Raw genomic sequence first — 56,466 nt, 5'->3', positions numbered from 1 at the left:
CCGGGGTCACGGATCTTCTCCAGGTGCGGCCATTCGCCCTTGATGTGGCTGAACAGCGATTCGATCCAGGCCTGATCACTCGGGGTGCCTGGGCGGCCGAAGCGTCGGGCGATCGCGCAGGCGGCGAGGAACTCGCGGGTGGTGTGCGAGCGCATCTGTGGGCCGTTGTCGCTCATGGCCAGCAGCACCGGGACGGCGTCGTCATCGAGAGCGTCGACCTCGGCGCTGCCGTCGCGCAGGGCGGCGAGTAGGCGGTGATCGATCAGGTCCGCGAGCCCGGCCTCGGTCAGCGCCTGGGTGAAGGCGACCTCGACCTGGGTCGAGGTCTCCTCGGTCGAGACCAGGGTGGTCATCCAGCGGCGGGAGACCACGTCGATGATCGCGACCGCGACCCGGCGGGCCAGGGTGAAGTGGGTGAAGTCGTAGCACCACACGACGTTTGGCTTCCACGCGACCCAGTCCGGCCACGGTGCCCGCACGACCGGTTCGNGGGCTGGTTTCCCTGGCAGGACAAGACCTTCGGCGCTCAGCGTGCGCAGCATCGTGGACTCCGAGACGTGCACGACGCCGAGGCGGGAGCCGCGGTGCGCGAGCTTGCGGTGCGAACGGTCGACCTCGCCCCACGCGTCGGCCAGGGCCACGATGGCTTCGCGTTCGGCGGGCAGCAGGCCGTGCACGCACCCGCCCGGGCGGGCATCGGTCAGTGCCCCGGCCTTGTCCCGCTCGCGCCAACGGTGCACCCGCTGGGCGTCGAGTCCGAGCAGCCGGCACGACTTCGCCGCCGGCCAGCCCTCGGTGCCGGCGTGCTCGATCAGGGCGAGCAGGCCGGCCTTGACAGGTGCCTCTACGCGGGCCGGGACCGGGCCGGCGTTCAGTCCCAACGCGCTTTTCCCTCGTGCAGGTGCAGGGCCACCGCCTGCTCGGTGATCGTGGCCCGCAGCCGCTCGTTCTCCGCCTTGAGCGCGGCCAGCTCGACCGACTCCCGGGACTGACCTGGCCGGCCCGGCACTGCAGCGGCCAGGGCATCGAGCGCGCCTTGTTTCGCGGTCCGGGCGATCGTGACGATCGTCGAGCGATCGACCCCGGCCTTGTCCGCGGCCTCGCGTTGGGTGAACTGCCCCGAAAGGAGCCCGACATAGATCTCGTACTTCTCGCTCGGCGCCAACCGGCGCCGTCGCTTGTTGCCCATCTTCGGATCGGACACCATCGCCGGCCTCCTGCCGGGTCAGGCGCACCGGTTCCTGGTTGGGTTTTTCTCCGGCCAGAACCCTCACGAACTCAGACGCAGACCACGAGGCCGCCCGCTGAACCTGGTGCTGACCCCCGGCAACATCAACGACACCACCATGCTCCCGGCGGTCCTGGACGGGGTACGCGTACGCCGGCTGGGACCGGGCCGGCCACGGACCCGCCCGGCCATGGTCATCGCCGATAAGGGCTACCCCTCCAAGGCCAACCGCTCCTACCTGGCCCGACGTCAGATCAAGGCGAACATCCCCGACCGCGACGATCAACTCGCCAACCGCCGACGAAAAGGGCCTGCCGGGGGACGCCCACCCAAGCTCGACGCCGGACTCTACCGGCGACGCAACGTCGTCGAGCGCTCGTTCAACCGCCTGAAGAACTGGCGCGGGATCGCCACCCGCACCGACAAGACCGCCCGCAACTACCGCGCCGGAATCCTGCTCGCCTCAACCCTGATCTGGATCAGAACAGACTTGATCAACACGCCCTAGCGCGCACGTGGTCAAATCATCTATCTTAGTAAGATGATGCCCATCCGTGGCCTCGAGCCAGGCACTCCTGCCGCCCTTGTCATCTCTGAATGCCAAGTCGGCTTCATCGGCGACGATGATGAAGACATCGTGATCGCTGGATTGGCTGAGCAGGCCAGGAATCGTGGCATTGTTGCGCGCATCGCAATTTTGGCCGCCGCGTTCCGCCGGGTCGGCCTCCCGGTGGCGCACTCCACCTTCGTCCCGTTTTCCAACTTCAACGGGACGGGCACGAACTCCCGGTTGATGGCCAGCGTGGTGAAGTCGGGCAAGCTCCGTGAGGGTGTTCCGGCGGCGGAGATCCACCCCTCGCTGACTCCCGAGGATTCGGACCTTGTCACGCGGCGTATTCACTCATTGTCCGCCTTCCACGGAACAGAGTTGGACGCCTTCCTGCGCATGCGCGGTGTCCGCACCGTCGTGTTGGTGGGGATCTCGACCAACATCGCGATTCCCGCGTCGTCTGTGGAGGCAGTCAACCGGGGGTACCACGTGGTGGTCGCGGAGGATTGCACCGCCGGTGGGACTGAGCAGACGCATGCCTTCTCGGTTGCGCACACGCTGCCGCTCCTGGCGACGGTAACTGACTCCGAGGCTGTGATGCGGGCTATCGCGGGGCAGTGACCCTGGGGGTCACGACTTCCTGGAGGATGGGTCGGCCAAGGAGCGTGTATGAGATTTACCGTTGAACATCCAGTTTCCGCACCTGGCTACGACCCCAAGATTCTGCGCCCGGACGGTATGTCCGCTATCGTTCGGGCAGCGGACGATCTGGGCTACGACGCCATCGCATTCACGGATCATCCCGCCCCCTCTCAGAAGTGGTTGGCCGCCGGGGGCCACGAGTCTCTCGACGTCTTTGCCGCGTTGGCGTACTGCGCGGGCCAGACCTCGCGGCTGAAACTCATGGCCTACTTACTGGTCGTGCCCTATCGCAACCCGTTCCTGTCCGCCAAGGCCCTGACGACGATCGATATCCTGTCCGGCGGGCGAGCTGTTGCGGTGGTCGGTACCGGATACTTGCGATCGGAGTTCCGCGCACTGGGCGTGGAGTTCGAACAGCGGAACTCCCTTTTCGAGGAGTCGCTCGAGGTGATGCGTGGGTTGTGGCGCGAGACCTCGTTCAGTTACGAAGGCGAGCACTTCGAGGCCGTCGAGGTTGCTGCGGTCCCGGCTCCGTGCCACCCGGGCGGCCCGCCCTTGATCATCGGGGGGAACAGCCGCACCGCCCGCGTTCGTGCGATGTCTGCCGACGGATGGAGTCCTCTGATGGCCAGCGCAGAGATGGCGCGCACGACGCGCACCCCACAGATCACGACGATCGAAGAACTCCGATCGCAGATCTCCGAGGTCCGCGAAGGAATTCTGGAGCGCCAGCCCAACCGATCACGCCCACTGTTCTTCCAGGTCCACACCCCGCACACGTATTACGACCCGCGAACGATCTCGGTCGAGGAACACCGCGAGCACCTAGGGTCTATTCAGGAGGCGGGGGTGAACAGCTTCGTGTTCCGGCCTGCCGGCACCTCCGTCGAGGCGACTGTCGACGCTCTGCACGCCTACGCGGAGTCGTTCTTTTCGACCTGAGTCTCCTCCGAATGAGACACGGGCGAGAAGAAGGAGCCGTGCTACGGGTTCGGGTGACTCCCTTCCATCCAGCCCGGTCAGAACCCAGGAACGGATCTCCGGCCGCCCGTTCCTCAGAGGCACCGCAGGACATTCAAGACGCGCACCGACGACGAGGATTGCCATGCAGATCGACGTAATGGTCCGTCCAACCCAATGGGACATGATCAGCGACTTGGCCCGGCGTCTCGACGGCAGCGGGTTCACCGGGATGACCTTTACGGACGTCGGCGCAACTCCGTGGATCAGCATCGCCGCGGCCGCTATGGCGGCCCCGACCTTGACCTTTACCACCGGCATCGCGGTGGCGTTCCCGATGAGTCCCATGATCGCGGCGATGACGGCCTGGGAGCTGGCGGGCAACACCGGTGGGCGCTTTCGACTTGGGCTGGGCAGTCAGGTGAAAGCCCACGTCGAGCGCCGCTACGGTGTCCCCTTCGATCCCCCGGGGCCCCGTCTGCGCGACTACCTGCTTGCCGTGCAGGATATCCTCGCTACGTTCCGGGGCGAGCGGGAACTCGACCACCACAGCAGGTATTACGATCTGAACTTCCTGCCGCCCACGTTCCGCCCCGAGCCCCATGAGCACGGTCAGATCAAGGTTGACGTGTCCGCGGTCGGACCCTGGATGGCAAGGATGGCCGGCGAATACGCCGACGGGCTTCACGTGCATCCGCTGCACTCCTTGCCCTATCTCCACAACCGCCTGGTACCAGCGGTGCGCATCGGCGAGGAGGCGGCGGAGCGGGCACCGGGAACGGTCGACCTCCTCGTCCCGGTGTTCATCGTGCCCGGAGACACTACGGAGGAGCGCGAGGCTCTCACTGCCCGAACTCGGCGCCAGATTGCCTTCTACGGCTCCACCCTCAATTACGCGTTCCAGTTCGACGACCTTGGATTCGAAGGAACCTCCGAGAATCTCCACCACTTGCTACGCGCTGGGGACACCGCCAGCATGACGGCCCTGATCACCGACGAAATGCTTGAGCACTTCGCCCTCATCGGACCGTGGGATTCGATCGCGGACACGCTCGTCGCTCGCTACGGAGGGGTTGCGGAGCGCGTGATCTCGTATCTGACAGTCGAGGACCTGGCGCGCAACCCCGAAAACCTGGGCCGGTGGACCGAAATCGCCCGTGCAGTGCGCTCCACGCCCCGTCAGCCCTCGCAGAGTGAGCCTCCTACCGGGCTTGCTTGCGCGCCTTGAAGTCCTCGCCGGCGAACAGCGCCACTTGTGAGAGCAATTCAACGCGCATCGCGGTCCGTAGCGTCCCTTCCCAGATGCCGTCGACGGCCGCTTTGATCATCGATAGGGCTTCCTGCGGCTTGTCGGCAAGCTCAGCCGCCAGATCGCCTGCGACCTGGTCGAGCCGCTCGGGTTCGACTACCTCGTCCACCAGGCCCCAGGCAAGGGCGCGGTCTGCGTCGACGGGCCGCCCGGTCATCACCATCCACTTGGCCCGGGACGGTCCCGCCAGCATCGTGGTCAACGGGCAACCACCGGTGTCGGTCATGAGCCCGTAGCCGATCTCGGGAAAAGCCATCTTCAGATCACTGGCCCCAATACGAATGTCGGCAGCCAAGGCCATCTCGAGCCCAGCCCCCAAGACGGCCCCTCGTAGCGCCGCTACGATCGGCTTGGGTGAGGACAGCTGAGTCTCGCGCAGCAACTGGAATCTCCGAATGAACGAGTGGTCGCTCTCCCCATCCGTCCGCTCACCGAGTTGGGTCACGTCCCGGCCGGAACAAAACGAGCGACCCTCCCCACGGAACAGCACGACCCGGACTTCGGGGTCGTCCAGCGTCGCCTCCCAGACCTCGACTAATCGCGCATGCGTGGCGTCGTCAATCGCGTTGTGGCGGTGAGGTCGATTCAAGGAGACGGTGGCGACGCCGGCCGCAACTTCGATGCTCACCGGGTCCTGATCGAGCGTCATATACTATTCTCCCCAAACTTACGCGCGGCGTGAAGCTGTCCTGCGGAGTGCGCAGGCGCTGTCCGGTCAGCGCTAATCCGCGCGCGGCGGGAACTGCTCTCTGACTGGAACGAAGTCCGGCATGCGTAGACCTCGGCGCAGCCAGTTGGCGCCGTCGAGCACGAGCGTGTGCCCGCTGAGATAGGCAGCATAAGGCGAGCAAAGGTACGTGGCGGCCCATCCCAATTCGTGCGGTTGACCAACCCTTCCCGCCGGGATAGTGCGGGCGAGCGAGGCCAACCCCTCTGGCGTGTCGGCGCGCATCTGGACCGGCACATCCTCGTGGGGGAACAGGCCAGGAGCCAAGCCGTTGACCCGAATCCCCGTCGGTGCCCACTCCACGGCCAGGGACTGGGTCAGATTCACGACGCCCGCTTTGGCGGCCGCAGAATGCGACGTTCCTGGACCCCCGGTCCAGGCATACGTCGCCGCGATGTTCAGGATCACCCCGGGCTGACCGGCGGCCTGGCAACGTCGGGCGAACTCGGTACTACAAAAGAACGTCCCGTCCAGGACGATGTCCGTCACTGCTCGCCAACCGCGCGGGCTGATGTCTTCGGCAGGTTGCGGGAAGTTGCCGGCTGCGTTATTCACCAGCACCCGGACTGGGCCAAGTTGCCCCTCGATTGCGTCGAACGCATCGGCGATCGCGTCCGGATCGCGGATATCAACGCCGAAGGCACGGGCGGTGGCCCCGACCGCCTCAACCGCCGCCACGCCGGCCTGGTGATGCTCTGGCTTGCGTGACAACACCGCCACGGTTGCGCCCAGCCGCCCGAACTCGACGGCAATCGCCTTCCCCAACCCAGTCCCGCCGCCGGTAACGGCAACGACCTGACCGGCGAACGTGTCCCGCGGCAGCATCCCTACTCCCGCAGCTGGCGGAACGGGTAGTCCAATCAACGAGCACTCCAACGGGAGGCGCCCGATCCCGTGATCGTTGCGCTCGCGCAGGAAACGCCATCAGCGCCTTGCCGCAACACACTCATGACTCCACGGAGCAACACGTCAAAAAGAGTACACTTATTGTGACGAAAGCGCAACAGTGGCTGTCAGGATGCCGCCGGGCGTCCACTGGGCCCGCCCGGCGGTATCCGACATCCTCGTCGATAGCTCCGACGATGCCTGAAATCCGAGCCAGGTCCTGACGGCCGCGCGTCGGCGGGCGGTATGTTCCTCCGGCGTGACTCGCCGCAGACGTTGACTAAAGTAAATCTGACTACCCGTCAGGGTAAGGGCGCATCTCGCGGTGATCAAGGAGATCATCAGTTCTGACGGCGTCGCCGAGCTGGTTCTGGACAATCCGCCGGTCAACGCACTCTGCCTCGCCGACATTGCTGAGCTCACCGGCAGATTCCGGTCCTACGCCGACAAGGTCGGGGTGCGAGCGGTGGTACTGCGAGCTGAGGGCCGCGGCTTCTGCGCCGGCGGCGACGTCAAAGAAATCCAGCGACTGCCGGGCTTCGAGGGCATTGTGAGCGCTGCTCATGCGGCCATGGCGCTCACGCTATCGATAGACGAGTGCGCGGTTCCGGTCATCGCAGCGGTCCACGGGTACTGTGTGGGACTCGGCGTCCTCATCGCGGGAGTCTGCGACATCGTGCTGTCGGCGCCGACGACCCCGTTCGTGCTCGCGGAGGTGAACAACGGGGCGGCGAGTGGGATCGTGCAAGCACTCGGGCTGATGCCGGAGAAGCGCCTGCGTGCGGCCCTCTTCACTGCGGAACCTGTCTATGTCGAGGAGTTGCTCGGCTTCGGCAGCGTGCTTCGCATCGAGCCGGCCGATCGCCTCGCCGAATCGGCGCGTCGGGTGGCACAGACCATTGCGCGCAAAAACCCAGCGGTCTTGCGTGCACTGAAGGTCGCCACCGACGGCAGCCTTGATCGCGGCCTACGTGCCCGTTACCGGCAGGAGTTGAGCGCGACGTACGAACTGAACATGGCAGGTGCGGCTCAGGCCCTTCGTGAGGATTTCGTCAGTGGGAGACGAACCGGACACGTGTCGAGATTGCCGTGAGCTGACGTGGGCTCAGGCGCCGCAGCCTCCGCTGAAGAGCGCCGAGACGATCCCTGAGGCATCGATGTTGCCGGCCAGCCCGAGTTTTTCGATGCTGAAGGAATTTACGCCCGTGGTCGCTGGCAACAGGGCGACCTTGTCACCGTAGGCTTCCTGTAAGTCGCTTTCGCGGGAGCCGACACCGATCCCTAGGTTCGATCTGAGATCGCCGCTTGTGCTCACCCAGCCGAAGAGAAGGCCTCCTTGTTCGCCGATCCGCAGTTGGCGCCATGCGACCTCCCGACTGGAACCCGGGCAGAGCCGGCCGGTGGCAGGGTCACTCGTCGGCTCCCCGAGGACTGTGCTGATCTTGGACACCGCATCTTCGAAAGGGGCGCCGATCTTGACGACTCCCAGATCGGAGCCTCGCAACTCCACGCCCGAGGAATGGGACGAACATCCACTCAACGCCACCACGGTGATCAACGCCAGTCCGCTGGCGCCCCGGCGGTCGATCATTGACGCTCCTGTCCGCTGTGCTTACCTGAGCCGGCCCAGCTTGGGGCTGGAGCCGTGCCGACGCTATTGTTATACTAAGTGAACTGTTACTGTCCGGATCCTGGTGGGTTGTTGTGAACGCTCCCAATGCTGACTCCGTCCCGGAATCCGAACCCCCCGGGGATCACGAAGCTCCTGAAGGAGTGGTTGCCCGGCTGGACGAGGACGATCACGACCTGCTCACGTACGGCGAAGTGGCTGCCCGCTTGTCCGAAGAGATCGCTGCAGAAGCGCGACGATTGGAGGAGTGGAAAGCCCGTGTGGCAGCCGGTGAATCTGTTACTGAGGCGCGCGACCGCTGTGCGGAGCGGTTGAGGGGCCTGCGGGAAGCGATGGATCGCAACCGTCGGCAACCCATTACGGATGCGAACTTCGAGCGCTTCTTCGGCTTCTCGGGACGGGCTCGCCGGAACACCTGAACGGGATGACGAATGACCTTCGAAATGCTTCTCGACATGGCCCGCGAGGCGTGCCCACAGCGACAGGCTGTAGGCAGTCGGAACGCTGACCGGATGAGCTACGCCGATCTCGCGCGGCGCGCGGCGGGCGGCGCCACGCTCATCCGTGATTCCGATGCCTCGCACGTGGCTTTTCTTGGCGTGGGTAGCCCGGTGTTCCCGGCCCTCGTTTTTGCCTCGGCGCACGCGGGCATCCCCATCGCTCCGCTGAACTATCGACTGCCGGCCGAACAGATCAACGATCTGCTCGCCCAGCTCGGACGGCCATATGTCGTCGCGGACCCTGAGTTCCTCGATGTGGTCCGCTCGGCCGAGGTTGCCGGAGTCATCAGTACGGGGGAGTGGTCGGCGGCCGCGGCGGTGGCAGATGAGGTTGCGCCGTCCGCTGTGGATCCCGACTCCCCCGCGGTCCTGCTCTTCACCAGCGGGACGACCAGTACACCCAAAGCCGTCGTTCTCCGCCATGGGCATTTGGTATCGTACGTTCTGCAGACGGTCGAGTTCCTCGGGGCGGAAGAGGATGACTGCGCGCTGATCAGCGTGCCGCCGTATCACATTGCCGGGGTTGGCGCCGTGCTGACCAATGTGTACTCGGGCCGTCGGTTTCACTACTTGCCGAATTTCGATCCGGCCGAGTGGTTGCGCACGGTCAGGGAGGAGGCCGTCACGAACACCATGTTGGTGCCGACCATGCTCGCCCGGGTCGTTGATCGGCTGGGCGAGGATCAAGCTCGCGTTCCTTCCCTTCGCGCCATTGCGTACGGCGGCGCCCGCATGCCCCGCACCGTCCTCGAGCGCGCATTACGTGCCTTCCCGGACGTCGGATTCACGAACGCGTATGGCCTGACCGAGACCGCCAGCACGATCGCCGTACTCGGACCGGAGGACCACCGCGCCGCAGTGGAGAGTGAGGATCCGACGGTCCAAGCGCGACTGGGCTCGGTCGGTCGCCCGGTGCCGGGCATCGAGGTCGAGATTCGCAGCCCGGACGGCGCCGCGCTCCCGGCGGGGCAACCCGGTGAATTGTGGGTGCGCGGCCCTCAGGTTTCCGGGGAGTACGCGGGATCCGGTTCTGTGCTCGACGAGAACGGTTGGTTCCCGACCAAGGACGCCGCCGTGGCCGACGTGGACGGATATCTCCATGTCCTCGGCCGGGTGGACGACACCATCATCCGCGGCGGCGAGAACATCGGCCCTGCGGAGATCGAAGAAGTGCTACGACTTCACCCCGCCGTGGCTGATGTCGCGGTCTTCGGGGCGCCGGACGATGAGTGGGGACAACGGACGGTGGCCGCGGTGGTGCAGCGTGCCGGCGCGGAGCTGACGGCTCACGACCTTCGCGCGTGGGCGAAAGAACGACTGCGTTCGAGTCGCACTCCCGATGACGTGGTGTTCCTGGCCGAGCTCCCGTACACACCAACCGGCAAGCTGCTCCGTCGGCAGCTGGCCGACGAGTTTGCGAGCGTGACCCGATGAGCGCGGAGAGCACAGTTATCACGGAAGACGTCGGCGCAGTTCGCGTCGTCACGCTGAACCGACCCGAGTTCCTCAATGCTCTCGACATGCCGACGGTCGCCCAGCTGGGTCGCGCATTGTGCGCGGCGGACGACGACGGGGCCGTACGTGCCATCGTCCTGACTGCTGCAGGTGGACGTGCGTTTTGCGTCGGAATGGATCTCAAGGCGTTCGCTGCGGATCCGCAGTCCTTCCAACAACCGCAGCCTGAATTTGAACGGTTCCAGCGGGGTCGCCTCGGCACCCCGGTGATCGGAGCGGCGCAGGGGACCGCAGTCGGTGGCGGCTTGGAGTTGTTGTTGGCCTGCGATCTCATCGTGCTGGCCGATCATGTCAAGCTGGGCCTGCCGGAGGTCAAGCGGGGCCTGTTCGCCGCCGGCGGCGGGACCAGGATCTCGACGCGTGTTCCGTTGGCCCTTGCGATGGAATTGGCGCTCACCGGAGACTTCATCCTCGCCCCGCGGGCGTACGAGATGGGGCTGGCGAATCGTGTGGTCCCGGTCGGCGAGCTTCGTGACTGTGCGCTCGGACTAGCCGGCGCGATCGCACGCAACGCACCCCTGGCGCTGGCTACGACCAAGCGCTTGGTGCTCGACGCGCCTTCGCTCTCTCGTGATGAAGCCTGGGCCGAGATCGCCGCCGCGCAGGCCACGATCTTCGCGAGCCGGGATGCCGCCGAGGGGGCCGCGGCCTTTGCCGCGGGACGAGACCCGGTCTGGTCGGGTTCGTGACCTGAGGGGTCATCCCGGCCGGACACGAATCCGCTGTCGGCCGAACAACGCAAATGGCGCCGTCCCCAGATTGGGGACGGCGCCATTTCTCAACTCATGACCTACGGGGGAAGTTGAGCATTCGCCGCGCGTTCGTCTCCACGATCATCTCGACCTCGTCGTCAGGGACCTCGGCGAGTGCTGCGGCCGCCACCTTGCGGCTGTTCGGCCACACGGAGTCGGAGTGCGGGTAGTCGATCTCGATGCAGATCCGGTCGACCCCGATCTTCTGGCGGTTCGCAACGCCGAAGGTGTCCTCGATGAAGCAACCCCAGAAGTGCTTCCGGAAGAGCTCGGACGGGCGCGTGTCGAAGTCGATCTTCTGGTACCAGCGGTGCTTCTCCCACGTCTGGTCACAGCGTTCCAGCACGTAGGGGATCCATCCGATCCCGCCTTCGGCGAGGGAAATCTGCAGGTTCGGATGGCGCTGCAAGGTGCCGCTGAACAACAGATCCATCGTCGTCCACATGAGGTTTGTCGCGAATGCGGCAATCGCCACCGCGAATGGTGCATCCGGTGCGGTCATCTCGGCGCCAGCGACGCGGGAATTGATGAAAGAGAATCCCGGGACATAACCACTCGACCCGAAGTGGAGTGACGCCGGCATCCCTGTTTCCTCGAGCACGGACCACAGCGGATCCCAGTGTTCACTGTGGAACGACGGCAGGCCGAGCGGAACGGGACTATCGGGAAACGTCACCGAGCGCGCACCCTTCGAGGCCATCCGCTGCGCCTCACGAACGCTCAGGTCGATGTCCCAGGTCGGGAGCAGGGCGAGCGGAATCAACCGATCCGGGGCAGATGCGCACCATTCGTCAACGTTGAAGTCGTTCCAGGCCTGCAGACTGGCGAACGCCAGATCCTTGTCCTGGGAACGGTGGAAGATGCCACCGGCGAAACCTGGGAACGAGGGGAAGCACAGCGCCGCCTGAACGCCGTCAAGATCCATGTCCTTGACCCGCTCAACCGGGTCGTAGCAGCCCGGGATCATGTCCTCGTACCGGACAGGGTCCATGCCGAATTCGGACGGAGGCTTGCCCGCCACGGCGTTGAGGCCGATCGTGGGGTAGACGGTCCCGTCGTACTCCCACATGTGTTTGCCCTCGACCTCGCGGATCTTGGGGCCGGCCTCCTTGAAGCGCTGGGGGAGACGGTCCTGAAAAACCCGCGGGTGCTCGATCAGGTGGTCGTCGACCGAGATGATCTGGTGATGGTCCTGGAGAGGCACGTCGGAGCTCCTCAAGCGCGGAGATAGAGGTAGACAATCTAACTCAATAGGTGGCCGCTGTCAGCGTCATCGTTCGAAGTTCCCGGCACCGCTGGACAGCGCACGACAAAACGCCATAATAGTTAGATCATTTACCCGTAGTGGCCTGGGGGTCTGCATGTCCGCGCCCGTCATCGTGTCTGCCTGCCGCACGCCGATCGGCACTGCCTTCAAAGGAACCTTGACGCAGACCTCGGCGCTCGACCTCGCCGGCGTCGTCCTCGCCGAGGCCGTCGAACGTTCGGGAGCACCCGCCGATGCTTTCGACGACGTCATCCTTGGCGAGTCCATGTACGGCGGAGGCGTGATCGCGCGATACGCCGCGGTGGCTGCCGGGTTGACGGAGGTACCCGGAATGGCCGTCAACCGGCACTGCGCGACCAGCCTGTCCAGCCTCTGCATGGCGGCCGGTTCGATCGCGGCTGGTATGGATCAGTTGGTGATCGCCGGCGGCGTGACGTCGGCCTCGACCGCTCCGCGCACCCTGTGGCGCATCGGGGTGTCCGATGAGTGGGAGGAAGCCTTCTCGCCGTCGCACCCGGATCGCGCGGACGCGCCCAACGTCGACATGTCCGTCACGGTCGGTTGGAACGCCGCGCGCAGTCGCGGTGTCTCGCGGGAAGAGATGGACGACTGGGCGCACCGCTCGCACGAGCGTGCGGTGGCCGCCCAGGACGCCGGGCTCTTCGACAGCGAGATCGTCCCAGTTCCTGTTCTGTTGCCCGATGGGACCACAGCCCGCTTCGAACGCGACGAACATCCTCGTCGCGGAGTTCCCCGGGAGAAGCTGGCAGCGCTGAAAGTCCTCCATCCCGAGATCGAAGGCTTCAGCATCACCGCGGCCAACTCCAGCGGCGTCAACGACGGCGCTGCTGCTCTCGCGGTGGCATCCGAAGCGCGCTCCGGCGAGCTCGGCCTTCCCGTCCTCGGGCGAGTGCTGTCGTGGGCATCCGTGGGCGTTGATCCTCACGACACCGGCCTGGCGCCGATCAAGGCTATCCCGTTGGCGCTGAAGCGGGCGGGGTTGAGCATTGCCGATGTGGACTTGTGGGAGATCAATGAAGCGTTCGCAGTTGTCCCGCTTGTCGCCTGTCGCGAGCTGGGGATCGACGACGGCATCGTGAACGTGAGCGGAAGCGGGTGCAGCTTAGGCCATCCGATCGCCGCCACCGGTGCCCGGATGGTGGTCACCCTCACGCATGAGCTAGGCCGCCGGGGCGGCGGGATCGCGGTGGCCGCCATGTGCGCGGGCGGCGGGATGGGAACCGCGGTCGTGCTGGACATCGCCAGCGTTTGAGGTGGCTGCCTTGCCGGACACCGTCCCCCGAGTGACGTCAGACGTTCTCTCCCTCGAACAACTTGACGAGTTGGCCTTCGAGGGATGGGCGCGTCGCGGGCCGCCGCATCAGATCTATGGCGGACAAGTGGTCGCGCACGCCCTGCTCGCTGCGGCCCGAACCGTGCCGCCGGGGCGAATGGTTCACTCCCTGCATTCGCAGTTTCTTGAGCGAGGCAACCCGCGAGAGCCTATTCGGTACTACGTGACACGGGTTCGAGACGGTGGAACGTTCACCTCGCGGCAGACCGTCGCCGTTCAGGCCGGGCGCACGATCTTTACGCAGGCTTCCTCGTTCCAAGAGGAGCGGTCGGGCATTACTCACCAGCTCCCCCGCATCGAATCACTGCCGGATCCCGCTGCCCTTCCGAGCACCGATAGCCGGATGGAAAGGTTGGACGAACAGACCCGCGAGTGGTGGCGAGTTCTCGGGCCCATGTTCCCGATGGAGATCCGGTTTCTGGATGAGCCTGCTCGTGCGTGCAGTGCCCGCGGCGAGCGAGTCCCGCCCAGAGAACGCTTCTATGTGCACTTCAACGATGGTCTCTCCGGCGACGCCGCGATCCACGCCGGTGCATTGGCCTACCTGTCCGATCTTTTCTTGCTCTCCGCCAGTGTGCTCCCGCACGGCCTGCTCGTCGGACCGCAGGTGACGGTGACCAGTCTCGATCACTGCATCTGGTTCCATCGTCAGGTCCGCGGCGACGAATGGCTGCTGCACGACATCGAGTCGTCCTGGGCCGGCGGCGGACGTGCCCTCGCGCGCGGCCACATTTTCGCGATGGACGGCGGCTTGGTCGCGACCACGATGCAGGAGGGGGTCATCAGGAGCGTGGGCTAGCCAAGACCTCCGACGGCGTATATCGTTTATTAAGTTTACTGAATGGTCGAAGGAGTCACGTGGACATCAACGGGTGCGCTGCTCTGGTCACCGGAGGAGCCGGGGGACTGGGTGAGGCGACCGTGCGGCGGCTCGTTGCCGACGGCGTCAACGTGGTGATCGCGGATCTCGCCGATGACCGCGGTGAGAAGTTGGCTGCTGACCTCGGGGATCGCGCGATCTACGTCCGGACGGATGTGCTCGACGACGCGAGCGTTGCCGCAGCTGTCGAGACCGCGCAGTCGCGTGGTGGACTTCGCCTCGCGGTGGCCGCTCACGGAGGGTGGGCCGCGCAGATGCGGGTGTTGGGCCGGGATGGCAGTCCCATGCCACAGCAGTTGTTCGACAAGACCGTGGCGCTCTACCTCTCGGGGACGTTCAATGTGCTCCGGCAATCGGCTGCCGCCATGGCCAGGTTGGAGCCTCAGGATTCCGGTTGCCGCGGCGTCATCGTCAACACAGCGAGCATCGCCGCTTTCGAAGGACAGATCGGGCAGTCGGACTACGCCGCGGCCAAGGGCGGAGTTGTTGGCCTGGGTCTGGCGGCCGCGCGTGATCTCAGTGCTGTCGGCGTCCGCGTCGTCACCATCGCGCCCGGAACATTCTTCACGCCGGCGTTCCAGATGGAGGAGGAGGAGGCGCAGGCAACCTGGGGGAGCTCGGTGCCTTTCCCCAAGCGGATGGGGCGGCCCGCCGAGTACGCGGCGCTGGTCGCGACCATCGTCGACAATGACTACCTGAACGGTGAAACGATCCGTATCGACGGGGCTCAGCGCTTCGGGCCCAAGTAGTGCCCAAGTAGTAGGGAAGAAGTAGGGACACGTTGTGGAATTGAAGATTGGGCAGCGCCTGCGTAGTCAGGTGGACGAAACCGAAGTCGTCGTCGTGAGGGCACCCGCTGGGTCGATCGAACTGACCTGCGGTGGGCACCCGATGATCGACCAGGCGGCGGCCCCGGCGGACGGTCTCAACCTGGTCGAAGGCGAGGCATCCGGTGTCCACCTGGGGAAGCGCTATGCCGATGCCGCGCAGACGGTTGAGCTGTTGGTCACAAAAGCGGGCCGGGGCAGTCTCAGCCTCAATGGAGAGGTTCTGGAACCGAAAGTGGCGAAGCCCCTACCCGCCAGCGACTGAGCGGCGGGACTCACGCCCGTGAGCCTCACGAAGATTGCGATCGCGATAGACGACGGCGAACTCGCCACGACCGGAGGCCACATCGATACCGTCGATACTGACGGTGCCGGTTCCCACCACTCTGTTTCCGGATCCGTCGTCGGCGAGGGTGGCGGTCCCGACAACCCGGGCTAGTGATCCTCGTCCCGGCGCCAGGTAGTGGGTCTCCAGAGCGGTGGTCCGTACCGCACGATCGGCGGGAACCTCGAGGCGGGCGGCCACGCCGATCGCGGTGTCCAGCAGGACGCAGGCCAGGCCGCCGTGCAGCATGCCCTGGATGTAGCGCATATGAGGTTCGATGTTGAGCGATAGCACCACGTTTCGTGGTTCCAGCGTGACGACCGCGATCCCCATCCAGGTCATGAATGGACGATCTGCGATCCACGCGCGGACCTCGCCAAGATCCACCTGTTCCGGCAAGACGATTCCCTTCGGCTTCTTCGGCCGAGAGCGCACACTGGGCGACGCCCTTTCGTAGTATCAGCTTACTGAATACATTAAGGAGACTCCATGGGTCGGTCGATCTTCGAGCCGGAGCACGAACAGGTCCGCCGCACGACCCGTGAATTCCTCGATCGTGAGGCACTGCCTCACCTCGAACGATGGACCGAGCAAGGTCACGTCGACCGGGAGATCTTCTGCCGTGCCGGCGAGATCGGCCTGCTCGGCATGGACGTCCCGACCGAATACGGCGGAGCCGGAATGGACGACTACCGGTACAACGTCGTTGTCTCGGAGGAATGCGCGCGCGGCGGAAGTGGGGTTGGCCTGACCCTGCAGAACGACCTCATCGCGCCGTACATCAAGTCCCTCGGCACCGAGGGGCAGAAGAAGCGCTTCCTCACCGGTATCACCTCCGGTGAACTTCTCGGATGTATCGCCATGTCCGAGCCCGGTGCCGGCTCCGACCTGGCCGGAATTCGGACGAGTGCCCGCCGCGACGGCGACGACTGGGTGCTCAACGGCAGCAAGACCTTCATCAGTGGTGGCATCCTGGCCGACTTCGCCATCGTGGTCACCCGGACCGATGCTGAGGCCGGCCACAAGGGCTTCACCCTGTTCCTGGTCGAGGACGGGATGCCCGGGTTCGCCAAGGGCAAGAAGCTGGACAAGATCGGCAACCGGGCCAGCGACACCGCGGAGCTCTTCTTCGACAACGTGCGGGTGCCGGATGCCAACCGTCTGGGCGAGATCGGTGGAGGTTTCTACGCCCTGATGCGTAATCTCCCTCAGGAGCGGCTCGGCATCGCCATTATCGGGCTCATTGCGGCCGAGCGGGCCCTGGAGATCACGATGCAGTACGCGAAGGAGCGCACCGCGTTCGGCCAGCCGATCGGCCAGTTCCAGGTCAATCGCCACGCCCTGTCCGAGATGCACACCAAGTTGACGATTGCCCGGGTGTACATCGATCACGCGATCATGGCGGTCACCCGCGGCGAACTGTCCGCCCAGGAGGCCGCCGGCGCGAAATGGTGGATGAGCGAGCTTGAGTGGGAGGTCGTGGATCGCTGCATGCAGATGTTCGGCGGTTACGGCTACATCAATGAGTACGAGATCGCCGCGATTTGGCGGAACTCCCGGGTGCAGCGCGTGTACGGCGGTACTACGGAGATCTTGAAGGACCTGGTGGGCCGGGGCCTCGGCTTCTGAACCAGGGCACACCGTCCGAATCAGCGAACAGACGACCGAGCAGGCGACCGAGGACAACGAGGAGATCGAGATGGGCAAGCTCGACGGCAAGATTGCGCTAATCACGGGCGCGGCCCGTGGCCAGGGCCGTTCTCACGCGGTGCGGTTCGCCGAGGAAGGCGCCGACATCATCGCCACCGACCTGTGTGATCAAATCGCAAGCGTCGAGTACCCCATGGCGACGGAGGAGGACCTCGCCGAGACCGTACGGCTCGTCGAATCGACCGGACGCAAGATCCTGGCGACCAAGGTCGACGTCCGCGACTACGACGCCATGGAACGCGCCGTCACGGACGGGGTGAACGCTCTCGGGGGCCTTGACATCGTCGTGGCCAACGCGGGGATCATGCCCATCTGCGGCGACGGTGGGCGCTCGGTGCAGGCGTGGCGTGACGCCATCGACGTCATGCTCACCGGTGTCTTTAACACCACGCATCTGACCGTCCCGATCTTGCAGGCCCAGGGCCGCGGAGGCTCGATCGTGATCATCAGCTCGACCGCCGGAATGCGCGGTCTCGGTGTCAACCCTGGAAGCCTCGGCTACGGCGCAGCCAAGTCGGCGGTCGTCAATCTGACGCGCTCGTACGCCAAGTCCTTGGGGCCGGACATGATTCGCGTCAACTCCATCCACCCGACCGCGGTCAACACCCCCATGGTGGTCAACGAAGCCTTCGGCACCTTCGTCGCCGAGAACCCGCAGATCGCCGAGGCCTTGCAGAACACGATGCCGGTACCGATGGTCGAGCCCCTCGACATCACCAACGCGATCATGTATCTCGTCTCCGACGAGGGCCGTTACGTCACCGGTCAGCAGTTGGCGGTCGACGCGGGGTTCCTGGTCCGCTGACGTCGAACGGCAGTCGTCCATGGACCGTGATCCCGCGGTCATCGCAGCTGAGGAGTTCCACGTGGGACCGTTGCAAGGAATCAAGGTCGTGGAGGTCGCGGCCTGGGCGTTCGTGCCCTCGGCCGGCGCCGTGCTCGCCGACTGGGGCGCCGACGTGATCAAGGTGGAGCCGTCCGCGTCCGGGGATCCGCTCCGTGGCCTGCAGATGGGTGGGTTGCTGCCTCCGGAGGCGCCGAAGGTCAACTTCATGGTGGAGTTGATGAACCGCGGTAAGCGGAGCATCGGCGTCGATCTGCGCAGCGACGAAGGCCGCGAGGTGCTCATGCGCCTCGTCGAATCGGCGGATGTCTTCCTCACCAGCATGCTGCCGCCCGCTCGCCGGCAACTGGGCATCGACGAGCCTGACATTCGGCTACGCAATCCGGGCATCGTCTACGCACGCGGAACCGGCTGGGGCGCGCGAGGACCGGACGCGGAAAAGAGCGGGTTCGATCTGGCGAGCTTCACCTCACGCGGCGGAATCGCGCACGCCATCACGCCGAAGGGAGTGTTGCCCGCGCCGCCGCGCCCCGCGTTCGGCGACATCATGTCCGGGCTGACCTTGGCAGGCGGAGTGGCCGCGGCGCTGGTCCAACGGGAACGGACCGGGGTCGGCCCGCTCGTGGACGTATCGCTGTTCGGCACGGCGACATGGAATCTGGCGCCCGACCTCGCCGCGGCCAAACTGTACGAAGGCCTCGATCTCGTGACCTTCGAGCCGGGCGAGTATCCGAACCCCGTCACGGGGACCTACGGGACGTCGGATGGGCGCTTCCTCAGCCTGGTACTCCTTGACTCAGATCGATTCTGGCCAGAGCTCGTGAACCGCATGGGCAGGCCCGAGCTGGCGGACGATCCCGAGTTCGCCAGCATGGGGGCTCGGTACCAGAACCGGATCGAGTGCTGCCGCCGGCTCGCCGAACGTTTTGCCAGCGAGAGCCTGGAGTACTGGACGGCGGCCTTCGCTGATTTCGAGGGGGTGTGGGCTCCGGTCGCCAACGCACTCGAGGTGGCGGACGATCCGCAGACCGCTGCCAACGGGTACATGCAGCCGGTCGAGACCGCGGCCGGTCCGTTCCGGACTGTCAGCAGCCCCGTGCAGTTCGACGGTGCTCCACCGGCGCTGGGCCGCGCGCCCGACCACGGCGAACACACCGATGAGGTCTTGCTGGAGTCCGGCTTGGACATGGAACGCATCTTGGAACTGAAAATCTCCGGGGCGGTCCTTTAAGCAACCGAGGCGGTTCAACTTGGCCCAGTTTCTCCGGGCAGGTGAGCCCACGCAGGTCATCGGCGGCGACTTCCCCCCGACAGGACCGCGGGGTCACGAAGGCGCCGGTCCGTGCAAACGTTCACCAGATCTGCCGGGCCCTTGAATCGTCCCGCAGAGAGGAAGGGCTGGCATGATGCAACAGCCGCGCGGATTGGCGAAAGATGTCCCGGACCGCGCCGCCGCAGACGTGCGCTGGAAGCCGGAGCGACTCGATCCGTCCAGCTATCCGGACGGCGTCGAGCTCCCGGTGTTTTACAACGACCTGGACACGAACGCCCACATCAACAACGTGGCACTTGGCCGCTACCTCGAGCATGGGCGATTCGACGCGCATCGTCGCCACGGGATCAACGCGCTCGTTCGCCCGGGTAATCTCCTGACGGCCAGAGTGGCGATTGACTACCTTGCCGAAGGACATATTGGCCGGTCTCTGTCGGTTCGGTTCCGGGTGTCGAGGATCGGGCGGACATCCTTGGTGGAGGAGCAGGGCGCTTGGCAGGGCGGAGTCTGCATAGCGTTGGCGGAGTCCGTGCTTGTTTATGTCGAGGACGGACGTCCCGCCGGCATTTCGGCAGAGCTACGCGCCGCATGCGAATCCCTGATGAGGACATGATGAAGCCTCGTCTGCTCGTCAGATGTCACCCCTGCCGACGAACCCAGTTCCCAGCGGACGACCTTCACCGGCAACCTGCGTTTCGAGTCGAAATGCCTCACCGGCGACAACCTCGGCGGGATGCGCACCGTGAGGACCGCCTCTCGTGAGGACGCGTTCTACCACCACGGCGCTCGGCACACCTCGGCCGCTGAAGTGTGGCCGGCACGACACAAAATGGTGCTCACTGACGAACCGCCGGCTGCAGATGAACCGTCCACGACACGGGGCGGGCACCCCGCAGCCTCCGGGGTGACGTCCGTTGGACCCACTGGGTGAGGAGAAGCCGGCCTGCGCACTCGTCGGCAGGCGAACAGCCGTGGCATCAGGAGGCTCGCGTTGGTGTCGACGCTGAATCATGTTCTCGTCGTCGGCGGGGGTCTCGCCGGCTCTCGCATGTGCGAGGAACTCCGCGATCGCGGGCATTCCGGTCGCATCACTCTGGTGAGTGCTGAGTCTCACCAGCCCTATGACCGTCCACCGCTATCGAAAGACGTCCTGCGCGGCACGTTCTCATCAACTACCTTGCCGGTGGACTACGCCGAGCTCGACGTGGATTTGCTGCTCGGTGTACGTGCAACCGAGTTGCGGGTCGCCGATCACCTCATGGTCACTGACGCAGGTGAGATCGCATACGACGGGATCGCGATCGCGACCGGCGCGGATGCGGTGCGGTTGCCCGGTGATGGGGAGCAACTGACCCTGCGCTCGATCGAGGATTCGTTGGCTCTGCGTGAGCGCTTGAGGCCGGGCGCGCGGGTGGTGATCGTCGGCGCGAGTTGGATCGGAGCCGAGGTCGCGACTGCGGCGCGGGACCTCGGGTGCGCGGTGACCTGCCTCGAGGTGGACAGAGTCCCCCTCGGACGAACTATGGGCGTCGAGGTGGGGAAACGCCTACAGCAGTGGTGGGCCGGCATCGATCTGCGACTCGCCACGGACGTGACTGAGGTCGTAGGCGGCGCGGTTCACCTCTCCGACGGCTCCGAGGTCCCTGCCGATCTGGTCGTCAGCGGAGTGGGAGTGCGACCCGCGACGCAGTGGCTTCATTCCAGCGGGCTTGATCTGGATCGAGGGGTGGTCACCGACCAGCGGCTACGAGCGGCGCCCGGGGTGGTTGCGCTCGGCGACGTCGCTGCCCGCTGGTCCCCGCGCTACCAGGCCCGACTTCGGGTACAGCACTGGGATTCCGCGGCCAGCGGTGCCGCCGTCGCTGTCGGCGCACTGCTCGACCCGGACATCGACGAGCACGACGCGCCGGACCCGATTCCCTATTTCTGGAGCGACCAGTTCGGCCACAAGGTGCAGTACGTCGGCTGGCACACCCTCGAGGACAGCTTGGTCTGGCGGGAGCGGGCCGACGGCTCGTGGACCGCGTTCTGGCTCGACGCCGGCACCAGCTGCCTGCGTGCGGCCTTGGTGTGCGACCTCCCCCGGGAGAATGCGCAAGCGCAGACGGCGATAGCCCGTGCCGTCCCTCTGGACCGCGAAAAGCTGAGCGACCCCTCGATTCCGGTGACCAAGGCAACGTCCTGACCCAACGCCGCCGTGAGTGCACGCCGGGGACGGCGACCGACCGGGCTCGGGCATGGCGCGACGGGCCCCGCTCGCGGTCTTCAGCCGCCAGTGCCGGCACGGAGGCGGGTAAGGATCTCGACGAGTTCGGCGCGGTCCGCGGCGGAGTCCCCGGACGGGCCGTATTCGCGCTCGCCCAGAGCCGTGGTTGCCTTTCGTGCCAATGCCCGGCCTTCGGTGGAGATCGTCACAAGGGTGGCGCGCCGGTCGGAGGGATGCGGGCCGCGGGAGAGCAGGCCACGGGCCTCGAAACGGTCGACGGCCAGCGTCGCCGTCGTCGCGTGGACGAGTAGGGCCCGCGCGAGCCGCGAGACCGGCCGTGCCCCCGCCTCGGATAGCTCCAGAGTCATCAGAAGCAGGTAGTCGGTGAGATTGAGCCCATGCATTTTCAGCTCGCCCCCGATCGACACGGTCAGGAGGCGGTGGAAGCGGAGGACGGAGCTCATCGCGATGAACGCGCCCTCGCCCGGCCCGAGTTCCTGCTGACGCCAGTAATGGCGCGCCAAGGCAACGGGGTCGGTCCTCGGCTCAGCGCTCATGAGGAGGACGACGATGGCCCGAAGGGATCACAGCGCCGCTGCAGCCCGTCAGTTGGTCACACTCAGTGCCCGCTCCGGGCATCCGGTGACCCCCCGGCGTGCCGCTCGCTCGTCAGCAGGGGTGATCTCCGTCGGCCCGTTCCATTCGAGGTAGCCGTCATCGTCCAGGCTGAAGACTTCAGGCGCGAGGGCGTGGCAGCGCCCGTGTCCCTGGCATGCGTCCTTACGAAGCTCAACTTTCACGGTGCCCACCTTGTCGATCAGACGCCTTCTTCGAGCAGTGTCGTGACCGCCGGCGGACGCGTCCACCGCCGGCATCCCGATGCAGTATAAAGAGTACAATCCTCTGTACGATTACACCATGGGCGTGATTGACTGACCGAGTGGAAACCTTGAGCCTGGCAGGCGCCGGCGTCCGGCTCGCGGCCTCGGCGGCGGGGAGCGCGGGGGACCCGGTGGTGCTGCTTCTGCACGGGGGAGGCCAGACGCGTCACTCGTGGGGCGCCGCGACGCGCGCTCTCGGTCGATCCCGAACCCGCTGTGTCGCGCTCGACCTCCGCGGGCACGGGGACAGCGACTGGGCACCGGACGGCGACTACAGCGTCGCCGCCTTCGCCGCCGATGTCGTCGAGGTGCAGCAGCAGTTGGCATTGCCCGTCGTCCTCGTCGGGGCGAGCCTTGGCGGCATGGTGGGCGCGCTGGTGGCCGCACAACTCGGGCCAGAGCGTGTGTGTGGACTCGTCCTCGTGGACGTGGTCCTGCGGGCGCGACCCGAAGGGGTGCGCCGCATCGTGGATTTCATGACGGGGGCCCCGGACGGCTTCGACTCGTTGGAGGCGGCGGCGGAGGCGATCGCGAGCTATCTGCCCCACCGGCCGCAGCGCGGCGTTACCCCGGGCCTTCGTAACAACTTGCGCCGCCGGTCGGATGGGCGCTGGGTCTGGCATTGGGACCCCAAGTTTCTGGCCGGAAGGGTCCCGGGCGAGGCCCGACCGCCTGGCAGTGGGCTGGAAGACGCCGTGCGGAGGTTGACCATCCCCGTTGCCCTCGTGCGTGGTCGCCTCTCCGACATCGTGGATGACGAGGGGGTCGAGGAGCTCCGCACCCTGGTGCCGCAGCTGCGCGTTTACGACGTCGCCGGCGCGGCGCACACCGCGGCAGCAGACGACAACGACGCCTTCGTCGAGGCCGTCCGCGATTATCTGGGCACGATCGGCGCGTGCATCGGCTAGTTCGTGTCCGCCCATTGCGAGCATGCGAATAAACAGTTAGCTTTATGAACCGATTGACCCCTCGCAGAGAAGGAATCGACGGAGTGACGCAAAGCAGTCGGCACGTGACCAACGGGCGCATCACCGCGGAAGACGTCGAGAAGATGCGGCAGCGCATCGGCTACGCCATTCCCTACCGATTCCTGCACAACACGGTCGCGAGCGCGGACTCGATCCGCCACTTCAGTGAGGGCATCGGCGACGACAATCCACTGTTCACGGACCCGGACTACGGGCGTACGACCCGTTGGCGGGCGCAGATCGCACCGCCCATGTACTTCCAGACCATGGGCGATGACGTCTCCCCGGCCATGCCCGACGAGGTCCGTCGTGCGACCTCTGGAGCACTGCGGGGAGTGCATCAGTTTTACTCCGGAGGTGAATGGAAGTTCTTTCAGCCGATCTACCCGGGTGATCGCCTTGAAATGAAGGCGATCATGACCGACATCGAGGAAAAGAACTCGACCTTCGGCGGTGGCAAGTCCGTTCTGACGCACAACGAGATGACCTACACCAATAATCGTGGCGCGACCACGGCGTGGGAACACCACTGGTTCGTCCACACCGAGCGAGACACCGCGGCGAAGGCGGGCGTCCTGAAGACGGTCGAACCGGCTCAGTACACCGACGACGACCTAGCAGCGATCGACGATGCTTACGCGAACGAGTTCGTCCGTGGCGCGGACACGCTTTTCTGGGAAGATGCCGTCGTCGGTGACGAACTGCCCGGGGTCGTCAAGGGCCCGCTGACCGTCACCGACTTGATCTCGATGCACATCGGCTGGGGCTGGGGTGGCTACGCGGTCGGTGCGCTGAAGCTCGGCTACAAGAACCGGAAGCGGATCCCCGCCTTCTACCAGAAGAACGACAACGGCGCGTGGGATGTCGTGCAGCGTTTGCACTGGGACCCGTCCTTCGGCCCTCGGGTCGGAGTGCCGATGATGTACGACTACGGCTACATGCGGATGTGCTGGCTCCAGCACGCGTTGACCAACTTCGCGGGCGACGATGGGTGGCTGTACGCGATGCGCGCCGAGATCCGCAAGTTCAACTACATGGGCGACACCACGTGGGTGAAGGGGAGCATCCTCGACAAACGTGTGGACCCCGAACTCGGCCCGCTCGTCGACCTGTCGGTTAACTGCGTCAACCAGCGCGGCGAGACCACGGTCTTCGGCACGGCCACCGTCCTGCTCGCCTCGCGGGAGCACGGCCCAGTACGCCTGCCCGAAGCCCCGCTGGGCCTGGGTGAGCCGCGCAGCTACCTGACGGACTGACACCCGGACCAGAGAAGGAGGACCGATCGTGGAGATCGCCTTCACCGACGAACAGGACGCGCTACGGCGTGTGATCCGCCGGTTTGTCGACGAGCGTTCCACCAGTGCCGAGGTCCGCGCGCTGATGGCCACGGACGCCGGGTTTGACCGAGCCTTGTGGAAGCAGATGGCCGAGCAACTCGGCCTGCAGGGCCTCGGTATCCCCGAGGAGTTCGGTGGCTCCGGAGGCGGTTCGGTCGAGATCGGGATCGCGTTTGAGGAGACGGGCCGCGGCCTGCTCGTGAGCCCGCTGATGTCCACGTGCCTGCTCGCCGGGCAGGCACTGATCCACGTCGCCGATGCCGAGGCGCGCGAGACGCTTCTGCCGGGCTTGGTTGACGGCAGCCAGGTCGCCACCGTCGCCATCGCCGAGGACGCCGGGAGCTGGGATCTCGATCGCGTTGCCATGCGCGCGACGCACGGTGCCGACGGTTGGCGCTTGAGCGGAACGAAGATGTTCGTGACCGACGGTTCGCTGGCGGATCTCGTCCTCGTCGTCGCCCGAACCGAGGCTGGTCTGGCGTTGTTCTCCGTACCCGGTTCGGCCGCGGGCCTGCACCGCCGTGAGCTTGCTCGGCTGGATCTCACGCGCCCTTGGTCACGTCTGGAGTTCTCGGCGGCGCCGGCCGTCCTGATCAGCGGGACCGCCGACGCCACCGAAGCCTTGCGGCGCTGGCAGGACCGGGTCCTTGCCGGATGCGCGAGTGAACAGGTCGGCGGCGCCGGGCGCTGTCTCGACATGGCTGTCGACTACGCGAAGCAGCGAGTCCAGTTCGGCCGGCCGATCGGATCATTCCAGGCCATCAAGCACAAGCTCGCAGACGTGCTGGTGAGGCTCGAAGCGGCGCGCTCGGCTGCGTACTACGTGAATGCGGCGCTCGACACGGACGCGGCCGACGCACGGATCGCTTGCGCGCTGGCGAAGGCTTACTGCTCGGAGGCATACGTGCAGGCAGCGAAGGACAACATTCAGGTTCACGGCGGCATCGGCTTCACCTGGGAGCACGATGCGCACCTGTACCTGAAACGAGCCAAGCTGACTCAGGTGCTGTTCGGCAGCTCTGTCGAGCACCGTGCGCGGCTTGCTCGCCTGACCGGGATCGAGGCGGCATGACCACCCTGGATGGCGAGCGTCGCTCGGACACCGGTACGGCCACGGAAGCCGCGTTCCGTGATCAGCTTCGGGCATTCCTCGCCGAGCATGGACCGGGTAAGCGGCCAGCCGACCCGGCCGACCGGCTGGCCTGGCAGAAGGGCTGGATGGAAACGCTGTGTGAGCACGGTTTCGCGGCACCGAGTTGGCCCAAGAAGTTCGGCGGCATGGATTTGCCGTTCGATCTGCAGGTCGTGTACGCCGAGGAGTTTGCGCGCGCGCGCGTTCCCGCGCCGCTCGGGACCGGCCTAGGAATCGTGGCTCCCACCATCATCAAGTTCGGAACACCTGACCAGCAGGATCGTTGGCTGCGACCGATGCTGCGGGGTGACAAGATCTGGGCGCAGGGATTCTCCGAGCCGGGCGCCGGATCGGACCTCCCCTCGCTGCGTACCAGCGCCAGGCGCGACGGCGACCACTACGTCGTCAACGGGCAGAAGGTCTGGACGACCAAGGCCGTCGGTGCGGACATGCTGTACGCGCTGGTGCGCACCGGGGCGCCGGATTCGCGTCAGGACGGCATCAGTTACCTGATGATCGACCTGCACAGTCCTGGCGTCACGGTGCGTCCGCTGCCGGACATCACCGGTGAAGCAGAGTTCGCCGAGGTATTCCTCGATGACGTCCGGGTCCCGGTCGCTGACCGTCTCGGGCCTGAGAACGGGGCGTGGCCCCTGGTGCGGAACAGCCTCGGGCACGAACGCGCGGCCGGCGCCATGAATCAAGCCACGATGTACCGCCGGGTGGTGGATGAATTGGTCGAACTGGCGCGGGACCAAGGGCGCGCCGCAGAGCCGCACATTCGGGCTGGCTTGGTCGATTTCGATATCCGCGTGCGGATGATGCGCTATTTCGCCATGCGGGTTATCTCTGATATCCGAACGAAGGGCGAACTCGGTCCCGCTTCGTCGGTCTCGCGGTTGTGGATCACGGCGTTCGAGCAAGAGCTACACGAGTTCGCGGTCGATCTCCTCGGGCCGTTCGGCGTGCTCGGGCGCGGGGATGAACTTTCCGTGCAACGAAACCGCTGGACCACGGGCTTCCTCAAGACCCGGGCCTCCACCATCGGCACAGGGACCACCGAGGTCCAGAAGAACGCTGTCGCCGAACAGATCTTGTCGTTGCCGTATGACCCCGCCATGCCTCCTCGATAGGAGATCGAACCTCCCAGCCGCGGGGCTCTTGTGGAAAGAGCGGCCACCCGGGTCCTCGTGACTGCTAGAGGGAAGAGATTAGACATTCCATAATTGCATGGCAGTGGAAGTGACTATGCGCGGTACTTACTGTCAGGTAATCCAGACCGGATCGGGGTTACCGGTTGTTCGCCACGAGAAGGATCATCGATGAAATTAGTTCGCTTGGCGTCATCCGTCGTCGCTCCAGGTGCAGGAGTGTTCGCGCTAGCCATTTTCGCGATGCCTCTGGTCGCCTCCGCCTCCGACAGCCCTGACCCCGCGGCGGCCACGTTCTCGGGCAACTTCGAGATGGATCTTGGTGCTGCGCCGCTGCGAGTAGCGGTGGATCGACCGTTCCTCTTCCACCCGGTCCTGGACCTGCAGGTGTTCCCGAGCAGTGCGATCCTGAACTCGGTCGGCGGCCGTCAAGGCTCGGCATCCCTCGTGGGCCTCGGTTCAGCCGAGACCGCGGGGGGCCTGCTCGGCCAGTTGGTTCCGAGCAGCGCCGCCGACGTCGGCGGGCTTCTCACCGGGCTGCCGGGTCTCCTGGGCCTTCCGCTGCCGGCCGCTCCGCTCCCGCCGCTTCCCTCGGATCCGTTCCCGCCGGTGCCGGTGCCGGTACCACCGCCGGCTCCCAACACCGTCAATACGAACTACCCGTTCACCCCGGATGCCCAGACAGGTTTCGGCGCGGTCAACGGCGGATCGGGCATCAGCAGCGGGTCTGGAACGGCCGCGTCGCACGCCTCAGCAAACGCCGTCAGCTCTGAGGCTGCCGCGACGCAGGTGACCTCCGGCCTGCTCGGGCCGACCGGCCCGCTGTCCGTCGGTGCCGTGCGCTCCTTCACTACCGGGGAAGTCAAGGCTGACAACGTCTTGGGCACCGCTACCTCGATCCTGAGTGACATCAACATTCTCGGCGTCATCACCGTCGACAGCCTGAAATCCGTGACGACGATCGTCGGCGACGGCACGAAAGCCATGTCGTCCTCGGCCGTCACTCTTGGCAAGGTGACCGCCTTGGGGTATCCGGCCACCATCGATGCGAAGGGGGTCACGATCAACGGGACCCCGTCCCTCCCCGACAGCACGATCGCCACGCTGAACTCTCAACTGGCAGATCTGTTGAAGCAGGCGGGCGTGACCGTGACCCTCGCCAAGGAGGCCGGTAGGACTGTCAAGGCGGACTCGACCTCGCGCGCAGTGACCGAAGCTGCAGGCCTGAAGGTAGACATGGCGTTCACGCCCGACGCCAATGTTCCGGTCCTCGGCGGCTCCACGTCCACGGTGGAGATCGGCTTGGGCTACAGCCGCGGCTCGATCCTCACCGGCCCGGTGTTCAACGCCGGCGCGAGCGACGGCACGACTGGCTCCGCAGCCATCTCGGGGACGCAAGATAACGGGTCTGCGCAGTTGCCATCGACTGGCGTCACTGGCGTGGACTCGATCGCAGACAACATCGGCTTGGGAGCCCTGCCCGAGATGAACGGGGGAACGGTCGCGCTCGACACGGGCGGCATCAGCCCCTCCCAGGGAGGTGCGGTCGTGACCAACGAGCAAGTGAGTATGGCCAACCCGCTGTCGGACACCCCGCTGAGATGGGCGGCGATCTGGCCCCTGCTTCTCGCCGTCGCTTGCGTCGTCGCGATGGTGGGCAACCTCGCGCGGTCGCGTGGGGCCGGACCGGGACTCACCGCGGCCCCCCAGCGCTAAGCGGTGCGCCCCTGCTCGCAGCTTCCCGAGAAGATCGGAGACCTCGATGAGATCGCGTAAGTCAGTGGCTTTGGTGTTGTCGCCGTTGTTGGTCGTGCTGGTGGGGTGCGGTCAGCGGTATGGGGAGAGTGCGGCCCCGGATGCGCCGGCTGCGGCTGGTGGCACGTCTGTGACGACGGATTCGGGGGTGTCGCCTGAGGTCGGTTCCGTGGCAGAGCCGGGCACGGTGACTGCGTCGGATGGGTCGTCTGTAGGGCAGAATCCCGGTGCCGGGACGGGGCCGGGGCCTTCGGGTGGGACGGGCGGTGGCTCCGCGGGCACGGGAACGGCGCCGGGTGGAAACAAGCCGGGTGGGGCGCAGAACCCGAGCTCCAACGCTGGTGGCGGCGCGGCGGCCTCGTGTGTGGGGAAGGCCTCCGATGTGGGCGTGACGCCGAATTCTGTGCTCATCGGTGAGTTGATCTCGCAGACGGGTGCGGTCGGGTCGACGATCGGGCCGATCAAGCTGGGCTATGACGCCGGGATCAGGGCGATCAACGCCAAGGGTGGGATCTGTGGTCGTACGATCAAGACGGTCACGGCCGATACGCAGGGCAACTCGGGTGTGAATGCCTCGGCTGCGCGGCAGCTCGTCGATGGCAGCAAGGTGTTTGCGATCACGGAGGGCGACCCGCTCGCGGCGTCAGCCAGCGCGCAGTACCTGAACGAGCAGGGTGTGCCGGTCGTGGGCACGGACAGTGCGAACAATGCCTGGTTCCAGTATCCCAATATGTTCCCGATCGGTAACCAGTATGTGGGCACGGCCACGATGGCCGACTGGGCGTTCACGCAGAAGCGCGCGACGAAGTTCGCTGTGATGTGGGCGAACATCCAGGTTTCGGTCGAGGGGTGCGCGTCGGCGGTCAAGCGGTTGAAGGATCTCGGTGGTGAGATCGTCTACACCGCGAACGTGCCGATCGCGGCCCCTGATGTCAGCACGTACGCGCAGCAGGCGCGATCGGCCGGGGCGGATGGGATCATTCACTGTTTCGAGTCCTCGTTGTCGGTGGCGCTGGCCAAGGCGCTGTCCAAGCAGAACTGGAAGCCCTACGTCGGCTTGGTGTCCGGCGGGGCTGACGACAGCCTCACCAAGGCGGCTCCGGCCGAGTTGCTCGAGGGTTTCGAGGCCAACTTCCCGGTGCCCCCGTGGACGGCGACCGAATTGCCGGGTATCCGGGAGTACCAGGCCGCGATGAAGGCGGCGTACGGTCCTGTCTACAAGAACAGCGTGTGGACGGTACGTGGGTTCACCGCAGCGAAACTGCTCGCGGTTGCGCTTGAGCAGCTCGGTGCTGATCTGACCCGGAAGAAGCTGATCGACTGGCTGAATGGCCAGACCCATGCATCGTTGGCCAAGCTCGATCCGGCTCTGGGCAGCTTGATGCCGCCGGACACCGACTACAAGCCGCTTCCGGACGGCACCCACAAGGAGGTCCGGTGCAGCATGGAAGGCCGCATCACCAAGGGCAACTTCAAGATGATCAGTAAGGGCTGGTACTGCCTCAAGTAGTACGCGCCGGGGACGGACCGCCGAAAGTGGGTCACAAACCTCGGTGACCATCCCCGCACACGTGCTCGTCACCGCCAGACACCGGGTCGAATTCGCCGGCCCCCAGACGAGGAAAAAAATTCGATGAGATCGCGTAAGTCAGTGGCTTTGGTGTTGTCGCCGTTGTTGGTCGTGCTGGTGGGGTGCGGTCAGCGGTATGGGGAGAGTGCGGCCCCGGATGCGCCGGCTGCGGCTGGTGGCACGTCTGTGACGACGGATTCGGGGGTGTCGCCTGAGGTCGGTTCCGTGGCAGAGCCGGGCACGGTGACTGCGTCGGATGGGTCGTCTGTAGGGCAGAATCCCGGTGCCGGGACGGGGCCGGGGCCTTCGGGTGGGACGGGCGGTGGCTCCGCGGGCACGGGAACGGCGCCGGGTGGAAACAAGCCGGGTGGGGCGCAGAACCCGAGCTCCAACGCTGGTGGCGGCGCGGCGGCCTCGTGTGTGGGGAAGGCCTCCGATGTGGGCGTGACGCCGAATTCTGTGCTCATCGGTGAGTTGATCTCGCAGACGGGTGCGGTCGGGTCGACGATCGGGCCGATCAAGCTGGGCTATGACGCCGGGATCAGGGCGATCAACGCCAAGGGTGGGATCTGTGGTCGTACGATCAAGACGGTCACGGCCGATACGCAGGGCAACTCGGGTGTGAATGCCTCGGCTGCGCGGCAGCTCGTCGATGGCAGCAAGGTGTTTGCGATCACGGAGGGCGACCCGCTCGCGGCGTCAGCCAGCGCGCAGTACCTGAACGAGCAGGGTGTGCCGGTCGTGGGCACGGACAGTGCGAACAATGCCTGGTTCCAGTATCCCAATATGTTCCCGATCGGTAACCAGTATGTGGGCACGGCCACGATGGCCGACTGGGCGTTCACGCAGAAGCGCGCGACGAAGTTCGCTGTGATGTGGGCGAACATCCAGGTTTCGGTCGAGGGGTGCGCGTCGGCGGTCAAGCGGTTGAAGGATCTCGGTGGTGAGATCGTCTACACCGCGAACGTGCCGATCGCGGCCCCTGATGTCAGCACGTACGCGCAGCAGGCGCGATCGGCCGGGGCGGATGGGATCATTCACTGTTTCGAGTCCTCGTTGTCGGTGGCGCTGGCCAAGGCGCTGTCCAAGCAGAACTGGAAGCCCTACGTCGGCTTGGTGTCCGGCGGGGCTGACGACAGCCTCACCAAGGCGGCTCCGGCCGAGTTGCTCGAGGGTTTCGAGGCCAACTTCCCGGTGCCCCCGTGGACGGCGACCGAATTGCCGGGTATCCGGGAGTACCAGGCCGCGATGAAGGCGGCGTACGGTCCTGTCTACAAGAACAGCGTGTGGACGGTACGTGGGTTCACCGCAGCGAAACTGCTCGCGGTTGCGCTTGAGCAGCTCGGTGCTGATCTGACCCGGAAGAAGCTGATCGACTGGCTGAATGGCCAGACCCATGCATCGTTGGCCAAGCTCGATCCGGCTCTGGGCAGCTTGATGCCGCCGGACACCGACTACAAGCCGCTTCCGGACGGCACCCACAAGGAGGTCCGGTGCAGCATGGAAGGCCGCATCACCAAGGGCAACTTCAAGATGATCAGTAAGGGCTGGTACTGCCTCAAGTAGTACGCGCAGCTTCCCTGCGCTCTCCGTAGTTAGGAAGGTTTGAGCATGACCAGTTCCTCGTCACGACTACCTGTGGCGGATGCCGCCGAATTCGTCGGTGACCCCGGCGAAGACCTGTTCGACTCGCTGCTGGAAGGGGGACCGGCCGGCGCGCCGGTTCGCTCCGGCGGCGGCTCAGCGGCCACCGACGCCGTGCTGGATTTCATCGTGCGCCGACGTTTGGATTCGATCGCGGGCTGGGCGTTCATCGTTGTCGGTGCGGTGCTCATCAGTGTCGGCTACTTCCAGGTCAGTTCCACGCCGAAGGTGCAGGATCAGCTGGTGTTTCTCTCGGCCCAGACGGCCTTCGGGATGTTCATGACCCTCGTTGGATCCGTGCTGATCCTGTCCCGCCACTTCCAGAACTTCTCGGCAGACCTTCGTCAGCTGCGGCAGGAGCACCAGCGGGCGACGTCCTCCCACGAGTCGTGACGGTGAGCGGCGTGGCGGAGTCGAGTGTCGGGGCTGGAGAAGTTGGCGGCCTCGCCGTGCAAGCCGTTGGTCTCAGCAAACATTTTGGTGGCACGCGGGCGCTGAACGACGTCGACATCGAGGTCCCGGTAGGTCGCATCACCGGTATCGTCGGTCCGAACGGTTCGGGTAAGACGACGTTCCTCAAGGTCCTGACCGGCTTCCTCGGGCCCACAGCTGGAACCATCCGGTTGTTCGGGGAACCGCTGCCGGTGCTCAATCCCGTCGCAGTTGCGGCGGCCGGGGTGTCCCAGACTTTCCAGCGCGTCGCCCTCGCCGAGCGCATGACGGTAGCGGAGAACGTCCTGCTGGCCTTGGACGGTGCGAGTTATTCGTTGCCGCGCACGTTGTTGGCAGACGTACTTGGGTTCGACCGGGGTCTTCGTGGCGTTCGGCTCGACCGGGTGCGGGAGGCGCTGTACATCACGAACCTCGTCGGCTATGCGGACGTCCTCGCGGGTGCGCTCCCGCTGGGAATTCGTCGACGCGTGGAGTTGGCCCGAGCGATCGCCGCCCGACCACGCATGCTTCTCCTTGACGAGCCGGCTTCGGGTCTTGACCCGCGGGAGTCGGCCGAGATGGCCGAAGAGATTCTCCTGCTCCATCAACGGCAGGACCTCACGATCGTCGTCATTGAGCACGACATGAGTGTGATTGACCGGCTGTGTGAACAGGTCGTCGTGCTTCAGTTCGGAGAGGTGCTCACGGCCGGCCCGACGGCCGCCGTCCTGCGCGACGAGCGGGTTCGCGAGGCGTATCTCGGAAAGGCTGGACTGGTGCTGTGAGTAGGCCCATCGTTCTGCAGATCGATCGCGTCCGAACGGGCTATGGAAAAATCCCGGCTCTAACGGACGTGTCGCTGCGGGTTCCTGAAGGCGCTGTCGTCGCTGTGCTCGGCTCCAACGGGGCAGGGAAGAGCACCCTGCTGCGGGTTGCCAGTGGCGCCATGCCGTGCTGGGCAGGCCGCGTCCTTGTCAACGGCAAGGACATTCGCGGTAAGTCGGGCTGGAAGGTAGCCCGCGAGGGAGTGTGTTACATCCCGGAGGGCGGCGGAGTCTTCCAGGAGCTTTCGGTGGCGGACAATCTCGACCTAGCTCAGCGAGGGGGGCGGGTCTCGCCGGCCGCACTCCGCGAACTCTACGAACTGTTCCCGATCCTGGGTAAGCGGAGGGATCAGTCCGCCGGCAGCCTCAGCGGTGGCGAGAAGCGCATGCTGGCGCTCGGCCGCGCGGTTCTCCTGCGGCCCAAAATCGTCATGCTGGACGAGCCTTCCCTGGGCCTGGCACCCATCGTGGTGGATCAGGTGTTCGAGACCTTGCGCGTCCTGCACGCCGAAGGGACTGCTCTGCTGGTCGTCGAGCAGTTTGCCGCCCGCGCGCTGGAGTTGGCCGACTTTGCGTGGGTCCTCGCTAAAGGCCGGGTCGCTTTCCGTGGCTGGCCCACGCAGCTCGAGGATCCCTCCGTGCTCGAGGCCGCCTATCTGGGCAAAGCCCGCGCTGCCCGCGACTTGGCCGAGGCGGCAACCTCCGCGGCCGATGCCACGGCGGCCCCCGGACCCGGCATCACGAGGCACAGCGTGGCGGCCGGAGGTGGCGTTGCCGCCCATCGCAACAGCTCTGAGGGAACGGACTGACCATGGATGTTGAGTTCGTCTTCGTCGTCGGCGGCCTCAGCCTCGGGGGCGTTTATGCGCTCCTGGTCCTCGGGCTGGTTCTGACCTACCGCGTGAGCAAGTTCCTGAACCTTGCCCACGGCGCCATCGCCATGGTCAACACGTACGTGTACTGGGATCTGACGTCCCGTCAGGGCTGGCCGACCCTGGTTGCCGCGATCTTCTGCCTGTTCATTCTCGCTCCCATCGTGGGAGTGGTGATTGGAACCGGACTGTTCGGCCGCTTGTCCTCCCGGGATGATTCGACGAAGATCGCGGGCTCGGTGGCGCTCATCGTCATCTTGAACGAGCTGGTCTTCAAGGTTTGGAACGGCGACCCGAAGTTCGTCAAGAGCGTTGTCCCCGCCGGCAGTGTCGCAGTGGGTGATTCGCGCATCTCCAGCGACCAGATGGCACCGATCATCGTGGCCGGGCTCGTGGCGGCAGGACTTCTGTTCTTCCTGACCGTGAGTGGCCCCGGTAAGGCGCTCCGCGCGATCGCGGAGAATCCCGAGTTGGCAGCCGCCTACAGCATCGACGTGACGCGGTTGCAGGCGCTCGGCTGGGCGATGTCCACCATGCTGGCGACGGCTGCGGGCATCTTGATCGCCCCGCTCGGGTCCCTGAGCTCGTTCGGCCTGACCTTCCTCGTCATCAGTGGGCTCACCGCCGCGACGGTCGGACGGCTGGTCAGTATCCCCTGGGCCTTGGCGGGGTCGGTGCTGCTTGGAATTCTGACCATCGAGTTCTCTCGCCTGCCCTCCGACGTCACCGAGAAGTACGGCAGCTTGGGGTCGGCGTTGCCGTTCCTGCTTCTCAGTGGCGCGCTCATCGTCTTCATCGTGCGCAAGACCGAGGTTGGTCCTGGTGGCGACATCGACCAGACCGCCTCACAGAACCAGGTCGACATCGGTCAGTCGGGTCTCCTCCGCCTGCGTGAGGTGCGCCGTCGGCAAAAGCAGAACGGCCTGGTGGCGGGGCTGCGTTCCACGCCGTGGATTGTGGGCGTCGTCGGCATTTGGGCGGTCGGGGCCACCGCCGGTGCCGACCTTCAGTTCAACCTCACCCTCGCGGCGATCTGGACCGTCGTGTTCTCCAGCATGACCCTGTTGAACGGTCTGGGCGGGCAGGTCTCGCTATGCCAGGCCACCTTCATGGGCATCGGGGCATTGGCGGGTGCGCGGTACAGCAGTTCGTGCAGCTCGGATGAGACGACCGGCCGCCTTCGCTGTGTGGCCGGCTCCGGAACTGATGCCTGGGTGAGCCTGTTGGTCGCCGCTGTCGCTGCGGCCCTCGTGGGTTTGATCATTGCCGCGGCGGCCACGCGGGTGAAGGGCATCATGCTCGCGGTCGCCACGCTGAGTTTCGGATTCTTCGTGGACGGCACCGCGTTCACGTCCGTGGACATCTCGAACGGTTCGCTCGGATTCCCGTTGCGTAATCCTGCCGGATTTGAAGGGGGCGGCCGTTTCTGGCTGCTCTGCCTACTGTTCGCCACGGGGTCAGTCCTGATCCTGCGGAACGTATCGCGGTCGCGAAGCGGGCGCGTCCTGAGAGCGCTGGAACAAAGCCCGACGGCGGTCGCGGCCTTGGGCTTCCGATCGTGGGCCTACCGTCTGGGCCTGTTCGGCCTGTCCGCAGGGATGGCTGGGGTGGCAGGAATGCTCTTCTCGATGAGCCTGGGACGGTTCGGCGCCCTGGACTTCCAGACGCTCGTCTCACTGTTGCTGTTCGTCATCATTTACGCCGTCGGGACTCGGCGGACATTTGCGCCGGTCATCGCCGGCCTCGCGTACGTCTTCGTTCCTAAGTACATGGCCGAGATTGGATTCCTGCAGGGTTACTCGACGATGGCGTTCGGCGTTTTGGCGCTGCTCAGTCTCGGCTTCGCCGGCGGATTCGTCGGCGCTACCGAGCGGCTGCTGGGGGTGGGCACTTCGTCCCGTCCGGTAGTAGTGAACCGAGCTGATCGTACTCCTCCCACACATATGAGCGCCTCCTGATCAAGCCCCCACGCTAGTGCGGGAAACGAAAACGCGTTCTCTGCGGCTGAAGAAGCAAGGTGCGAGAGGGATCGCGTCACTTTCATCGGGAGGAGGTGCGACGTGTCTCTCCACGCAGGAAGTGACTTCGTAAAGTGCACCACTTCACGTCTTTGTTCTGAGGGGAAGCCGATGACGGATGTCGGCTGAGCGGACGAAGGGTGGATTTGCGGCGGGCGGAGGCCTGGCTCGCGAGAACCAGCCTCTGGCTTTGGGTGTTCTGTGCGTTGCCCTGGCCACCGTGGTGGGGTCGATGACGTCGCTGACGGTGGCCTTGCCGGACATCGGCCGGGCGACTGGGGCCAACCAGAGCCAACTGACGTGGATCATCGATGCCTACACCGTGGCGTTTGCCGGTCTTCTGCTGCCGTGCGGGGCGCTCGGCGACCGCCATGGCCGGCGTCGGACACTGATCGGCGGGCTCCTGCTGTTCGCTGCCGCATGCGTGTTCGGCACCCTCGGGGATGACCCGCTCCTTTTGGTGCTCACCCGAGGTCTGGCCGGGCTGGGAGCGGCGCTCGTCATGCCCTCGACGTTGTCGTTGATCACGACGACCATGCGACGCGAGACGCAGGCCCGTGCAGTCGGTGTGTGGGTGTCCACTGCCACCCTCAGCGGAGCGGGGGGTTTCGTGTTCGCCGGTCTGGTGCTGGAGCACTCGTCCTGGCGCGCAATTCTCTATATCTCCGCACTCGTGGCGGTCTTGACGGCGTTCCTCGGTTGGGCGGTGCGGGAGTCCGCCGACACAGACCCGCCTCCTTTCGATCTGGTGGGCGCCGCCCTGAGCGCATTAGGCATCGGGTTGGTGGTCTTCGGCATCCTGGAGGCACCCGCTCACGGCTGGTCCTCGGGAATCGTCGTGGCCGCCGCCTTGTCTGGTGTTTTGTGCGCGTTCGGCTTCGCGGCAGTTGAATGGCGGCGGGCGCACCCCTTGCTTGACCTGCGAATCTTTCGCTCCCGATCGGTCTTGGTTGCCAGCGTTGAACTGGTGGCCCTTTTCGCCCTGATATTCGGGTTCTTCTTCCTCAGTGTGCAGCTTCTGCAGCTGCTCGAAGGGCAGTCGCCGTTGCGCGCGGGGCTGATGCTCATGCCGATGGCTATCCCGATGATTCCGCTCTCGCCGGCCGCGCCCGCGCTGGTCGACCGGTTCGGGCTGCGCGTCGTAACCGCCTGGGGACTTATTCCCATGGCGGGGGCATTTGCGCTCCTGGCGACGATGGACAAGGGTGAAACCGGCCGGTTCGTGGCGGCGGTGATGTTGTTCGGCGTGACGCTTGGGTTGTGCATCACACCGGCAACCGTTGCGATCCTCGGCAGCGTGCCCGCTGCTAAGCACGGAGTCGCCAGCGCGGTGAATGAATCGCCGCGCGCGAAGTGGGCGCAGCCCTCGGGATTGCGGTCGTCGGCTCACTACTGGCCACCGGCTACTCCCATCATCTGGGGCCAGCAGTGGGAGCACTGCCCGAGGCGCACCGAGAAGCTGCGGAGGGTTCATACAGCGGAGCGCTCCACGTACACGAACTCATGGGCCCGGCGGCCAACTCGGCCCTGGCCGAAGCAGAGCAGGCGTTCCAGTCTGGTATGCACGGAGCGTTTCTTGCCTGTGCCATTTTCACGACCGTCACTGCCGTTTTCGTCGGCATCTTCGCCCCCGGACCCCGGGGCCGGACCTCACTCCGTTCCGCCCCGGCAGGTGGACCCAGCACCGCCATCGACCGCGGTTTCGGCTCCACCAGGACTGGCGATCACGAGGCCGGTTATGGGCGCGCTGAGTGCGCCGGCCGGGCAATCAGATGTCCTCGACCCAGACCCGCGTGCGCTGAATGCAGCAGCGCGGGCTGAACGCACCGAGTCAGTGACATGTGCCTAGGAAAGTTCGGCGTGGGGCCGAGAACTCGCCGAATATGGGAGACCGGGGTCCATCGCCCGACGGACGTTCTGCTCGTTACGTACGTCGCCGACAACCGCGACGGCCTTCCCATCGGCCCCTGGATTTCCGCCCCGCGGTGTGCGCGGTGCCGAGCGCTCGTCGGTCCGCCTGATCCGTATTGGTAAGTAGGACCTGTTGGCTCCCTCCTGGCGCCGTGCCGAGTTCCCGCCGGCCCGGTCCAGGACTTTCGCCCGACATGATGATCGTCCGGCCAGCCAGTCAGCGGCTCCTGCCGTTCCCAACGGCTGTTCCTGGGGACCGGGGCGCACAGTTGGGGTACCTCCCCCTTGCGTCCGGCAGATTATTGCAAACAGTTATCTCATTGCTCTAGGGTAGACGCGTGCGTCCATAGTTCCCCGCGCGCGGCGAGCGCGCTCTCGGGTGACGCCGTGAAGTCCAAAGGAGGACCGGAATGACCGCTCTCGATGAGTCCGAGCCGACGGCGCCCCTTCCGTTCGAGATGCCGGAGGCGATGCGCCGTTTCGACGTGCACGACCCGGCGATCGCAGACGATCCCTATCCTTTGTACGAGGAGTTTCGGGCCAAGTGCCCCCTCGGGCGGGCGGAGGGCCATGGCGGCTACTGGGTGCTGTCGCGCTACGAGGATGTTCGGTTCGCCTACGACAACCCGGAGATCTTCTCGTCGAACCCGAATGCCATCCCGGAGAACCTGGGACAGGACCGGCCGATGATCCCGCTGGAGATCGACCCGCCGGACCATGCGTACTACCGGCGCATTCTTGCGCCCCTGTTCGGTCCCGGGCGTATCAACCCCCTCGAAGGGCAGCTGCGGGCATTGGTCACCGAACTGATCGACGCCTTCATCGAGAGGGGATCGTGCGAATTCGTGGCGGAGTTGGCGAATCCGTTCCCCACCCGAGCCTTCCTCACCCTGATGGGGTGGCCGTTGGAGGACGCTCCCACGTTCCTGAAGTGGACCGACGACATCATTCGCGGCGTCCCGGGTGACCCCGAGGCATCGACGGCGCTCCGCGAGGAGGCGGGCCTAGCGCTGTACACGTACTTCGCGGAGATCGTGGATGCTCGCACCGAACATCGGGGCGATGACCTCGTCAGCGCACTGCTCGACGCGCGCTTCGCAGGGGAGCGTGAACTCTCGCAGTTCGAGGTTCTCGACATCGTTTTCCTGCTCCTGATCGCGGGGTTGGATACGACCAAGAGCGTGCTGTCCAACGGGATCGCCTGGCTGGCCGAACATCCCGACGAGCGGCAGAAGCTCATCGACGACCCCAGCGCGATCCCGTTGGCCGTCGAAGAACTCATGCGGTGGGAATCGCCGATCGCTCCTGGCCGGCGCATCACGCGTGACGTCGAGATGCACGGTGTCACCCTGCGTGAGGGCGACCGAGTGATGTTGCTCTGTGGGGCCACCGGACGCGACTCGGCGGAGTTCGAGGACGCGAACACCGTCATCCTCGATCGCGACCCCAACCGGCACCTCGCGTTCGGAGCCGGGGCACATCGGTGCCTGGGCTCGCACTTGGCCCGACTGGAGCTACGGATCGTCTTCGAGGAGATTCACCGGCGGATGCCGGATTACCGCGTCTCCGAGGGATCCAAGATCGTGCGCCATCTGGGACATGTCCGCGGCGTCGACACCCTGCCGTTGACCTTCACGCCCGGCGCCCGATGATCCGTCCACCCCAGCGGGGCAAGGGCCCCAGCGAGCACCGCTCTACCGAGGGGAACGATTGTTCGATGGCACTGCGCCACTCGACCACGGCCGTGGAGCCGGCGTGAGTCTGTCAATGCGCTCCGATGCGGAGCACAACGTCAGTTCGTTCGTGCTCGCGGAGGAGATCGACCCCAACAGCCCGTGCGTGACCTGCGAGGGCGTCACGCTCTCGCGCGGCGAGGTTCGGGAGCGCGCCCAGCGGTTTCGTGAACGGCTCGAGTCGTGTCGGATTCGTCCAGGCGACCTCGTCGCCGTTCACCTGCCGAACGGGCTGGAGGTGGTTTCCGTCATTCTCGGCGCCTGGTCGGCGGGCGTCGCGATCGCCCCGGTCAACACGGCGCTCGGAATGAAGGACCGCGACAAGGCTCTGCGTGTGCTCGATCCGGCGGCGGTGATCACTGCACCCGATCACGCGGAGGGCATCGCCGCGGTACTTCCGGACGCAGTCGTGATCGCGGCGGGCACCTGGGCCACCTATGGTCGCGCGGAACGCAGCGATGACGCGACGACGGCGCCGGCAGGGACTGCGTTGGTGCTCCACACCTCCGGCACCAGCGGTGCGCCCAAGGCGGTGCTGCTCTCGCATGAGGCACTGACGGGTGCGCTGGAGTCTGTCCTGCGCATGCTGGGGGCGCGGGCGTCACAAGGCGGCGGGGGTGCACCGAATCTGGTGGCGTTTCCGCTGGCCCATGTGGCCGGCCTATACAACGTCCTCCTTGCTTTCCGCAACGGCCGCGAGGTCATCCTCATGCCGCGTTTCGCGGTGGAGTCGTTCGTCCGCATTGTCAAGGAACGGACGATCCGATCGGTGGTACTCAACCCCACCATGATCCAGATGGTGCTGGATGCGGAGGTTCCGGCCGAGGACCTCGCGGATCTCCGATTCGTCAGGAGCGGCTCGGCACCCCTCCCCGCGAGGGTTGCGCGTCGGTTCTTCGAGGCCTACGGCATTGCTGTCCTGAACGCGTATGGTCAGACCGAGACTGCGGGCGAGGTGATCGGCTGGAACGCCGCCGACCTCAAGGCTTTCGGATCGACGAAGGTCGGATCCGTCGGCCGTCCCCACCCCGGAGTCGCCGTGCTGTTCATCGATGAGAACTTGACGCCCGTGCCTGCAGGCGACGTGGGTGAGCTGTGTGTGCGCACACCCTTCGGCATGACGGGTTACCTCGCGGGGACAGCGGACGAGAAGTACCTCGAGGGGGGTTACCTTCGCACTGGCGACCTCGGGTACCTCGACGACGACGGTTTCGTCTGGCTGGTGGGACGCCGGACCGATGTCATCGTCTGCGGCGGCTTCAAGATCCTGCCTGAGGAGGTGGAGGACACGCTGCGCGAACATCCGAGCGTCCTCGATGTAATGGTCGCCGGGCTGCCGGACGATCGCCTCGGCGAGGCGCCCCATGCGTTCGTCGTTCCAACCAACGACGCGGCCGCCGAGGCGACCGACGCCCTCGAACAAACGTTGATCACGCACGTTCGTTCTCAACTCTCGCACTACAAGGCTCCCCGGGCCGTTCACTTGGTCCCCGAACTGCCCCGCAATGTCAGTGGCAAAGTGATGCGTGCCGAAGCAACACGCCTGTTGCCGTCTCCCTCGTTCGACTCAGGAAGCGAGCTGTCGTGACTGACCCCGTGCTGTACAGCAAGGACCCCAAGACACACATCGCGCGCCTGACGTTCAATCGTCCGGACAAGCTCAACGCGCTGACGATGCACATGTACGACCTCATGTGCGAGTACCTGAACGACGCGGCCGAGGACGACGACATCAAGGTCATCATCCTCAAGGGCAACGGCGGTGCCTTCTCGTCCGGACAGGACATGAACGAGGTCTACGAGTGGTACAACACGCCAGGCGACGACCGGCGGCCCAGCCAGCGGCGGCGTCTCACCGTCGACCGTAAGACCTTCGGTCAGTATCACGAGCTGCTGTTCCACAACAAAGTGACGATTGCTCAGGTCGAAGGTTTCGCTCTGGGTGGTGGCTTTGAGTTCCTCATGAGCTGTGACCTGACGGTCGTGGCGGAGGGCACGAAGGTCGGGATGCCGGCTACGCGCTTTCTCGGGCCGGTGCTCGGAAACCTTCACTTGTTCTTCTACCGGTTGGGGCCGGTACTCGCGAAGGATCTTCTTCTCACGGGGCGTATCGCGCTCTCGGATGAGTTGGCGCCCCACGGATGCTTCACACGTTTTGTCGCGCCCAGCGAACTCGAGTCGGCAACTGAGGAACTGGCTGCGACCGTTGCGCGCATGCCAGCGGATGGCATTGTCATCGCGAAGGAGTGCTACCGCTTGGTCGAAGAGAGCATGGGCCTCGGTTTGTCCGAGATCTGTAGCTCTCTGCTCCACGCCTATGGCACCAATTTGCGGTTCGAGAAGGACGAGTTCAACTTCGTCCGGACCCGGGCACAGAACGGGGTCACCAAGGCCTTCGACCTCCGCGACGAGTTCTTCGCCGGCAAGTCTTCGTCCTAACACCCCCAGCTTTGGGGGAGTCTTCAGATCCGGGAAGGGAACGACATGGTGCAATTCGGAACGGTGCAGGTGTACGAAGCGATGGCGGAGCTGCTCAACGCGGATCCCGAGTGGGCCGACAAGGGCAAGAACATCACCTACACCATGGTGTTCGAGTACCGGGCGCCGGTCGACAAAGCGTTCCTGGTGCGGTTCGACGCGGGCAAGGTCATGGATGTTCGTGAGTTGGCCTCTCCGGACGCCGAACCGGCCGATTTCGTCATCTCCGGCGATCCCGAGACGTGGCGCGCGGTTCTCGAAAAGCGCACCAGTCCGACCGCCGCGATGACCCGGGGTCAGCTCAAGGTGCAGGGGAAGATGTCGGTCCTGTTGAAGAACATGTCGGCGTTCAGTCACATCCTCGACTCGATGACGAAGATCGAGTTCAGCTGACTGCCCGCTGCGGGCGCCGGCGGTTGACGTGGGAGGAGTGCGTGGCATGCATCAGGAACTGATGTACATCGACGGCGAGTGGAGCCCCTCAACCACCGGCCGATGGCGCGAGGTTCGCAATCCTTCGACCGGCAACGTTATCGCGGAGGTCGCGGACGGCGGCGCCCAGGACGCAGACCGGGCAGTGGCCGCCGCCCGGCGGGCTTTCGATCATGGCCCGTGGCCGCGTCTGCGTCCGGAGCAACGGCGCGACACCCTGCTCCGGCTGGCGGAGGCACTGTCCGCGCGCACCGACATCTTTATCAGGCTGGTCACCGAGGATGCCGGGTGCCCAGTTCGCCTGACCGAGATGATGCAGGTCGGAACACCAATCGGCCAACTGCAGGACTTCGCGGAGCAAGCCCTGCTGCTCCGACCCACTGGGAACACCATCGACCACGCACCGACCTTCGGCATCAGCGAAGTGCATCGGGAGCCGATCGGCGTGTGCGTCGGTTTCACCCCTTACAACTTTCCCTTGTTCATGAACATCTGGAAGCTGGCGCCGGCTGTGGCGATGGGTAACACCGTTGTGCTCAAGCCGTCGCCGCTGACCCCACGAGCCGCCGGTGAACTGGCGCGGGCGTGCGAGGAAGCCGGCTTTCCGCCCGGGGTCGTGAACATCGTGCATGGTGATATCGAGGTCGGCGAACGGCTCGTCGAACACCCGGATGTCAACAAGATTTCCTTCACGGGAAGTACGGCGGTCGGAAAGCTCGTGATGGCCAAGGCGGCGGACACCGTCAAACGCGTCACGCTCGAGCTCGGGGGCAAGTCGCCGAGCATCATGCTTCCTGATGCCGACGCCGAGATGGTGGTGCGAGGGACGCTGTTCGGTTCGATGGTCCACGCCGGCCAGGGGTGCGTGTGCACGACCCGGATGCTGGTGCCGTCGGCGCGGTACGACGAGGTCGTGGATCTGCTCCGGGAGCGGGCGTCGGTCATCCAGGTTGGGCCGGCGGACGACTATGCCTCCGACATCGGCCCGGTGATCAGTCGGGCCCAGTTGGAGAAGATCGAAGCGTTCGTCGCCTCCGCGTTGGAGGAAGGCGCCAAGATCCTGGTGGGCGGCCGTCGGGTCGAAGGCCTCGGCGGCGGGTACTACTACGAGCCCACCGTGCTGGTCGACGTCCGCAACGACATGCGCGTCGCCCAGGAGGAGATCTTCGGGCCGGTGCTGTCGGTCATCCGCTACGACACTGTCGCGGATGCGGTGGCGATCGCGAACGACAGCATCTACGGACTTGGGGCAGTCGTATGGGGCACCAACGTCCGGGCGGCGCGTGACGTCGCGGCGCGGATTTCCGCCGGGACGGTTTGGGTGAACGACTTCGGAGCGGTGTCCTCCAAGGGGCCCTTCGGTGGCTTCAAGCAGAGCGGGATCGGGCGCGAGCTGTCCGCCGAAGCGGCCCTGGAATACACCGAACCCAAGCACATCTACACCGTGCTCGACCAGGAGCTCGAGCAGCGGCCGTACGGACTCGTGGGAATGGAGTGGGAATGACGCGCCCAAAGGTCATCGACGCCTGGATCCAGCCGTGGACCAAAGAGGTGGTCGAGGGGCTGCCCGACCGGGCTCTCCACGTTTTCAAGCAGTATGGGCAGGCTTCACGACTGCAGGACGGGATTTCGCTCGAGGTCATGATGGAGGAGATGGACGCCGCACAGGTGGACATCTCGCTGATCTCGGGCGGGCCCATGGTGCCCATGCATCTGGTGCTGGAGGCAATGGAACGTTGGCCGGACCGGTTGCGTGCCGTGGTGTGGACAGACCCCACCCAGACGTCCATCGTGCGAGCCCTCGCGGACTTGGAGGCCTTGGTCCGCAACTACCCGGTGTGCGGTTTCAAGATGGAGGCGTTCGCACTCTGGCGTGACCCGACCGATCGCGTCTTCTACCCGCTGTACGCCAAGTGCGCGGAACTGGGCATCGCGCTGCAGACGCAGGTCGGCGGCACGGGACCGCTGTATCCGTCGCGGACCGGGCAGCCGCTGTTGATCGATGAGATCGCGCTCGACTTCCCCGAGCTGAAAATCGTGTGCGGGCACGTCGGCAGCCCGTGGGTGGACGAGATGATCCACGTGGCTTGGAAGCACCCGAACGTCTTCATCGACACCTCGGCCCGCCTGCCGAAGTACTTCGAGCCGGCGTTCACGAAGTTCCTCACCTCTTTCGGTCAGGACAAGTGCATCTACGCCAGTGACTGGCCAGTGCTCGACTTCCAGCGCCCGCTCGGGCAGGTCGACTCGCTCGGCCTGTCGCCCGAGGTCCGCGAGAAGTTCCTCGTGTCCAACGCCATCACGGCGTTCGGCCTCGATGACCTGCGCGCCTGAGTGAGTTGACCTTGTCTCCCGCTCGCACTCGCGACGGCCCCACTTTGGAGATTGCCATGGACCTCTCTCTCGAGGACTACCAGGACCTGACGGTCAAGACGTTCCGGGACTTCTTCGCCCGGCATGCGACCCCGAATCGCGTGCGGGAGACCGAGGGGTCGGGACACGACGCCGACTTGTGGAAGAAGTTCACGGACCTGGGTGGCGCGACCCTGTCGGTATCCGAGCCCGGCGGGGGCGGAGGCAATCTGCTCGACGCGGCCCTCGTCGGGATCGAAGCAGGTCGAAGTGTCGCACCCATCCCCTACGCCGAGGCTGTCGCGGCTCTCCGGCTGGCGGACGCGGCCGGCCTCAGCCTCGGCGACTTCGCGCTCGGCGATGAGCCGGTCGTGGTGGCCACGGCGTCACCGGGGGGAGCGTTCAGCGGCGGTCGCCTCACAGCCCCCGCGCCGTACGCCCGGGGTGGTTCCGTGGCCGTCGCCGCTCTCGTGGCCATCGGTGAGGAACTGGCGCTGATCGATTTTCGCGCGCCTGAGGTGACGGTCCAGCCCCTGGCCAACGTCGGCCGCCTGTCGTTGGGCCGCGTCGAATGTGCGGCGGCGCCGGTACTGTGGAGTCGGCCGGATGCCGCTGCCCTGGTCCGCCGCTCCGTGCATGAGCTCCGGCTGCTCCGCGCGGCTGAGCTGGTGGGCGCGGGGCGTCAGGCGCTGGCACTGACCCTGGAGCACCTCCAGACCAGGCACCAGTTCGGGCGGCCGATCGGCAGCTTCCAGGCGATTCAGCACCGGATGGTCGACCGGCTCACTGCCGTGGACGCCGCCGAACTGCTCGTCCTGCGCGCTGCGTCGTACGACGCCGAACAGGACGCGGACCAGCTGCGTTACTACTCGGCGCTCGCGCTCCTGCAGAGCGCGGAGGCGGCTGAACTGGCGGCGAAAGAAGGCCTGCAGTTCTTCGGCGGTTACGGATTCACCCTCGAGTACGACATTCACCTGTTCCTCCGTTTCGCGAAGGCGCTCTCGATCCTGGCGAAGGATCCCGATCTGGTCGATGACTCGCTGCCGCTCCGTATCCAGTCCCCGTCGAAGGAACGCTGATGGACTTCCGCAATAGTGCTCAGGACTCGGGGTTCACGGCCGAGGTCCGGGCGTTCTTCGAGTCGCACGTCACCCCCGAGATCACCGCCCGCGTCGACCAGGACGGAACCCTGCACGACGCCGGCCTGCACGAGGCGATCGCGGCACGGCGGTGGATCGGCGCGGCCTGGCCGGCCGACGTCGGCGGGCTCGGCATGGATGCCGCCGAGTTCTCCGCCTTCTGGGAGATCGCGCAGTACTGCCGCGCACCGATCGACGGCCAGTTGGTGACCGAGATGGTCGGTCTGACGATCGCGCGGCTGGGAACCGAAGAGCTGAAGCAGGCGATCCTGCCCCGCGTGATCTCGGGAGAGGTGCTCATCTCCCTCGGCTACACCGAGCCGGATTCCGGTTCGGATGTCGCTGCTGCCAAGACGACGGCGGTCCCCGTCGACGGCGGTTACCTGATCAACGGCGCGAAGATGTTCACCACTCTCGCGCACGTCGCGGACTATGTTTTCCTGTTGGCGCGAACGGATCCGACCGTGAGCAAGCACCGCGGGCTCACGATGTTCCTCGTGCCGACCGACGTCGAGGGATTCGAGGTCCGAGCGGTCGACACCTTCGGCGGCGAGCGCACCAACGCCACGTTCTACGACAACGTCTTCGTGCCGGACCGCCTGCGGGTCGGTGCTGAGAACGACGGCTGGGCCGTCGTCATGACCGCCCTCGACGTCGAACGCGCTTCGATCCGGGGGTATGTCGGCCAGGCCCGCCGTCTGCTCGACGACCTGTTGGAAGCACTCCAGGAAGATCCGGGACGACTGGAATCGTCGGCGACCCGGCACGCTCTCTCGGCGGTCAACACGAAGATTGAGGCGGCCGCGGCGCTGGCCGACCGCGTCTTCTGCATCATCGCGAAGGGTGAGATCCCGAATACCGAGGCCGCGATGTTCAAGCTTTTCGTCACCGACGTCTTCAAGGACCTCTCGCACCTGGCGCTTGACCTGGTCGGGCCGGCAGCTCTGCTCACCGGCGCAGATGGGTCCGCTCCGGTGAGCGGCCACCTCGAGCACTCGTTCCGCCATGCCCAGATCGCCACGATCTACGGCGGGAGCAACGAGATCCAGCGCAACATCATCGCGGGCCGTGCCCTGAGATTGCCGGTGGCGTGACGTGAATCGAACTCCCTGCGCGATCGTCGGCGTCGGTCTCAGCGAGTACGGGCGTGAGACCGGCAAGACCAGCTTGCGGCTGCACTACGACGCGGCGGCAGCGGCGCTGGGCGACGCGGGGCTGACCTTCGCCGACGTCGATGGCCTGTTCAGCTGCGCGATCACGGGCTCTCTGCACGGCAATCTGCTGCCCGAGTATCTGGGGATCTCGCCGAGGTACGTCGACTCGACGTCGTTGGGCGGCGGGACGTGGGAGTCCTTCGTCGAGCACGCGTGCGCCGCGATCTCCGCGGGCCTGTGCGAGGTGGCGTTACTGGTCTACGGCAGCGCCCAGCGGACCGAGTTCGGATCCAAGCTCGGAACAGGCCTCCGGGTAGCGGCGTCCGGTCCGGCGCAGTACTACTCGCCGCATGGCATCACGGTCGTCGGCGCCTACGCCATGGCTGCTCAGCGCTACATGGCGCAGTACGGCGTGACTTCGGAGCAGCTGGCCGAGGTCGCGGTGACGATGCGGCGCAACGCCGGACGCAACCCCGGCGCGATGTATCGGGATCCGATCACCGTCGACGACGTGTTGTCGTCCCGCCTGATCGCGGATCCGCTCCACATGCTCGATTGCTGTGTCGTGACCGACGGCGGCGGCGCGGTCGTGATCACCAGCGCGGCGCGAGCTCGTGATCTCGCCGCCACGCCCGTCCACGTCAAGGGCGCCGCAAGCGCGTTCTCGCACGACTCGATCGTGGCGATGGACGACATGACCTATCTGGCCCCGGCTGCGCGGGCGTCCGACCGGGCGCTCGAGATGGCCGGCCTTCAGATCGCGGACATCGACCTGCTCCAGGTCTACGACTCCTACACCATCACGGTCCTGTTGACGCTGGAGGCACTCGGCCTGTGCAAGCCCGGCGAGGCCGGTGACTTCGTCGCCGGCGGTCGCCTCGGGTACGACGGCTCTCTCCCGACCAACACCGACGGAGGCGGATTGTCGTCCAACCACCCGGGCATGCGTGGCATCTTCCTCCTGATCGAAGCGGTTCTGCAGCTACGCCGGACGGCTGGGCCGTGGCAGGTCGAACGGCCGTTGACCACCGCCCTGTGCAACGGCACGGGTGGGCAACTCTCGGCGTGCTCCGCGGTCGTCCTGAGTGTGGAGGCCTGACGTGGCAGACGTGAAGCGAGTGCTCCCGGCAGTCGATGCCGAATCGCGGGAGTTCTGGGAGGCGGCGGCCCGGGGCGAGTTCGCCTACAAGCGGTGTGTCTCATGCGGGCGGGCGCACTGGTACCCGCGTCCGCACTGTCCCTACTGTCATGCGGACGGAACCACGTGGGAAAGCACCGCGGGCGGCGGGACCGTGTACACGTTCACCGTGATCCGCCAGAACTCGTCGTCGGCGTTCCGCGACTGGGTGCCGTACGCCATGGGCATGGTCGACCTCGACGGCGGTCCCCGCGTGTTCGCGCGGTTCGTTGGTGACATCAGCGGCCTGGCTGTCGGCAGTCGGGTTGAGGTGTCACACGAGCGGGTCGGCGACGTCGATGTCCCAGTGTTCGTGACCGCGGCCGAGGTTCCCTGATGAGTGGGGTCGCGCTCACCACCGAGCAGGAGCAGTTGCGCGCCTCCTTTCGCGACTTCGTCGACGATCGTGTCGTGCCCGTCGCACGCGACATCGACAGCAACAACACCTGGCCGTCGGATTTGTGGCACGACATTCGCAAGCTCGGGGTCACTGGCGTGGCCTTTCCCCCTGAGGTCGACGGTGACGGCGGTTCGTTCCTCGACTTCGTTCTGATGATCGAGGAACTCGCACGAGGATCCGCTGCGGTGGCGCTGCTGCCGGCCATGAACGTGCTGGTCGCCTCCGCGCTCATGGCGCACGGCAGCAGGAGCCTCCAGGAGCGTTACGTCCCTCGCCTGGTGCGAGGAGAGATCAAGGCCTGCTGGGCATTCACCGAACCGGCGACCGGCTCCGACCCGACCGCGATCACCACATGCGCCGAGAAGAACGGCGACGAGTGGGTGATCACCGGGGGCAAGACCTTCATCAGCCATTCCAGCGTCGCCGACATCGCCGTGGTGTTCTGCCGCACGGGAGAACGGTTGACGGCCATCGTCGTCGAAACCGACCAGGCGGGATACCAGGCCGGCCCACGCTGCGACCTTCTTGGCCTTCGTGGGGCGGACACAGGAGAAGTGTGGCTGCAGGCGGCCACCGCGCCGCTGGACAACACGGTGGGCGATGTCGGTGACGGCATGGCCGTCCTCGTCGCGGTTGAGTCCGAAGCGAAGGTCCGCGGTGCGGCGATGTGCGTCGGCATGGCACGGGCAGCGCTGGACGCCAGCCTGACCTATGGACTCCAGCGCGAGCATCGCGGCGTGCCGATCGCGAAGAAGTTCCCCACGGTGCAAGCGCTGATTGCCGACGTTCACGCCCAGGTCGAGAGCGCGCGGTGGCTGACGTATCGCGTCGCGTCGATGCGGGACAGTTCCCTGGATCCGGCCGCGGACAGCGATTTTGTCTGCATGGCCGCCACCGCCAAGCTCGTCGCATCACAGGCCGGAGTGCGCGCCGCTTCGCAGGCGATGCAGGTGCACGGTGCGTACGGATACGTGAACGAGTCCGCCATCTCCCGGATCTATCGGGACGTCAAAGCCTACGAGATGATCCAAGGAACCGTGGAGATCCAACGGGTCATCGTGGCCCGCGAGTTGCTGCGTAGAACGCGGATTGCGTGAGCCTTAGCGATGGACTGGTCGAACCGGGAGAAGCACATGGCGTTCAAACCGCCCAGGAGTAACTATTCGCAGGCGTCGGGTCCGGCCCAGCAGGCGTCGACAGGTGAAGGTCCGATCTCACGCACCGTCAGGTCGCTGGGAATCGTCGGCATGATCGGCTGGGTGCTCGTGGGGATCGGCCTCCTGCTCCTGAGCATCGGGTACTTCCGTGTCAGCGGTAACCCGGACCCGTCCTTCCAACTGCGGGTCATGTCGGCGGAGACCGCCAGCGGACTCTGTCTCACGGCAATCGGTGGGATCCTCGTCGTCTCCACCCACTACCAGAGGTTCGTGCGCGAGTACCGCGCCTACCGGGCCGAACGTGCGGGAGCACCTGCGTCCCCTGACTTGTGGACCTCAGCGCGCGGCGCGCCCGGGAACACCGGAAGGGTTGCCGGCTCCGCCCAGGCCACGCGACGTCGGAGCGGGCGATGACCACGCGGTCCGAGGTGACCACGGCCCAGCACGACGGGTACGTCACGCTGACTCTCAACGCACCCGAGCGCCGAAACGCCTTGACCATCCCCATGGTGCAGGAACTCACGGCCGCGATCGGGTCTGCGGCCCAGGACCCGGTAAATCATGCTGTCGTGCTCACGGGGGCGGGAACGGTGTTCTGCTCAGGTGCGGACCGGAACATGATCTCGGAGCTCACCGAGCTTGCGCCTGAGGCGATCGCAACCCGGGTGTATGGCCACTTTCAGGGACTTGTTCGCGCGATCGTTGATGCCGAGGTTCCCATTGTGGCCGCGGTCAACGGCGCGGCGCTCGGAGCGGGCTGCGATCTCGCCTTGGCCTGCGACTGCCGACTTGTCACGCCGGGAGCCAGATTCGAGGAGACCTGGATCAGGCTCGGACTGCTGCCCGGCATGGGCGCGATGTCACTGCTGGCCCCTCTGGTCGGGCTGGGAACTGCACGAAACATGCTGTACCGCGCAGAGTCGATCGACGGAACACGTGCGTACGAACTCGGGCTGGCGGAAGCGGTGACCGAAGCGGAGTCGCTGGAGGAGTTGGTGGGTCAGTGGATCACTCCGCTCACGACCGCGCCACGCAGCGCGCTCTCGTCCCTCAAGCGGGGCACCCGCCGCGCAACGTTACGTTTCCTTGAGGACGACCTGGATTTCGTTAGCAGCCGGCAGGGGATGCGCATCGCGTCCGACGACGTCCGATCGCGCCTGGCCTCGCTGGTGACGTCGGGGGTCGGCCGATGAAGGGCGTCCTCCCGGCCATCACTCCCGAGACGCAGCCCTTCTGGGACGGCGCCGCCCGCGGCGAGTTGGTGATCGAGCGTTGCGCGTCATGCGGTCACAACGTGTTTCCCGCCCGTGGAGTGTGCGCCCGTTGCCAGGGCCGGGACATGCGAGCCGTGGTTGTCGACGCACCGGGGCGGATCTACAGCTACACCGTGAATGAGAACCCGTGGTTTCCCGGTATGGAGGTGCCGTTCGTGCTCGTCCTGGTCGAGTTCCCGGACGTCCCGGGCATTCGCGTCGTCGGTCGTCTCCGGGCGCCGGACCTTGGCGCCGTGCACATCGGAGCAACGGTCGGCGTCGGTTTCGAACCCGGTCCGGGCGAGCTGTCGATTCCGAGTTTCGTCCTGGACGCCGCGTGACTCGCCGACTGCCGGAGCGAGACGCCGTCCTGTCGGGCGTTGGGCAGTCCGCCATCGGTCGTCAGCTGCCCCAGTCGCCGCTTTCGCTCACCATCGACGCGATCCAGGCCGCGGTTCGAGACGCCGGCCTCACGATGGATGACATCGACGGCCTCGCCACCTACCCGGGTATGACACTCAACTTCGCCCCGGGTTTCGTCGGACCGGATGTGTACGACGTGCAGGACGCGCTCGGGTTGAAACTCGGGTGGCATCACGGCACACCCCAGGGCGCGGCACAGATCGCGCCCCTCATCCATGCCGTGTTGGCCGTGTCCGCCGGACTGTGTCGTCACGCAGTGGTCTTCCGAACCGTCACGGAGTCGAGCGGGCAGGCCGCGGGACCCCGGGCTGGGCTCGGGGCCAAACTCAACGAGGTTGAGGGCCCGATGTCGATGCTGCTCGCCGTGGGGGCCGTGTCCGCCGCCAACTGGGCGGCGTTTCACGCCGCCCGCCACATGCACGAGTACGGGACGACCCGCGAGCAGCTAGGGGCCATTGCGATCACCGCGCGCATGCACGCGGCATCGAATCCCGACGCGATCTTCACCAAGCCACTGTCGATGGACGACTACCTCAACGCTCGACTCATCTCGACGCCGTTGGGCCTGTTCGACTGCGACATCCCGATCGACGCCTGCACCGCGGTCGTCGTCTCATCGGCGGACACCACGTCAGATCTTCGGGCGCCGGTGCGGATCGAAGCGATGGGGACGGCGATGCGCCATCGCCCCCTGTGGGAGCAGTGGGAGGACCTGACCACCATGGCGGCCCACGATGTCGCGGCCCAAATGTGGGGCCGGACCGACCTGCGGCCCGCGGACGTCGATGTCGCTCAGCTTTACGACGGTTTCACGGTGTTCACGCTGCTCTGGCTCGAAGCGATGGGCTTCTGCGGACACGGTGAGGCCGGTGCCTTCATCGGCGATGGCAGCTCGTTGACCCTGGGCGGAGCGCTTCCCTGGAACACCTATGGCGGGCAACTCTCGGCCGGCCGCTTGCACGGCTACGGCTATGTCGTCGAGGCCATCCGGCAACTACGCGGCGAGGGCCTCGGAGTGCAGGTTCCTGATTCTGAGGTCGCTGCCGTCGGGATTGGGGGAGGCACCGTGGCCGGATGCCTCCTACTCACTCGTTGATTTGCTCTGGCCGCCAGGCGAAATCACATTCCAACTGGGAGATGAGAGATGCCTTCACGTGACGATCGCGCTCAGTCTCGCCAGTCGTACGAGCTCGGTGAGGTGTCCGAGGCTATGCGCCGATGGGATATGGACGATCCGAAGCACGCGCAGGATCCCTACCCGTTGTACGGGAAGTTCCGCCAGGAATGTCCGCTCGGATGGGCCGAAGGGCACGGCGGCTACTGGGTGCTCTCCCGCTACGACGACATCCGTTTCGTCTACGACAATCCCGAGATCTTCTCGTCGCATCCGAACGGGATCCCGGCGAACCTGGGCCAGGACCGGCCGATGATCCCGTTGGAGATCGATCCGCCGGACCATGCCTACTACCGGCGCATCCTGGCGCCGCTGTTCGGCCCGGGCCGGATCAACCCCCTGGAGGACCAGCTGCGAGCGTTGGTCACCGAGTTGATCGACGACTTCATCGAGAAGGGTTCGTGCGAATTCGTCGCGGAGTTGGCCAACCCGTTCCCCACGCGGGCGTTCCTATCGCTGATGGGATGGCCCTTGGAAGACGCCCCGATGTTCCTGCAATGGGCCGACGACATCATCCGCGGCGTGCCCGGCGATCCCGAGGCTTCGATGGCCCGTCGTGCAGAGTCCGGACTGGCGCTCTATACCTACTTTGCCGAGATCGTGGACACGCGGACCGAACAACGGGGCGACGACCTCGTGAGTGCGCTCCTTGACGCCAGCTTTGCCGGAGAGCGGAAGCTGTCGCAGTTCGAGGTCCTCGACATCGTCTTCCTACTGCTGATCGCCGGTCTGGACACCACCAAGAGCGTCCTATCCAACGGCATCGCCTGGCTGGCCGAACACCCCGAGGAGCGGCAGAAGCTTATCGACGACCCGAGCACGATTCCCCTGGCGATCGAAGAACTCATGCGCTGGGAGTCCCCAATTATCCCGGGGCGACGCGTCACCCGCGAGGTGGAGATGCACGGCACCACATTGCGCGAGGGGGACCGGGTCATGCTGCTCACCGGTGCGACCGGACGCGACAGCACTCAATTTGAAAACGCCGACACCGTGATCCTCGACCGCCACCCCAATCACCACCTCGCGTTCGGCGCCGGCGCGCATCGGTGCCTGGGGTCGCACCTGGCGCGACTGGAATTGCGGATCGTGTTCGAGGAGATCCACCGGCGGATGCCGGACTACCGCGTTCCCGACGGCGAACAAATTGTGCGCCACCTCGGTGGGGTGCGAGGCGTGGATCATCTGCCGCTGGTCTTCACTCCAGGCACGACGTGACTCGGACCCATCAACGCTCCGGCGCACTCCTACTCCGGAGGACCGAACCGCTGGGCCGATGGTTCAGCCGAACAGTTCGACCACTCGCTTATTCCTCAAGTCGCCACCGAGTAGATGACGCCCCGCGATCTCCATGTGAGCGCGCCAGTGCTCCTCAGCGCCGCGGTCGTCCTTGGCTTCCAAGAGCCTCAGCATCTTCCGGTAACTGCGGAGCGTCGGAAGGAAGAGGTCGCTTTGCTTCGTCTCGCTGAACCCACGGGTAATGGTGATTGTCACATGCGTGGCGACGATGTCCTGAAGAACGGCGCCCTGCAATGCCAACGTCTTACTGCGCGACGCCCGCAGCAGCAAGTCGTGAAACCTGAACGTCACTTCGGCCCATACGGTGGGATCCGTCGGCACGTCAGTGCGCTCGCTGGCCTCCACCAGGTCGGCGAGCTTGTCAACGCACGCGTGCAGCTCTTTCAGATCGTCCCGTGTTCTGTTCCGAGCGGCCATGGCCGCTGCTGCAGGTTCGGTGATCATCCGTGCCTGGTACACGTCTTGGATGGTGGTCCCCTGCATCTGCAGCAGAATTCCTACGTAACGGGCTGCGACGGAGACATCGGGGCAGGTCACCTCCGCGCCGCCGCGGGAACCGCGGCGAACCACGATGAGACCTTCGGTCTCCAAGATCCGAAAAGCCTCGCGCAAGGTCGGACGGGACACGCCGAACTGGCCCATGAGCTGCAGTTCGGGAGGAAGGGTTTCGCCCCGCTTGAGGTCGCCGCGGACGATCTCACGGCGAAGCGCAAGAGCGATCAACTCCGCCGTCTTGGGTGCACGGACTTGCGTGGCGGTCCACGTGTTCGCCGCCTGTCCGCCGTTCTGGTCGTACGCGGTGCGGCGCATGTATTCGACCCTCCGAGCTTGCTCGCGGCCGAGTGTTCATTCCCGACCCGGCGCGGGCATCCTCGGCGCAATCGTTTCATTCAGCGTACCTCGTTTGCTGTATCTACGGCGTATGACGTATCCACGCGGTATCGCGTAGCCGCGCGCCGTTGTCCTCCATTCACGTGGTGCCTGGGCCTGGACCGGGGTCATCCCGCCTCGCGTCACGCTCGTGTCCACGGCTGTCACCCTCGGGAGGGATGCGGGTGAGCTCGGCTGACTCCTGCGCATTCATCCTCAGGCTCGTCCTCGGTGCGGTGATGTTGGCGCACGGCTGGAACCATTTGTTCGGCTCGGGAGGGGTGGAGGGAACCGCGCGTTGGTTCGGGTCGATGGGTCTTCGGCCGCCTCGTTTGCATGCGTGGGCCAGCGGTCTGACCGAGCTGGGGGCGGGACTGTGCCTCCTGCTCGGGGTGCTGACCTCGCTGCAGTGCGCAGCAGTGGTGGGCGTCATGACCGTGGCACTGGTAACGGCCCACCGGACAAACGGCTTCTTCGTATTCCGACCAGGTCAAGGTTGGGAATACGTAGCCGTTCTCGGAGCTACCTCGGTCGCCCTCGCAATTCTCGGGCCGGGCTCGGCGTCGGTAGATGATCGGATTGAGCTCGCCGCGAAGTTGGACGGCGGCGTGGGAGCGGCGCTGGCCGGCGGGCTCGGCGTCGGAGCGGCGGGCGTGCTTCTTGCTGCGTGCTGGCGACCCTCGCGAGAAGCGTGAGGTGCACATGACGGATTCCTCTGGCGTTGCTAGCGGAGCCGCACCCGGACGACGTCGCCGCGGAAGACCACGGCGCGAGGTCGGACGAGAGCAACTCACGGACGCAGGCCAGCTTTTGTTCGAAGAAGGTGGCCCCGATGCGGTGTCGATCGAGGCGGCGGCGGCTCACCTCCACGTCTCCCGAGCCACGCTTTATCGGGCAATACCGTCGAAAGAAGACCTGATCGAGCTCGTACTGCAGCGAGCTGCCGACGAGTTGTGCACCGCGGCGAGGTCCATCGCCCGGCGGCCGGGTTTGACCTCCCGTGAACGAGTGGAACATCTCGCTCGGATACTTGTCGATTTGTCCAGCCGCAGACCTCGTTCCGTCCTCGCACTGGTCGATAGCGAAATCGCCGCCTCAGGCGCCGAGCTCGCAAGTACGGGCCGAGGATTCGGAGCATGGCGGGACTATCAGGGCATTTGGACTCGGGCCGTGAGAGCGGCGATCAAGAGTGGCGATCTGCCAGCCGACGATCCGCGGGTGATCGCGCAGTTCATCACCAGCATGCTTATCGCTGTCGCCCGGCAGACCTTGACGTCCGGCGGCGGGGACGCCCGCAGCACGGCTGACGTAGCTCTGCGGCTCGTGCTGCGAGATCCGTGTCAGTGCTCACGTACTTCCCCAGGTTGAGCGGGTTCGCGCTCGTACAGAGATCATCTGTACACGCTTACGGCGAGCTGGCCGCCACCCAGGCTGTCGCCCGCCGGCAGCGTGGGACCACCGGTTCGCCACTCGTGGGACCACTAGTCGGAGATCCACCAGCGACGGCGTCGCTGACGGTGGAGTCGTCACCTGACCGTTCAGCGAC

Annotated in this window: 56 protein-coding genes and 1 pseudogene (1 of these 57 only partly in view); 47 read left to right on the top strand and 10 right to left on the bottom strand. The window is 65.8% G+C overall.

Features of this window, described 5'->3' with window-relative positions; genetic code table 11:
* Both SPOPO_RS0101865 and SPOPO_RS0101860 read right to left on the bottom strand, forming a co-directional pair.
* Window positions 1–542: the 5' portion of a DDE-type integrase/transposase/recombinase gene (locus tag SPOPO_RS0101865; protein ID WP_425424153.1), read on the bottom strand. The gene continues 199 nt to the left of window position 1, outside the view; 542 of the gene's 741 nt are visible here — the first part of the coding sequence; its start codon is at window positions 540–542; its stop codon lies off the left edge, out of view.
* Between the two features lie 329 nt (window positions 543–871).
* A complete protein-coding gene (locus tag SPOPO_RS0101860) occupies window positions 872–1,207 on the bottom strand; it encodes a hypothetical protein (RefSeq protein WP_019873025.1) in 336 nt (111 codons plus the stop codon).
* Between SPOPO_RS0101860 and SPOPO_RS0101855 the strand changes: the two genes are divergently transcribed.
* The 4 genes from SPOPO_RS0101855 to SPOPO_RS27040 all read left to right on the top strand — a co-directional run bounded on the left by SPOPO_RS0101855 (window position 1,182) and on the right by SPOPO_RS27040 (window position 4,608).
* Window positions 1,182–1,736: an IS5 family transposase gene (locus tag SPOPO_RS0101855; RefSeq protein ID WP_169577141.1), complete on the top strand. Its 555-nt coding sequence runs from the start codon at window positions 1,182–1,184 to the stop codon at window positions 1,734–1,736. The genes SPOPO_RS0101860 and SPOPO_RS0101855 overlap by 26 nt on opposite strands.
* A 33-nt stretch (window positions 1,737–1,769) precedes the next feature.
* On the top strand, window positions 1,770–2,399 hold the full coding sequence (locus SPOPO_RS0101850) for a cysteine hydrolase family protein (protein ID WP_019873081.1): 630 nt from the start codon (window positions 1,770–1,772) through the stop codon (window positions 2,397–2,399).
* A 48-nt stretch (window positions 2,400–2,447) separates the two neighbouring features.
* On the top strand, window positions 2,448–3,362 hold the full coding sequence (locus tag SPOPO_RS0101845) for a TIGR03619 family F420-dependent LLM class oxidoreductase (RefSeq protein ID WP_033384864.1): 915 nt from the start codon (window positions 2,448–2,450) through the stop codon (window positions 3,360–3,362).
* Window positions 3,363–3,525: 163 nt separating this feature from the next.
* Window positions 3,526–4,608, top strand: coding sequence for a TIGR03617 family F420-dependent LLM class oxidoreductase (locus tag SPOPO_RS27040; protein WP_019873079.1), 1,083 nt, complete (start codon window positions 3,526–3,528; stop codon window positions 4,606–4,608).
* Here the strand turns inward: SPOPO_RS27040 and SPOPO_RS0101835 are convergent.
* Window positions 4,583–5,338: an enoyl-CoA hydratase/isomerase family protein gene (locus SPOPO_RS0101835; protein WP_019873078.1), complete on the bottom strand. Its 756-nt coding sequence runs from the start codon at window positions 5,336–5,338 to the stop codon at window positions 4,583–4,585. The genes SPOPO_RS27040 and SPOPO_RS0101835 overlap by 26 nt on opposite strands.
* A gap of 72 nt (window positions 5,339–5,410) precedes the next feature.
* Window positions 5,411–6,241, bottom strand: a complete 831-nt coding sequence (locus tag SPOPO_RS0101830) for an SDR family oxidoreductase (RefSeq protein WP_019873077.1) — start codon at window positions 6,239–6,241, stop codon at window positions 5,411–5,413.
* Between the two features lie 385 nt (window positions 6,242–6,626).
* Here SPOPO_RS0101830 and SPOPO_RS0101825 point away from each other — a divergent pair, with 385 nt between their 5' ends.
* The gene (locus tag SPOPO_RS0101825; protein WP_019873076.1) at window positions 6,627–7,394 is read left to right on the top strand and encodes an enoyl-CoA hydratase-related protein; all 768 of its coding nucleotides are present in this window, start codon (window positions 6,627–6,629) and stop codon (window positions 7,392–7,394) included.
* A 12-nt stretch (window positions 7,395–7,406) separates the two neighbouring features.
* On the opposite strand, the gene SPOPO_RS0101820 is transcribed toward SPOPO_RS0101825, so the two are convergent.
* Window positions 7,407–7,892, bottom strand: a complete 486-nt coding sequence (locus tag SPOPO_RS0101820; RefSeq protein WP_019873075.1) for a hypothetical protein — start codon at window positions 7,890–7,892, stop codon at window positions 7,407–7,409.
* A gap of 182 nt (window positions 7,893–8,074) precedes the next feature.
* Between SPOPO_RS0101820 and SPOPO_RS33440 the strand changes: the two genes are divergently transcribed.
* Genes SPOPO_RS33440 through SPOPO_RS0101810 form a run of 3 tightly spaced genes read left to right on the top strand, consistent with a single transcriptional unit; the run spans window position 8,075 to window position 10,635 of the window.
* Window positions 8,075–8,350, top strand: coding sequence for a hypothetical protein (locus tag SPOPO_RS33440; RefSeq protein ID WP_084670837.1), 276 nt, complete (start codon window positions 8,075–8,077; stop codon window positions 8,348–8,350).
* 12 nt (window positions 8,351–8,362) lie between these two features.
* Complete coding sequence (locus tag SPOPO_RS0101815) at window positions 8,363–9,865, top strand: class I adenylate-forming enzyme family protein (RefSeq protein ID WP_019873074.1); 1,503 nt, start codon at window positions 8,363–8,365, stop codon at window positions 9,863–9,865.
* On the top strand, window positions 9,862–10,635 hold the full coding sequence (locus SPOPO_RS0101810; protein ID WP_019873073.1) for an enoyl-CoA hydratase-related protein: 774 nt from the start codon (window positions 9,862–9,864) through the stop codon (window positions 10,633–10,635). The genes SPOPO_RS0101815 and SPOPO_RS0101810 overlap by 4 nt, the downstream gene beginning before the upstream one ends.
* A 94-nt stretch (window positions 10,636–10,729) precedes the next feature.
* Here SPOPO_RS0101810 and SPOPO_RS0101805 read toward each other — a convergent pair whose 3' ends face one another.
* Window positions 10,730–11,902, bottom strand: a complete 1,173-nt coding sequence (locus SPOPO_RS0101805) for an amidohydrolase family protein (RefSeq protein ID WP_019873072.1) — start codon at window positions 11,900–11,902, stop codon at window positions 10,730–10,732.
* Window positions 11,903–12,059: 157 nt separating this feature from the next.
* Here SPOPO_RS0101805 and SPOPO_RS0101800 point away from each other — a divergent pair, with 157 nt between their 5' ends.
* From SPOPO_RS0101800 to SPOPO_RS0101785, 4 genes are read left to right on the top strand one after another with little or no spacing between them, the layout of a single operon-like run.
* On the top strand, window positions 12,060–13,238 hold the full coding sequence (locus tag SPOPO_RS0101800; protein ID WP_028984436.1) for a thiolase family protein: 1,179 nt from the start codon (window positions 12,060–12,062) through the stop codon (window positions 13,236–13,238).
* Between the two features lie 10 nt (window positions 13,239–13,248).
* Window positions 13,249–14,118 (top strand): acyl-CoA thioesterase domain-containing protein, encoded by an 870-nt coding sequence (locus tag SPOPO_RS0101795; protein ID WP_028984435.1) that lies wholly within the window; start codon window positions 13,249–13,251, stop codon window positions 14,116–14,118.
* A 59-nt stretch (window positions 14,119–14,177) separates the two neighbouring features.
* Window positions 14,178–14,948 carry an SDR family NAD(P)-dependent oxidoreductase gene (locus tag SPOPO_RS0101790; RefSeq protein WP_019873069.1) on the top strand — a complete coding sequence of 257 codons (771 nt, stop codon included), beginning with the start codon at window positions 14,178–14,180 and terminating at the stop codon, window positions 14,946–14,948.
* 34 nt (window positions 14,949–14,982) lie between these two features.
* Window positions 14,983–15,291 carry a hypothetical protein gene (locus SPOPO_RS0101785; RefSeq protein WP_019873068.1) on the top strand — a complete coding sequence of 103 codons (309 nt, stop codon included), beginning with the start codon at window positions 14,983–14,985 and terminating at the stop codon, window positions 15,289–15,291.
* On the opposite strand, the gene SPOPO_RS0101780 is transcribed toward SPOPO_RS0101785, so the two are convergent.
* Window positions 15,274–15,750, bottom strand: a complete 477-nt coding sequence (locus SPOPO_RS0101780; protein ID WP_156869480.1) for a PaaI family thioesterase — start codon at window positions 15,748–15,750, stop codon at window positions 15,274–15,276. The two genes, SPOPO_RS0101785 and SPOPO_RS0101780, sit on opposite strands and share 18 nt — an antisense overlap.
* Window positions 15,751–15,840: 90 nt before the next feature.
* On the opposite strand from SPOPO_RS0101780, the gene SPOPO_RS0101775 reads away from it, so the two are divergent.
* The 5 genes from SPOPO_RS0101775 to SPOPO_RS0101755 all read left to right on the top strand — a co-directional run bounded on the left by SPOPO_RS0101775 (window position 15,841) and on the right by SPOPO_RS0101755 (window position 21,363).
* On the top strand, window positions 15,841–16,980 hold the full coding sequence (locus SPOPO_RS0101775) for an acyl-CoA dehydrogenase family protein (protein ID WP_019873066.1): 1,140 nt from the start codon (window positions 15,841–15,843) through the stop codon (window positions 16,978–16,980).
* 70 nt (window positions 16,981–17,050) lie between these two features.
* Complete coding sequence (locus SPOPO_RS0101770) at window positions 17,051–17,866, top strand: mycofactocin-coupled SDR family oxidoreductase (RefSeq protein WP_019873065.1); 816 nt, start codon at window positions 17,051–17,053, stop codon at window positions 17,864–17,866.
* A gap of 19 nt (window positions 17,867–17,885) precedes the next feature.
* A complete protein-coding gene (locus SPOPO_RS0101765; RefSeq protein ID WP_019873064.1) occupies window positions 17,886–19,136 on the top strand; it encodes a CaiB/BaiF CoA transferase family protein in 1,251 nt (416 codons plus the stop codon).
* Window positions 19,137–19,308: 172 nt separating this feature from the next.
* Complete coding sequence (locus tag SPOPO_RS32180; protein ID WP_019873063.1) at window positions 19,309–19,791, top strand: acyl-CoA thioesterase; 483 nt, start codon at window positions 19,309–19,311, stop codon at window positions 19,789–19,791.
* A 390-nt stretch (window positions 19,792–20,181) separates the two neighbouring features.
* Window positions 20,182–21,363: an NAD(P)/FAD-dependent oxidoreductase gene (locus SPOPO_RS0101755; protein WP_033385399.1), complete on the top strand. Its 1,182-nt coding sequence runs from the start codon at window positions 20,182–20,184 to the stop codon at window positions 21,361–21,363.
* Between the two features lie 80 nt (window positions 21,364–21,443).
* Here the strand turns inward: SPOPO_RS0101755 and SPOPO_RS0101750 are convergent, their stop codons facing one another.
* Together SPOPO_RS0101750 and SPOPO_RS33435 are read right to left on the bottom strand one after the other, a co-directional pair.
* Window positions 21,444–21,941 (bottom strand): MarR family winged helix-turn-helix transcriptional regulator, encoded by a 498-nt coding sequence (locus tag SPOPO_RS0101750; RefSeq protein WP_019873061.1) that lies wholly within the window; start codon window positions 21,939–21,941, stop codon window positions 21,444–21,446.
* Between the two features lie 48 nt (window positions 21,942–21,989).
* Window positions 21,990–22,259, bottom strand: coding sequence for a ferredoxin (locus SPOPO_RS33435; protein ID WP_156869478.1), 270 nt, complete (start codon window positions 22,257–22,259; stop codon window positions 21,990–21,992).
* A 65-nt stretch (window positions 22,260–22,324) separates the two neighbouring features.
* Here SPOPO_RS33435 and SPOPO_RS0101745 point away from each other — a divergent pair, with 65 nt between their 5' ends.
* From SPOPO_RS0101745 to SPOPO_RS0101610, 28 genes and pseudogenes are all read left to right on the top strand, one after another.
* Window positions 22,325–23,173 (top strand): alpha/beta fold hydrolase, encoded by an 849-nt coding sequence (locus SPOPO_RS0101745; RefSeq protein WP_019873060.1) that lies wholly within the window; start codon window positions 22,325–22,327, stop codon window positions 23,171–23,173.
* Window positions 23,174–23,277: 104 nt separating this feature from the next.
* Window positions 23,278–24,489, top strand: a complete 1,212-nt coding sequence (locus tag SPOPO_RS27030) for an FAS1-like dehydratase domain-containing protein (protein WP_019873059.1) — start codon at window positions 23,278–23,280, stop codon at window positions 24,487–24,489.
* 28 nt (window positions 24,490–24,517) lie between these two features.
* Window positions 24,518–25,642 (top strand): acyl-CoA dehydrogenase family protein, encoded by a 1,125-nt coding sequence (locus SPOPO_RS0101735; protein ID WP_019873058.1) that lies wholly within the window; start codon window positions 24,518–24,520, stop codon window positions 25,640–25,642.
* Window positions 25,639–26,835 (top strand): acyl-CoA dehydrogenase family protein, encoded by a 1,197-nt coding sequence (locus SPOPO_RS0101730; RefSeq protein ID WP_019873057.1) that lies wholly within the window; start codon window positions 25,639–25,641, stop codon window positions 26,833–26,835. The genes SPOPO_RS0101735 and SPOPO_RS0101730 overlap by 4 nt, the downstream gene beginning before the upstream one ends.
* A gap of 237 nt (window positions 26,836–27,072) precedes the next feature.
* Window positions 27,073–28,569, top strand: coding sequence for a hypothetical protein (locus SPOPO_RS0101725; RefSeq protein WP_019873056.1), 1,497 nt, complete (start codon window positions 27,073–27,075; stop codon window positions 28,567–28,569).
* Between the two features lie 427 nt (window positions 28,570–28,996).
* Window positions 28,997–30,118, top strand: a complete 1,122-nt coding sequence (locus tag SPOPO_RS32175; RefSeq protein WP_169577140.1) for an ABC transporter substrate-binding protein — start codon at window positions 28,997–28,999, stop codon at window positions 30,116–30,118.
* Between the two features lie 504 nt (window positions 30,119–30,622).
* Window positions 30,623–31,744, top strand: a complete 1,122-nt coding sequence (locus SPOPO_RS32170; protein WP_169577140.1) for an ABC transporter substrate-binding protein — start codon at window positions 30,623–30,625, stop codon at window positions 31,742–31,744.
* Window positions 31,745–31,789: 45 nt separating this feature from the next.
* Window positions 31,790–32,215: a hypothetical protein gene (locus SPOPO_RS34075; protein WP_156869474.1), complete on the top strand. Its 426-nt coding sequence runs from the start codon at window positions 31,790–31,792 to the stop codon at window positions 32,213–32,215.
* Between the two features lie 2 nt (window positions 32,216–32,217).
* Complete coding sequence (locus SPOPO_RS0101705; protein ID WP_156869472.1) at window positions 32,218–33,039, top strand: ABC transporter ATP-binding protein; 822 nt, start codon at window positions 32,218–32,220, stop codon at window positions 33,037–33,039.
* A complete protein-coding gene (locus SPOPO_RS27015) occupies window positions 33,036–33,887 on the top strand; it encodes an ABC transporter ATP-binding protein (RefSeq protein WP_245541666.1) in 852 nt (283 codons plus the stop codon). The genes SPOPO_RS0101705 and SPOPO_RS27015 overlap by 4 nt, the downstream gene beginning before the upstream one ends.
* A 2-nt stretch (window positions 33,888–33,889) precedes the next feature.
* Complete coding sequence (locus SPOPO_RS0101695) at window positions 33,890–35,908, top strand: branched-chain amino acid ABC transporter permease (RefSeq protein WP_019873051.1); 2,019 nt, start codon at window positions 33,890–33,892, stop codon at window positions 35,906–35,908.
* A 178-nt stretch (window positions 35,909–36,086) separates the two neighbouring features.
* Window positions 36,087–37,817 carry an MFS transporter gene (locus tag SPOPO_RS31875; protein ID WP_051098255.1) on the top strand — a complete coding sequence of 577 codons (1,731 nt, stop codon included), beginning with the start codon at window positions 36,087–36,089 and terminating at the stop codon, window positions 37,815–37,817.
* A 520-nt stretch (window positions 37,818–38,337) separates the two neighbouring features.
* Window positions 38,338–39,531 (top strand): cytochrome P450, encoded by a 1,194-nt coding sequence (locus SPOPO_RS0101685; protein WP_033385393.1) that lies wholly within the window; start codon window positions 38,338–38,340, stop codon window positions 39,529–39,531.
* 103 nt (window positions 39,532–39,634) lie between these two features.
* Window positions 39,635–41,200 carry a class I adenylate-forming enzyme family protein gene (locus SPOPO_RS27005; RefSeq protein ID WP_156869470.1) on the top strand — a complete coding sequence of 522 codons (1,566 nt, stop codon included), beginning with the start codon at window positions 39,635–39,637 and terminating at the stop codon, window positions 41,198–41,200.
* Complete coding sequence (locus SPOPO_RS0101675) at window positions 41,197–42,051, top strand: enoyl-CoA hydratase/isomerase family protein (RefSeq protein ID WP_019873048.1); 855 nt, start codon at window positions 41,197–41,199, stop codon at window positions 42,049–42,051. The genes SPOPO_RS27005 and SPOPO_RS0101675 overlap by 4 nt, the downstream gene beginning before the upstream one ends.
* Window positions 42,052–42,096: 45 nt before the next feature.
* Window positions 42,097–42,483: an SCP2 sterol-binding domain-containing protein gene (locus tag SPOPO_RS0101670; protein ID WP_019873047.1), complete on the top strand. Its 387-nt coding sequence runs from the start codon at window positions 42,097–42,099 to the stop codon at window positions 42,481–42,483.
* Between the two features lie 46 nt (window positions 42,484–42,529).
* On the top strand, window positions 42,530–44,026 hold the full coding sequence (locus SPOPO_RS0101665) for an aldehyde dehydrogenase family protein (protein WP_019873046.1): 1,497 nt from the start codon (window positions 42,530–42,532) through the stop codon (window positions 44,024–44,026).
* The gene (locus SPOPO_RS0101660; RefSeq protein WP_019873045.1) at window positions 44,023–44,856 is read left to right on the top strand and encodes an amidohydrolase family protein; all 834 of its coding nucleotides are present in this window, start codon (window positions 44,023–44,025) and stop codon (window positions 44,854–44,856) included. Before SPOPO_RS0101665 ends, SPOPO_RS0101660 begins: the two co-directional genes overlap by 4 nt.
* Before the next feature lie 56 nt (window positions 44,857–44,912).
* Window positions 44,913–45,953 (top strand): acyl-CoA dehydrogenase family protein, encoded by a 1,041-nt coding sequence (locus SPOPO_RS0101655; protein ID WP_019873044.1) that lies wholly within the window; start codon window positions 44,913–44,915, stop codon window positions 45,951–45,953.
* A complete protein-coding gene (locus SPOPO_RS27000) occupies window positions 45,953–47,107 on the top strand; it encodes an acyl-CoA dehydrogenase family protein (RefSeq protein WP_019873043.1) in 1,155 nt (384 codons plus the stop codon). Before SPOPO_RS0101655 ends, SPOPO_RS27000 begins: the two co-directional genes overlap by 1 nt.
* A 1-nt stretch (window position 47,108) precedes the next feature.
* On the top strand, window positions 47,109–48,266 hold the full coding sequence (locus SPOPO_RS0101645; RefSeq protein WP_019873042.1) for an acetyl-CoA acetyltransferase: 1,158 nt from the start codon (window positions 47,109–47,111) through the stop codon (window positions 48,264–48,266).
* A gap of 1 nt (window position 48,267) precedes the next feature.
* On the top strand, window positions 48,268–48,681 hold the full coding sequence (locus SPOPO_RS33430; protein WP_028984430.1) for a Zn-ribbon domain-containing OB-fold protein: 414 nt from the start codon (window positions 48,268–48,270) through the stop codon (window positions 48,679–48,681).
* Window positions 48,681–49,841: an acyl-CoA dehydrogenase family protein gene (locus tag SPOPO_RS0101635; protein ID WP_019873040.1), complete on the top strand. Its 1,161-nt coding sequence runs from the start codon at window positions 48,681–48,683 to the stop codon at window positions 49,839–49,841. The genes SPOPO_RS33430 and SPOPO_RS0101635 overlap by 1 nt, the downstream gene beginning before the upstream one ends.
* A gap of 470 nt (window positions 49,842–50,311) precedes the next feature.
* Complete coding sequence (locus SPOPO_RS32160) at window positions 50,312–51,094, top strand: enoyl-CoA hydratase/isomerase family protein (protein ID WP_019873038.1); 783 nt, start codon at window positions 50,312–50,314, stop codon at window positions 51,092–51,094.
* Window positions 51,091–51,231 (top strand): annotated as a pseudogene (locus tag SPOPO_RS36000) (zinc ribbon domain-containing protein); the annotation flags it as partial. The gene SPOPO_RS32160 and the pseudogene SPOPO_RS36000, both read left to right, overlap by 4 nt.
* Window positions 51,232–51,240: 9 nt before the next feature.
* Window positions 51,241–51,495, top strand: a complete 255-nt coding sequence (locus tag SPOPO_RS35435) for a Zn-ribbon domain-containing OB-fold protein (RefSeq protein WP_245541664.1) — start codon at window positions 51,241–51,243, stop codon at window positions 51,493–51,495.
* Window positions 51,492–52,673, top strand: a complete 1,182-nt coding sequence (locus SPOPO_RS0101615) for a thiolase C-terminal domain-containing protein (RefSeq protein WP_019873036.1) — start codon at window positions 51,492–51,494, stop codon at window positions 52,671–52,673. The genes SPOPO_RS35435 and SPOPO_RS0101615 overlap by 4 nt, the downstream gene beginning before the upstream one ends.
* A gap of 129 nt (window positions 52,674–52,802) precedes the next feature.
* On the top strand, window positions 52,803–53,969 hold the full coding sequence (locus tag SPOPO_RS0101610) for a cytochrome P450 (protein ID WP_245541663.1): 1,167 nt from the start codon (window positions 52,803–52,805) through the stop codon (window positions 53,967–53,969).
* A gap of 63 nt (window positions 53,970–54,032) precedes the next feature.
* Here the strand turns inward: SPOPO_RS0101610 and SPOPO_RS0101605 are convergent, their stop codons facing one another.
* Window positions 54,033–54,860 (bottom strand): FadR/GntR family transcriptional regulator, encoded by an 828-nt coding sequence (locus SPOPO_RS0101605; RefSeq protein ID WP_019873034.1) that lies wholly within the window; start codon window positions 54,858–54,860, stop codon window positions 54,033–54,035.
* A gap of 239 nt (window positions 54,861–55,099) precedes the next feature.
* On the opposite strand from SPOPO_RS0101605, the gene SPOPO_RS33425 reads away from it, so the two are divergent.
* Window positions 55,100–55,615: a DoxX family membrane protein gene (locus SPOPO_RS33425; RefSeq protein ID WP_084670832.1), complete on the top strand. Its 516-nt coding sequence runs from the start codon at window positions 55,100–55,102 to the stop codon at window positions 55,613–55,615.
* A 7-nt stretch (window positions 55,616–55,622) separates the two neighbouring features.
* Entirely contained in the window at window positions 55,623–56,288 is a 666-nt protein-coding gene (locus tag SPOPO_RS36110) for a TetR/AcrR family transcriptional regulator (RefSeq protein WP_156869469.1), read from the top strand.
* Window positions 56,289–56,466: the final 178 nt, after the last annotated feature.

It is taken from the genome of Sporichthya polymorpha DSM 43042 (genome assembly GCF_000384115.1).
In the GTDB taxonomy this organism is placed as follows: Bacteria; Actinomycetota; Actinomycetes; order Sporichthyales; family Sporichthyaceae; genus Sporichthya; species Sporichthya polymorpha.
The sequence above is the reverse complement of the archived record's forward strand: the minus strand, read 5'-3'. Positions and strand labels throughout refer to the sequence as shown.

Bases quoted from the DNA above. Each gene is read 5' to 3' on its own strand.
- SPOPO_RS0101820 (WP_019873075.1), bottom strand. From the start codon at position 7,892: ATGATCGACCGCCGGGGCGCCAGCGGACTGGCGTTGATCACCGTGGTG.
- SPOPO_RS0101775 (WP_019873066.1), top strand. From the start codon at position 15,841: ATGGGTCGGTCGATCTTCGAGCCGGAGCACGAACAGGTCCGCCGCACG.
- SPOPO_RS0101810 (WP_019873073.1), top strand. From the start codon at position 9,862: ATGAGCGCGGAGAGCACAGTTATCACGGAAGACGTCGGCGCAGTTCGC.
- SPOPO_RS0101605 (WP_019873034.1), bottom strand. From the start codon at position 54,860: ATGCGCCGCACCGCGTACGACCAGAACGGCGGACAGGCGGCGAACACG.
- SPOPO_RS33425 (WP_084670832.1), top strand. From the start codon at position 55,100: ATGCGGGTGAGCTCGGCTGACTCCTGCGCATTCATCCTCAGGCTCGTC.
- SPOPO_RS0101845 (WP_033384864.1), top strand. From the start codon at position 2,448: ATGAGATTTACCGTTGAACATCCAGTTTCCGCACCTGGCTACGACCCC.
- SPOPO_RS0101850 (WP_019873081.1), top strand. From the start codon at position 1,770: ATGATGCCCATCCGTGGCCTCGAGCCAGGCACTCCTGCCGCCCTTGTC.
- SPOPO_RS0101730 (WP_019873057.1), top strand. From the start codon at position 25,639: ATGACCACCCTGGATGGCGAGCGTCGCTCGGACACCGGTACGGCCACG.
- SPOPO_RS0101655 (WP_019873044.1), top strand. From the start codon at position 44,913: ATGGACCTCTCTCTCGAGGACTACCAGGACCTGACGGTCAAGACGTTC.
- SPOPO_RS0101830 (WP_019873077.1), bottom strand. From the start codon at position 6,241: ATGCTGCCGCGGGACACGTTCGCCGGTCAGGTCGTTGCCGTTACCGGC.
- SPOPO_RS27040 (WP_019873079.1), top strand. From the start codon at position 3,526: ATGCAGATCGACGTAATGGTCCGTCCAACCCAATGGGACATGATCAGC.
- SPOPO_RS36110 (WP_156869469.1), top strand. From the start codon at position 55,623: ATGACGGATTCCTCTGGCGTTGCTAGCGGAGCCGCACCCGGACGACGT.
- SPOPO_RS0101765 (WP_019873064.1), top strand. From the start codon at position 17,886: ATGGACCGTGATCCCGCGGTCATCGCAGCTGAGGAGTTCCACGTGGGA.
- SPOPO_RS32180 (WP_019873063.1), top strand. From the start codon at position 19,309: ATGATGCAACAGCCGCGCGGATTGGCGAAAGATGTCCCGGACCGCGCC.
- SPOPO_RS0101770 (WP_019873065.1), top strand. From the start codon at position 17,051: ATGGGCAAGCTCGACGGCAAGATTGCGCTAATCACGGGCGCGGCCCGT.
- SPOPO_RS0101860 (WP_019873025.1), bottom strand. From the start codon at position 1,207: ATGGTGTCCGATCCGAAGATGGGCAACAAGCGACGGCGCCGGTTGGCG.
- SPOPO_RS0101670 (WP_019873047.1), top strand. From the start codon at position 42,097: ATGGTGCAATTCGGAACGGTGCAGGTGTACGAAGCGATGGCGGAGCTG.
- SPOPO_RS0101800 (WP_028984436.1), top strand. From the start codon at position 12,060: ATGTCCGCGCCCGTCATCGTGTCTGCCTGCCGCACGCCGATCGGCACT.
- SPOPO_RS34075 (WP_156869474.1), top strand. From the start codon at position 31,790: ATGACCAGTTCCTCGTCACGACTACCTGTGGCGGATGCCGCCGAATTC.
- SPOPO_RS0101665 (WP_019873046.1), top strand. From the start codon at position 42,530: ATGCATCAGGAACTGATGTACATCGACGGCGAGTGGAGCCCCTCAACC.
- SPOPO_RS27000 (WP_019873043.1), top strand. From the start codon at position 45,953: ATGGACTTCCGCAATAGTGCTCAGGACTCGGGGTTCACGGCCGAGGTC.
- SPOPO_RS35435 (WP_245541664.1), top strand. From the start codon at position 51,241: ATGCGAGCCGTGGTTGTCGACGCACCGGGGCGGATCTACAGCTACACC.
- SPOPO_RS33435 (WP_156869478.1), bottom strand. From the start codon at position 22,259: ATGCCGGCGGTGGACGCGTCCGCCGGCGGTCACGACACTGCTCGAAGA.
- SPOPO_RS32160 (WP_019873038.1), top strand. From the start codon at position 50,312: ATGACCACGCGGTCCGAGGTGACCACGGCCCAGCACGACGGGTACGTC.
- SPOPO_RS0101750 (WP_019873061.1), bottom strand. From the start codon at position 21,941: ATGAGCGCTGAGCCGAGGACCGACCCCGTTGCCTTGGCGCGCCATTAC.
- SPOPO_RS0101660 (WP_019873045.1), top strand. From the start codon at position 44,023: ATGACGCGCCCAAAGGTCATCGACGCCTGGATCCAGCCGTGGACCAAA.
- SPOPO_RS0101685 (WP_033385393.1), top strand. From the start codon at position 38,338: ATGCCGGAGGCGATGCGCCGTTTCGACGTGCACGACCCGGCGATCGCA.
- SPOPO_RS0101815 (WP_019873074.1), top strand. From the start codon at position 8,363: ATGACCTTCGAAATGCTTCTCGACATGGCCCGCGAGGCGTGCCCACAG.
- SPOPO_RS0101635 (WP_019873040.1), top strand. From the start codon at position 48,681: ATGAGTGGGGTCGCGCTCACCACCGAGCAGGAGCAGTTGCGCGCCTCC.
- SPOPO_RS0101695 (WP_019873051.1), top strand. From the start codon at position 33,890: ATGGATGTTGAGTTCGTCTTCGTCGTCGGCGGCCTCAGCCTCGGGGGC.
- SPOPO_RS0101610 (WP_245541663.1), top strand. From the start codon at position 52,803: ATGGACGATCCGAAGCACGCGCAGGATCCCTACCCGTTGTACGGGAAG.
- SPOPO_RS0101835 (WP_019873078.1), bottom strand. From the start codon at position 5,338: ATGACGCTCGATCAGGACCCGGTGAGCATCGAAGTTGCGGCCGGCGTC.
- SPOPO_RS31875 (WP_051098255.1), top strand. From the start codon at position 36,087: ATGTCGGCTGAGCGGACGAAGGGTGGATTTGCGGCGGGCGGAGGCCTG.